Source organism: Lactococcus sp., from assembly GCF_036648155.1.
GTDB lineage: Bacteria > Bacillota > Bacilli > Lactobacillales > Streptococcaceae > Lactococcus > Lactococcus cremoris.
Genome location: NZ_JAVXIY010000011.1, coordinates 1 through 57,671, shown reverse-complemented (window position 1 = coordinate 57,671; position 57,671 = coordinate 1). Strand labels below are relative to the sequence as shown.

General features: G+C 36.7%; 60 protein-coding genes, 1 tRNA gene and 1 riboswitch (1 of these 62 running past the window's edge). Of the genes, 44 read left to right on the top strand and 17 right to left on the bottom strand.

The genetic code is table 11. From position 1 onward, the window contains the following. A protein-coding gene (gene mnmE / locus RSC39_RS10900) for a tRNA uridine-5-carboxymethylaminomethyl(34) synthesis GTPase MnmE (protein WP_332537147.1) crosses the window boundary here: on the bottom strand, positions 1-549 show its beginning. Its footprint begins 819 nt before the window's first position; 549 of the gene's 1,368 nt are visible here — the first part of the coding sequence; the start codon lies at positions 547-549; the stop codon falls past the left edge of the window. A 299-nt stretch (positions 550-848) separates the two neighbouring features. On the opposite strand from mnmE, the gene RSC39_RS10895 reads away from it, so the two are divergent. Continuing rightward, entirely contained in the window at positions 849-1,484 is a 636-nt protein-coding gene (locus RSC39_RS10895; RefSeq protein ID WP_014573435.1) for a hypothetical protein, read from the top strand. 285 nt (positions 1,485-1,769) lie between these two features. On the opposite strand, the gene RSC39_RS10890 is transcribed toward RSC39_RS10895, so the two are convergent. The 4 genes from RSC39_RS10890 to RSC39_RS10875 all read right to left on the bottom strand — a co-directional run bounded on the left by RSC39_RS10890 (position 1,770) and on the right by RSC39_RS10875 (position 3,563). Further along, positions 1,770-2,012, bottom strand: coding sequence for a bacteriocin immunity protein (locus RSC39_RS10890; protein ID WP_332537145.1), 243 nt, complete (start codon positions 2,010-2,012; stop codon positions 1,770-1,772). Positions 2,013-2,079: 67 nt separating this feature from the next. Continuing rightward, the gene (locus RSC39_RS10885) at positions 2,080-2,676 is read right to left on the bottom strand and encodes a hypothetical protein (protein ID WP_332537143.1); all 597 of its coding nucleotides are present in this window, start codon (positions 2,674-2,676) and stop codon (positions 2,080-2,082) included. A gap of 13 nt (positions 2,677-2,689) precedes the next feature. Beyond that, positions 2,690-3,235 (bottom strand): hypothetical protein, encoded by a 546-nt coding sequence (locus RSC39_RS10880; protein WP_332537141.1) that lies wholly within the window; start codon positions 3,233-3,235, stop codon positions 2,690-2,692. Beyond that, entirely contained in the window at positions 3,228-3,563 is a 336-nt protein-coding gene (locus tag RSC39_RS10875) for a PadR family transcriptional regulator (RefSeq protein WP_332537139.1), read from the bottom strand. The genes RSC39_RS10880 and RSC39_RS10875 overlap by 8 nt, the downstream gene beginning before the upstream one ends. A 186-nt stretch (positions 3,564-3,749) precedes the next feature. On the opposite strand from RSC39_RS10875, the gene RSC39_RS10870 reads away from it, so the two are divergent. Beyond that, entirely contained in the window at positions 3,750-4,478 is a 729-nt protein-coding gene (locus RSC39_RS10870) for a pseudouridine synthase (RefSeq protein WP_014735186.1), read from the top strand. An 83-nt stretch (positions 4,479-4,561) separates the two neighbouring features. Here RSC39_RS10870 and RSC39_RS10865 read toward each other — a convergent pair whose 3' ends face one another. Continuing rightward, the gene (locus tag RSC39_RS10865) at positions 4,562-5,176 is read right to left on the bottom strand and encodes a TetR/AcrR family transcriptional regulator (protein WP_063281501.1); all 615 of its coding nucleotides are present in this window, start codon (positions 5,174-5,176) and stop codon (positions 4,562-4,564) included. Between the two features lie 419 nt (positions 5,177-5,595). Here RSC39_RS10865 and RSC39_RS10860 point away from each other — a divergent pair, with 419 nt between their 5' ends. From RSC39_RS10860 to rpiA, 6 genes are all read left to right on the top strand, one after another. Further along, complete coding sequence (locus tag RSC39_RS10860; protein WP_332537162.1) at positions 5,596-9,897, top strand: acyl-CoA dehydratase activase-related protein; 4,302 nt, start codon at positions 5,596-5,598, stop codon at positions 9,895-9,897. A gap of 229 nt (positions 9,898-10,126) precedes the next feature. After that, positions 10,127-10,330, top strand: coding sequence for a hypothetical protein (locus RSC39_RS10855; RefSeq protein ID WP_063281502.1), 204 nt, complete (start codon positions 10,127-10,129; stop codon positions 10,328-10,330). A 19-nt stretch (positions 10,331-10,349) separates the two neighbouring features. Beyond that, entirely contained in the window at positions 10,350-10,787 is a 438-nt protein-coding gene (locus RSC39_RS10850) for a universal stress protein (RefSeq protein ID WP_063281503.1), read from the top strand. A gap of 59 nt (positions 10,788-10,846) precedes the next feature. Next, positions 10,847-12,067 (top strand): MFS transporter, encoded by a 1,221-nt coding sequence (locus tag RSC39_RS10845; protein ID WP_332537135.1) that lies wholly within the window; start codon positions 10,847-10,849, stop codon positions 12,065-12,067. Positions 12,068-12,149: 82 nt separating this feature from the next. Beyond that, the gene (locus tag RSC39_RS10840) at positions 12,150-12,836 is read left to right on the top strand and encodes a Crp/Fnr family transcriptional regulator (protein WP_063281505.1); all 687 of its coding nucleotides are present in this window, start codon (positions 12,150-12,152) and stop codon (positions 12,834-12,836) included. A 79-nt stretch (positions 12,837-12,915) separates the two neighbouring features. Further along, positions 12,916-13,590, top strand: a complete 675-nt coding sequence (gene rpiA / locus RSC39_RS10835; RefSeq protein ID WP_332537131.1) for a ribose-5-phosphate isomerase RpiA — start codon at positions 12,916-12,918, stop codon at positions 13,588-13,590. Between the two features lie 24 nt (positions 13,591-13,614). Here rpiA and RSC39_RS10830 read toward each other — a convergent pair whose 3' ends face one another. Further along, on the bottom strand, positions 13,615-14,055 hold the full coding sequence (locus tag RSC39_RS10830; RefSeq protein ID WP_332537128.1) for an NUDIX hydrolase: 441 nt from the start codon (positions 14,053-14,055) through the stop codon (positions 13,615-13,617). A gap of 653 nt (positions 14,056-14,708) precedes the next feature. Here RSC39_RS10830 and mreC point away from each other — a divergent pair. From mreC to RSC39_RS10785, 9 genes are all read left to right on the top strand, one after another. Continuing rightward, positions 14,709-15,584, top strand: coding sequence for a rod shape-determining protein MreC (mreC, locus tag RSC39_RS10825; protein ID WP_063281534.1), 876 nt, complete (start codon positions 14,709-14,711; stop codon positions 15,582-15,584). Positions 15,585-15,667: 83 nt separating this feature from the next. Continuing rightward, a complete protein-coding gene (gene mreD, locus RSC39_RS10820; RefSeq protein ID WP_063281507.1) occupies positions 15,668-16,195 on the top strand; it encodes a rod shape-determining protein MreD in 528 nt (175 codons plus the stop codon). Positions 16,196-16,328: 133 nt separating this feature from the next. Further along, on the top strand, positions 16,329-17,612 hold the full coding sequence (locus RSC39_RS10815; RefSeq protein WP_332537124.1) for a CHAP domain-containing protein: 1,284 nt from the start codon (positions 16,329-16,331) through the stop codon (positions 17,610-17,612). Positions 17,613-17,728: 116 nt separating this feature from the next. Continuing rightward, positions 17,729-19,606, top strand: a complete 1,878-nt coding sequence (asnB, locus tag RSC39_RS10810; RefSeq protein ID WP_332537122.1) for an asparagine synthase (glutamine-hydrolyzing) — start codon at positions 17,729-17,731, stop codon at positions 19,604-19,606. An 11-nt stretch (positions 19,607-19,617) separates the two neighbouring features. Further along, positions 19,618-20,844 (top strand): hypothetical protein, encoded by a 1,227-nt coding sequence (locus RSC39_RS10805; RefSeq protein WP_063281510.1) that lies wholly within the window; start codon positions 19,618-19,620, stop codon positions 20,842-20,844. A gap of 31 nt (positions 20,845-20,875) precedes the next feature. Further along, positions 20,876-21,598, top strand: a complete 723-nt coding sequence (locus RSC39_RS10800) for an amino acid racemase (protein ID WP_063281511.1) — start codon at positions 20,876-20,878, stop codon at positions 21,596-21,598. Further along, the gene (locus RSC39_RS10795) at positions 21,588-22,334 is read left to right on the top strand and encodes a C39 family peptidase (protein ID WP_063281512.1); all 747 of its coding nucleotides are present in this window, start codon (positions 21,588-21,590) and stop codon (positions 22,332-22,334) included. Before RSC39_RS10800 ends, RSC39_RS10795 begins: the two co-directional genes overlap by 11 nt. Positions 22,335-22,444: 110 nt before the next feature. Then, positions 22,445-23,584, top strand: coding sequence for a molecular chaperone DnaJ (gene dnaJ / locus RSC39_RS10790; protein WP_332537119.1), 1,140 nt, complete (start codon positions 22,445-22,447; stop codon positions 23,582-23,584). Positions 23,585-23,713: 129 nt separating this feature from the next. After that, the gene (locus RSC39_RS10785) at positions 23,714-24,241 is read left to right on the top strand and encodes a YqeG family HAD IIIA-type phosphatase (RefSeq protein ID WP_011677264.1); all 528 of its coding nucleotides are present in this window, start codon (positions 23,714-23,716) and stop codon (positions 24,239-24,241) included. A 194-nt stretch (positions 24,242-24,435) separates the two neighbouring features. Here the strand turns inward: RSC39_RS10785 and zwf are convergent, their stop codons facing one another. Beyond that, on the bottom strand, positions 24,436-25,947 hold the full coding sequence (zwf, locus tag RSC39_RS10780) for a glucose-6-phosphate dehydrogenase (RefSeq protein WP_021038004.1): 1,512 nt from the start codon (positions 25,945-25,947) through the stop codon (positions 24,436-24,438). A 120-nt stretch (positions 25,948-26,067) separates the two neighbouring features. Next, positions 26,068-26,247 (bottom strand): hypothetical protein, encoded by a 180-nt coding sequence (locus tag RSC39_RS10775; RefSeq protein ID WP_011677262.1) that lies wholly within the window; start codon positions 26,245-26,247, stop codon positions 26,068-26,070. A 185-nt stretch (positions 26,248-26,432) separates the two neighbouring features. Here RSC39_RS10775 and RSC39_RS10770 point away from each other — a divergent pair, with 185 nt between their 5' ends. The 5 genes from RSC39_RS10770 (at position 26,433) to RSC39_RS10750 (ending at position 29,090) form a co-directional block, all read left to right on the top strand. Continuing rightward, positions 26,433-27,284 carry a sulfite exporter TauE/SafE family protein gene (locus RSC39_RS10770; protein WP_011836125.1) on the top strand — a complete coding sequence of 284 codons (852 nt, stop codon included), beginning with the start codon at positions 26,433-26,435 and terminating at the stop codon, positions 27,282-27,284. Beyond that, positions 27,284-27,661, top strand: coding sequence for a DUF1634 domain-containing protein (locus RSC39_RS10765; RefSeq protein ID WP_011836124.1), 378 nt, complete (start codon positions 27,284-27,286; stop codon positions 27,659-27,661). Before RSC39_RS10770 ends, RSC39_RS10765 begins: the two co-directional genes overlap by 1 nt. A gap of 144 nt (positions 27,662-27,805) precedes the next feature. Then, positions 27,806-27,888: transfer RNA gene (locus tag RSC39_RS10760), tRNA-Leu, on the top strand. Between the two features lie 71 nt (positions 27,889-27,959). Beyond that, entirely contained in the window at positions 27,960-28,166 is a 207-nt protein-coding gene (locus tag RSC39_RS10755) for a hypothetical protein (RefSeq protein ID WP_063281514.1), read from the top strand. Positions 28,167-28,208: 42 nt separating this feature from the next. Then, the gene (locus RSC39_RS10750) at positions 28,209-29,090 is read left to right on the top strand and encodes an NAD(P)-dependent oxidoreductase (protein WP_063281515.1); all 882 of its coding nucleotides are present in this window, start codon (positions 28,209-28,211) and stop codon (positions 29,088-29,090) included. Between the two features lie 171 nt (positions 29,091-29,261). Here RSC39_RS10750 and RSC39_RS10745 read toward each other — a convergent pair whose 3' ends face one another. Further along, positions 29,262-30,215, bottom strand: coding sequence for a hypothetical protein (locus tag RSC39_RS10745; protein WP_332537113.1), 954 nt, complete (start codon positions 30,213-30,215; stop codon positions 29,262-29,264). Positions 30,216-30,349: 134 nt separating this feature from the next. Here RSC39_RS10745 and RSC39_RS10740 point away from each other — a divergent pair, with 134 nt between their 5' ends. From RSC39_RS10740 to glnA, 10 genes are all read left to right on the top strand, one after another. After that, positions 30,350-30,658 (top strand): helix-turn-helix transcriptional regulator, encoded by a 309-nt coding sequence (locus RSC39_RS10740; protein ID WP_231105815.1) that lies wholly within the window; start codon positions 30,350-30,352, stop codon positions 30,656-30,658. 380 nt (positions 30,659-31,038) lie between these two features. Next, positions 31,039-31,386, top strand: a complete 348-nt coding sequence (locus tag RSC39_RS10735) for a RicAFT regulatory complex protein RicA family protein (protein ID WP_332537109.1) — start codon at positions 31,039-31,041, stop codon at positions 31,384-31,386. A 115-nt stretch (positions 31,387-31,501) separates the two neighbouring features. Continuing rightward, on the top strand, positions 31,502-34,024 hold the full coding sequence (mutS, locus tag RSC39_RS10730; RefSeq protein ID WP_332537107.1) for a DNA mismatch repair protein MutS: 2,523 nt from the start codon (positions 31,502-31,504) through the stop codon (positions 34,022-34,024). Positions 34,025-34,133: 109 nt separating this feature from the next. Further along, the gene (locus RSC39_RS10725) at positions 34,134-34,829 is read left to right on the top strand and encodes a hypothetical protein (RefSeq protein ID WP_332537105.1); all 696 of its coding nucleotides are present in this window, start codon (positions 34,134-34,136) and stop codon (positions 34,827-34,829) included. Positions 34,830-34,960: 131 nt separating this feature from the next. After that, positions 34,961-36,931, top strand: a complete 1,971-nt coding sequence (mutL, locus tag RSC39_RS10720; protein WP_332537103.1) for a DNA mismatch repair endonuclease MutL — start codon at positions 34,961-34,963, stop codon at positions 36,929-36,931. Between the two features lie 51 nt (positions 36,932-36,982). Continuing rightward, positions 36,983-37,576 carry a Holliday junction branch migration protein RuvA gene (ruvA, locus tag RSC39_RS10715; protein WP_021037998.1) on the top strand — a complete coding sequence of 198 codons (594 nt, stop codon included), beginning with the start codon at positions 36,983-36,985 and terminating at the stop codon, positions 37,574-37,576. Between the two features lie 126 nt (positions 37,577-37,702). Continuing rightward, positions 37,703-38,704 (top strand): Holliday junction branch migration DNA helicase RuvB, encoded by a 1,002-nt coding sequence (ruvB, locus tag RSC39_RS10710; RefSeq protein WP_332537099.1) that lies wholly within the window; start codon positions 37,703-37,705, stop codon positions 38,702-38,704. 143 nt (positions 38,705-38,847) lie between these two features. After that, the gene (locus RSC39_RS10705) at positions 38,848-39,285 is read left to right on the top strand and encodes a low molecular weight protein-tyrosine-phosphatase (protein WP_063281522.1); all 438 of its coding nucleotides are present in this window, start codon (positions 38,848-38,850) and stop codon (positions 39,283-39,285) included. Between the two features lie 100 nt (positions 39,286-39,385). After that, entirely contained in the window at positions 39,386-39,751 is a 366-nt protein-coding gene (locus RSC39_RS10700) for a MerR family transcriptional regulator (protein WP_011836114.1), read from the top strand. A gap of 61 nt (positions 39,752-39,812) precedes the next feature. Then, a complete protein-coding gene (gene glnA, locus RSC39_RS10695) occupies positions 39,813-41,153 on the top strand; it encodes a type I glutamate--ammonia ligase (RefSeq protein ID WP_332537096.1) in 1,341 nt (446 codons plus the stop codon). 59 nt (positions 41,154-41,212) lie between these two features. On the opposite strand, the gene RSC39_RS10690 is transcribed toward glnA, so the two are convergent. Next, positions 41,213-41,413 carry a hypothetical protein gene (locus RSC39_RS10690; RefSeq protein ID WP_011836112.1) on the bottom strand — a complete coding sequence of 67 codons (201 nt, stop codon included), beginning with the start codon at positions 41,411-41,413 and terminating at the stop codon, positions 41,213-41,215. 217 nt (positions 41,414-41,630) lie between these two features. Here RSC39_RS10690 and RSC39_RS10685 point away from each other — a divergent pair, with 217 nt between their 5' ends. Next, positions 41,631-42,080, top strand: a complete 450-nt coding sequence (locus tag RSC39_RS10685) for a hypothetical protein (RefSeq protein ID WP_332537094.1) — start codon at positions 41,631-41,633, stop codon at positions 42,078-42,080. 34 nt (positions 42,081-42,114) lie between these two features. Here RSC39_RS10685 and RSC39_RS10680 read toward each other — a convergent pair whose 3' ends face one another. Continuing rightward, positions 42,115-42,387 (bottom strand): chorismate mutase, encoded by a 273-nt coding sequence (locus RSC39_RS10680; protein ID WP_011677248.1) that lies wholly within the window; start codon positions 42,385-42,387, stop codon positions 42,115-42,117. Positions 42,388-42,470: 83 nt separating this feature from the next. On the opposite strand from RSC39_RS10680, the gene RSC39_RS10675 reads away from it, so the two are divergent. From RSC39_RS10675 to dnaX, 3 genes are read left to right on the top strand one after another with little or no spacing between them, the layout of a single operon-like run. After that, the gene (locus tag RSC39_RS10675; protein ID WP_011677247.1) at positions 42,471-42,959 is read left to right on the top strand and encodes a GAF domain-containing protein; all 489 of its coding nucleotides are present in this window, start codon (positions 42,471-42,473) and stop codon (positions 42,957-42,959) included. Between the two features lie 31 nt (positions 42,960-42,990). Further along, on the top strand, positions 42,991-43,632 hold the full coding sequence (locus RSC39_RS10670; protein WP_063281526.1) for a phosphotransferase: 642 nt from the start codon (positions 42,991-42,993) through the stop codon (positions 43,630-43,632). Between the two features lie 45 nt (positions 43,633-43,677). Next, positions 43,678-45,339: a DNA polymerase III subunit gamma/tau gene (dnaX, locus tag RSC39_RS10665; protein ID WP_332537090.1), complete on the top strand. Its 1,662-nt coding sequence runs from the start codon at positions 43,678-43,680 to the stop codon at positions 45,337-45,339. A gap of 33 nt (positions 45,340-45,372) precedes the next feature. Here dnaX and RSC39_RS10660 read toward each other — a convergent pair whose 3' ends face one another. The 3 genes from RSC39_RS10660 to RSC39_RS10650 all read right to left on the bottom strand — a co-directional run bounded on the left by RSC39_RS10660 (position 45,373) and on the right by RSC39_RS10650 (position 47,949). Then, positions 45,373-46,839, bottom strand: a complete 1,467-nt coding sequence (locus tag RSC39_RS10660; protein WP_011677244.1) for an amino acid permease — start codon at positions 46,837-46,839, stop codon at positions 45,373-45,375. Between the two features lie 157 nt (positions 46,840-46,996). Beyond that, a riboswitch (Lysine riboswitch) is annotated at positions 46,997-47,178 on the bottom strand. A gap of 265 nt (positions 47,179-47,443) precedes the next feature. Continuing rightward, positions 47,444-47,725, bottom strand: a complete 282-nt coding sequence (locus RSC39_RS10655) for a hypothetical protein (RefSeq protein ID WP_332537088.1) — start codon at positions 47,723-47,725, stop codon at positions 47,444-47,446. Between the two features lie 8 nt (positions 47,726-47,733). Beyond that, on the bottom strand, positions 47,734-47,949 hold the full coding sequence (locus tag RSC39_RS10650) for a lactococcin family bacteriocin (protein ID WP_332537086.1): 216 nt from the start codon (positions 47,947-47,949) through the stop codon (positions 47,734-47,736). A 404-nt stretch (positions 47,950-48,353) separates the two neighbouring features. Between RSC39_RS10650 and RSC39_RS10645 the strand changes: the two genes are divergently transcribed. The 5 genes from RSC39_RS10645 (at position 48,354) to RSC39_RS10625 (ending at position 51,558) form a co-directional block, all read left to right on the top strand. Then, positions 48,354-49,208: an undecaprenyl-diphosphate phosphatase gene (locus RSC39_RS10645; RefSeq protein ID WP_042748545.1), complete on the top strand. Its 855-nt coding sequence runs from the start codon at positions 48,354-48,356 to the stop codon at positions 49,206-49,208. 193 nt (positions 49,209-49,401) lie between these two features. After that, the gene (gene rpsF, locus RSC39_RS10640; RefSeq protein WP_011677242.1) at positions 49,402-49,695 is read left to right on the top strand and encodes a 30S ribosomal protein S6; all 294 of its coding nucleotides are present in this window, start codon (positions 49,402-49,404) and stop codon (positions 49,693-49,695) included. 29 nt (positions 49,696-49,724) lie between these two features. Then, the gene (locus RSC39_RS10635; RefSeq protein WP_011677241.1) at positions 49,725-50,225 is read left to right on the top strand and encodes a single-stranded DNA-binding protein; all 501 of its coding nucleotides are present in this window, start codon (positions 49,725-49,727) and stop codon (positions 50,223-50,225) included. Positions 50,226-50,396: 171 nt separating this feature from the next. Then, positions 50,397-50,642, top strand: coding sequence for a 30S ribosomal protein S18 (gene rpsR / locus RSC39_RS10630; RefSeq protein ID WP_003131952.1), 246 nt, complete (start codon positions 50,397-50,399; stop codon positions 50,640-50,642). A gap of 130 nt (positions 50,643-50,772) precedes the next feature. Beyond that, positions 50,773-51,558 carry a metallophosphoesterase gene (locus tag RSC39_RS10625; RefSeq protein ID WP_332537083.1) on the top strand — a complete coding sequence of 262 codons (786 nt, stop codon included), beginning with the start codon at positions 50,773-50,775 and terminating at the stop codon, positions 51,556-51,558. 71 nt (positions 51,559-51,629) lie between these two features. Here RSC39_RS10625 and RSC39_RS10620 read toward each other — a convergent pair whose 3' ends face one another. Together RSC39_RS10620 and RSC39_RS10615 are read right to left on the bottom strand one after the other, a co-directional pair. Next, positions 51,630-51,938 carry a DUF960 domain-containing protein gene (locus RSC39_RS10620; RefSeq protein ID WP_011836103.1) on the bottom strand — a complete coding sequence of 103 codons (309 nt, stop codon included), beginning with the start codon at positions 51,936-51,938 and terminating at the stop codon, positions 51,630-51,632. Between the two features lie 38 nt (positions 51,939-51,976). Next, on the bottom strand, positions 51,977-52,825 hold the full coding sequence (locus RSC39_RS10615) for a MurR/RpiR family transcriptional regulator (protein WP_011677238.1): 849 nt from the start codon (positions 52,823-52,825) through the stop codon (positions 51,977-51,979). A gap of 422 nt (positions 52,826-53,247) precedes the next feature. On the opposite strand from RSC39_RS10615, the gene gnd reads away from it, so the two are divergent. The 3 genes from gnd to RSC39_RS10600 all read left to right on the top strand — a co-directional run bounded on the left by gnd (position 53,248) and on the right by RSC39_RS10600 (position 57,481). Continuing rightward, positions 53,248-54,153, top strand: coding sequence for a phosphogluconate dehydrogenase (NAD(+)-dependent, decarboxylating) (gnd, locus tag RSC39_RS10610; protein ID WP_332537080.1), 906 nt, complete (start codon positions 53,248-53,250; stop codon positions 54,151-54,153). Positions 54,154-54,420: 267 nt separating this feature from the next. Beyond that, complete coding sequence (gntK, locus tag RSC39_RS10605) at positions 54,421-55,929, top strand: gluconokinase (RefSeq protein WP_332537078.1); 1,509 nt, start codon at positions 54,421-54,423, stop codon at positions 55,927-55,929. Between the two features lie 136 nt (positions 55,930-56,065). Continuing rightward, positions 56,066-57,481, top strand: a complete 1,416-nt coding sequence (locus RSC39_RS10600; RefSeq protein ID WP_015082957.1) for a gluconate:H+ symporter — start codon at positions 56,066-56,068, stop codon at positions 57,479-57,481. Positions 57,482-57,671 lie beyond the last annotated feature (190 nt).

Here is a 57,671-nt window from a genome sequence, read left to right as displayed (position 1 = left end):
CTCTGGATAATCAATATTGACCTCGACTTGTGCCAAACTTTCGAGAATCTCTTGACGAATATTATTAATCATTTTTGAGAGACTTCCGTCAAGTTGTTTTACGGCAATATTCGCTGCTTTATCGGTTTTTGCGCGGATTAAATCCATGACAGACTCAGCTTGTGCCAAGTCAATCCGTCCATTTAAGAAAGCACGCTTGGTAAATTCACCAGGTTCAGCAAGTCTTGCACCATTACGTAAAAGTAATTGCAAGATTTCTTGTGTGACTGCAATCCCACCGTGTGTGTTGATTTCAACAATATCCTCACGTGTGAAAGTTTTAGGCGCACGCATGACTGAAACCATCACTTCGTCAACCAGACGTTCTTCTTCAAAGATGTGGCCATAATTAATCGTATGGCTAGCAACTTGAGCTAAATTTTTTCCTTTATAGACAGATTGAGCAATTTTCAGGGCATCTGTTCCTGATAAACGAACAATGGCAATTGCTCCTTCACCAAGCGGTGTCGAAATCGCCGCAATCGTATCAAATTCTTGTGTTAATGTCATAAAGACTATTTTAACGCAAAAAGCTTGAATTTCCTAGCCTATTAAATTTATTTTTTTATAAAAAATAAAATTCTATTAAGATTGAGTTTCCACACATAAAAAATGCTGAAAAAGAGATTTCTGCGTTTAGGTTAAGCTGTCCAATTGTGATAGGGTGCTAAAGCGCCTAGTTGACTTACAAAATAATAGTATAGTGAAACTACAATTCGAGGCAAAATGACTTGCTGAACCAAAAAAATTTACTATTTTTCTTCACCTTTTTTCCCATTTGTGCACACAATCTTGATATAATAGTAGACATGACTTATCAAGTAAAAATTATCTATCCAAAAGAAGAAGCCGCTGAAAACAACAAACTGACTGAACGGACTTTTAATGAGTTTATTGATGGACTCGAATTAGAAGAAGTCATCACGCAATATGAACAATTACTGACCAAGGGCTACTCAATCTCGGTCAATTTTGCTCCCCCTCAACTTGATGATAAAGGAACTGAACCAGATCCTTTTATGATTGCGGGTCGCTTAGAGCTCGCGGGAATTCCTTATAAAGCCACTTTGAAATTAAAAGCAAGTGGTGATTATGAATCAATGGTAAAAATTGCTAAAATGATTGAACAGCAAGATTATGATTATGATATCTCAGCTAAATTGCAAATTCGCGAGAATTCATCGGTTGATTTTGAAAAAGAAGGTTCTTGGTTTGATAAAGATTATACCAAATATACCATTTTGCCCAAAGCAAGTAGTCAAGATATTGCTGACTTAAAGACACTCTATGACGCACTTGTTGAAGAGCATCAAAAGGTGACAATCAATATTAAAGCAAAAGTCAAAAAAGATGATGATGACAGTTTTGCAAATCAATTGGCAGCTTATCCACCTGAAACAATGGTTATTTTTAAACTGACAGATGCTGATATTTATGGAGAATAAAAATGAGAAAAATTACTGACAGAAATTCCGTCAGTAATTTTTTTCAATCTGCAACTTCAATGCTCGCTTTGCCATAGGGTCGGTCGCTTTAGCACCTTACAGCGAATTCGAGCGCAGTGAAGATCAGTGCTTACGAATATGCTAGAAGGTTCATCAGTAATTTTTTTGTTTTTCAGGCAATCTGTCAGTAAATTTTCCATTTATCCAAAGAGAGAAAATAAAATCGCAGAACCAGAAACACCTTTTTCTATCGCTTTGAGTGCAGAGCGGTTATTGTAGAGCTTGCTATAAAAAAATTTTCATCTGAGGGGACATTTTTAGCCCAACAGCAACTGGCACAAGTTTGTTCAATAAATCATTGACTACTTTTGATACATCTGTTTTTTGTTCCAGATCATTTTTGGCAGCAATCAAAATCAGGCGCTCGTCCTCGGTTGTTTCAGGATTTATAATTAAGTTGATGAGCTGCTCTAGCAGTGCCTTTTCGCCAACGTTGAAATTAGCAGTAGTTGAGCCAAAAATTCCCATTGAAAATACCCTTTTCTTTCTTTTGATGCTGAAATCATTGTATCAAAATTTTTTGCAAGAGACTGCTTTAAAAATGAACGGTCCAGACCCAAATATTTTGTGTCAGATATAAAATCAAGACATAAATGCCAATCACTAATACTGACGGAATCAGGCATTTCAGCCAAACGATGAAAAATTTTTGATTAAAGAAGTTCAAAGCTTGACGGCTAGTCGAAATATATTTTAGCAAGCCCCAGATGGCAAGTGATGTGAAAACGGTGTTTGATAAGAAACCAGCAAGTGAAATTTTTGCCGTATGATCAGGCGAGAAAATCAACGATATGATGGTGGGTATAACGACTGAGAAGAGCAGATATGGACCAATCCAGTAGAGCGTAAAGTAAGCCATTCGTTTGATATTTTCACGTGGGGTAGCTGCAACAATCTCGTCTGCCAACTGATAAATATCACACCCCAGATAGGCTTCAGCATTTTTTCCTTGGGCTTGGGCTTCGAGCAAATCCTGAACAATCGCAAGTAGAGTTTCTTCGTAAACTTCTTCCTCACGAAAAAACGATTTGGTTCTTACGACGACAAGTAGCCTTTCATAAAACTTTTTGTTTTCTGAGGATAGCTGGTCACGCAAGCTGTTATTTTCTTTGATGAGTTCTTTGGTTTCCATAAGTTTCTCCTATTTATTTTTTTATCAAGAAATAAAATCCGCCAATAAGGAAAAGCGCAACTAGAATCTGAATTATGAAAGCAGAGATTCTTCGCACTATTTGAGATTTTTCAATCAATAATCTTCCAATCCAAAGGCGGAGCAAGGAATTTATCAAAGTGCCTAGTGCGATAAATCCGATATAAAGCCAATAATTGCTTTGAGCAAGATTATTTCTGAAAAACAGTAAAGCAATCACGTAAAAACAAATAAAACTAAAAATTCCCGATAAAATCGCTGGTTTATAGATATTTTTGTTGGGTAATTCTTTGACCATTTGCTCTGCCAAGTCTTTTGCACTCATTCCAAAGAAATTTTCAGCGGTTAAACCGTCTTTTTGAACATCAATAACATCTGGATAAATAGTAAGCTCACGAGTATCTTTTGATAATTCCTCTGCTTTTTGCAATGAAAATTTGATAAAATCAGTCAAATACTTCTGATTTTCTTTGCTGAGTTGATTGAAAATTTGCTTGTTTTCATAGTGTTCATGACTGTTTCTTTTGATTTTATTAAACATTGTCCTTGTCCTTTATGAGATTTTGCATTGCATAAGTTAAGAGCTTCCAATCGCTCAAAAAATCTGTAAGTCGTGCTTGTCCTAGCTCTGTGATTGTGAAATATTTTCTTTTAGGACCTTCTGATGACTTTCTCATTTCGCCTTTGATGAACTTTTCTCTTTCCAGTTTTTGTAAAATTGGATAAATTGTACCCGCAGCAATGGCAAGAAAACCCATTGTTTTAAGATTTTCAGTGATTTCATAACCATAAGTTTCATGACGAGCAATGACTAATAAGAGCGCACCATCTAAAGTTCCTTTGAGTAGTTGGGGATTAATTTCGGTCAATTTGCCACTTCCTCGCTATTCTATAATGTAAACTAGCTACTGGATAAATTTTATCACGGCTATTATATAATGTCAACTACTGAAATGAAAAAATTACTGACAAATATCCTAGAAGTTTCATCAGTAACTTTTTATCCCATTATTTTACTGACAGACCTGTCAGCAAAATCTGCTATAATAAAAGACATGAGACTAGATAAATTTTTAGCAGAAAGTGGCCTCGGAAGCCGGAGTGAAGTCAAAGTTTTATTGAAAAAAGGGCGCGTGACCGTTGCTGGTGAAATTCAGCGAGATGGCAGATTTCAAGTGGATAAGAATTCCAGACAGGTGGCTTTTGACGGTCAAATTTTAGATTACCAAGAATATTATTACTACCTATTGAATAAACCGCAAGGAGTCGTATCCGCTACGAAAGATAATGTTTTTAAAACAGTTGTTCAACTTTTATCAGAAAAAGATTTTCGTAAGGATATTTTCCCAGTCGGACGTTTAGATAAAAATACCGAAGGACTTTTGATTTTAACCAATGATGGGGCTCTTGGCCATGATTTAACTCAACCCAAAAAACACGTTGAAAAAGAATATTTTGCACGAATTGATGGAAAAGTTACTGACGAGATTATCAATAAATTTGCTGAAGGTTTGACTTTGAAAAATGGTGAAAAAGCAAGACCAGGAGAATTATTTGTTGAGAAAACTTACAAAGGCGATAGCCAATCCGGCTGGGTCAGTGAAATTCGAGTTATTATTCATGAAGGAAAATTCCACCAAGTTAAACGGATGTTTGAGGCAGTTGAGATGTATGTCCTTTATCTCAAACGAATTCGGATGGGCAATTTAGCTTTGGATTCAGATTTAGCTCTGGGAGCTTATCGTCCTTTAACAATCGAAGAGATTGAAAACTTAAAAAAATAAAAGTTACTGATGAAAATTCGAAGGTATCCGTAAGCTAAAGTGCAACGGCTATCTTCTGACAGAATTTTTCGTCAGTAACTTTTTTAATTTTCACGATTAATATTAACTCCAAGCACAGTCAGATGACCATTAGAAATTAATTTGATGATGAGATGAGCAAAATCCCGAGCGGACATTTGTGTCGAAGAAGAGACCCACCAATCTAATGTTCCGACCAAAATTGAACTAATATAAGAAATCACGAAGTCATTAGGAACTACAACATCTTTTTCTCTAACTTCCAATTTCTCAAATAACTCAGTATAACGCTCAGATAAAATTTCTAGAAATCTATTTTTCAAACGTTGATCGTGTGCTCTGTCAGTAATCATTTGAGCAATTTCAGGATTATCGCGAACAAATTCGTAAAAGCGACTCAGGACAGTTTCAATTTCCTTGACGTGAACATTATTTCCATCGACCAAATTTTGTTCATCCAAAATACCAGTAAAACTAGCCAAAAATTGGTCAATCAAACTATCATATAAATCCTGTTTGTCAGCATAATGAGCATAAAAAGTTGCTCGATTAATCATGGCTGAATCGGCAATTTCTTGAATTGAAATTTTTTCAAATTTTTTCTTGCGCAATAAAGTAAAAAAAGCCTGACTTATCAATTTTCTTGTTCGTTTCACGCGCAAATCATCTGATTTAACCATAAGAACCATCTTTCCATTATCTAGTGGGCAAAGAAATTATGTAATCTGCTTTGTCTAATTTTTCACATCATGCGATTATCTCCATTATAATCAAAAAAAAGCTTAAAGTCATTTAAGTATTTAGTCAAAACATTTTGTCATTCGATGTCAAAGTCTTTTAACATAATCAACAGCTTGTTTTAAATTGTCGTTTATGTGACAACCACGCCCTTTTTGCTGGTTGATTTTCTTATGACAAATGATAAAATGAACATATAATAAGATAAGCAACAGACCGTTTAAATTACTTTTTATCAAAATTCTGCGCCTAAAAGATAAATTAGATAAAAAATCTAATTTGCCGAAAAATGAATATTAAGGATTTAGAGGACTTGTTCAAGTGATATTTCTCACATAACTAGGAGACCATCTTGACACAAATTTATAAAACAGGGATTGACGTTGGTTCAACCACAGTAAAACTCGTCGTTTTTGACGAAAATTATAAACTCATTTTTTCACGTTACGAGCGCCACTTTTCTGACGTCAAAGCAGCAACCATTAAAGTATTCAATGATTTTATTGCTGAACACGGAGATTTAAATTTAGAATTAGCCATTACCGGTTCAGGAGGAATGGGACTTGCAGAAGTCATTGATGTTCCTTTTGTCCAAGAAGTGATTGCCTCATCTATCACCATCGAAAAATTTATTCCACAAACAGATGTCATGATTGAGCTTGGCGGCGAAGATGCCAAGATGACTTTTTTTGACAATGGCACTCAAGAATTACGGATGAACGGAACTTGTGCCGGTGGGACAGGTGCTTTCATTGACCAAATGGCTGCCCTTTTGAAAGTTGATGCCAATGGTGTCAATGAATTAGCTAAAAACTATGAAAAACTCTATCCGATTGCTTCACGTTGTGGCGTTTTTGCCAAAACTGACGTTCAACCCCTTTTGAACGAAGGAGTGCGTCGTGAAGATATAGCAGCCAGTATTTTCCAAGCTGTTGTCAATCAAACCATTGCCGGATTAGCCAGTGGTCGAAAAATCAAAGGTAATGTTGCCTTTCTTGGCGGACCTCTTTTCTTCATGAGTGAACTGCGCAAACGTTTCATTGAAACGTTGGATTTAAAAGAAGAAAATATTATCTTCCCAGAAAATCCACAACTTTTTGTGGCAATGGGAGCAGCGCTTTATGAAGAAACAAGCCAAAAAACAGCAACCGAACTCATTCATAGTTTGGAAAATGATGATTCTGATAGTTTGATTCCCCAAGATACTATGGATAAGCTCTTTGAAAATCAAGCTGAACTTGATGATTTTCGTGCGCGCCATGCCAAAGCAACAGCTAACTATAAGAACTTGTCTGAACATCATGGAGCTGCCTTCTTAGGAATTGATGCCGGCTCAACCACAACAAAAGTCGTTCTTATTGATGATGAAGGAAATATTCTTTATGACCACTATGGTTCTAATAACGGTGAACCACTTGAATCAGTTATTAATATTTTAAAAGATGTTTATGCTAAACTTCCAGCAGATGTTTACATTGCCAAGTCAACCGTAACCGGTTATGGCGAACACTTGATTAAAGCTGGTCTTCACGTGGATTACGGCGAAGTCGAAACCATGGCTCACTACAAAGCAGCTGATTATTTCAATCCAGGAGTGGATTTCATTCTCGATATCGGTGGACAAGACATGAAAGCCATGCGAATCCGTGATGGTGCTTTATCTAGTATTCAGCTCAATGAAGCTTGTTCATCAGGTTGTGGCTCATTTATTGAAACTTTCGCCCATTCGCTCAAACATGACGTTCGTGAATTTTCACAAAAAGCGCTTTTAGCCGAACATCCAGTAAATCTTGGATCACGCTGTACCGTCTTTATGAACTCAAAAGTTAAACAAGTTCAAAAAGAAGGAGCAACAGTTGGTGATATTTCTGCTGGTCTTTCATACAGTGTCATAAAAAATGCCCTCTATAAAGTTATCAAGGTAAAACGTCCCGAAGAACTTGGTAAGAAAATCGTTGTTCAAGGCGGAACTTTTTACAATGAAGCCGTATTGCGTGCCTTTGAAAAAATTTCTGAACGTGAAGTTGTCCGTCCAAGTATTGCCGGATTGATGGGAGCTTATGGTTGTGCTTTGATTTCTTTAGACAATGAAGAAACACACAAAGAATCAGAGCTTTTAAAACTTGATGAACTAGAAAAATTTACCACTCATAAAGAATTTATGGTCTGTGGACTTTGCGAAAACAACTGTAAAATGACACTGACGGTCTTCAATGATGGCAATAAGTTTGTAACCGGGAACCGTTGCGAACGTGGAGCTGAAAAAGCAACAAAAGTTAAAGTCGCTAAAAAAGACAAAAAAGTTAATTTAGTTGATTATAAATACAAAAAACTTTTCCGTTACCATAGTTTAAGTAAGAAAAAACAAACTCGTGGAGAGATTGGGATTCCGCGCGTGCTTAACATGTACGAAAACTATCCGCTTTGGCACACGATGTTAACAGACCTTGGCTTCCGTGTTGTTTTGAGCCCACGCTCAGACAAAGAACTCTTTGAAGAGGGAATTGAAACTATTCCGTCTGATACTGTTTGTTACCCAGCAAAAATGAGTCACGGACATATCATGGCTTTGATTAAACAAGGTGTGCCAACTATCTTTTATCCTTCAGTCCTTTTTGAACAAGAAGAACAAAAAAACGCTCAAAATCATTTCAACTGTCCAATTGTCCAATCTTATCCAGAAGTTCTTAAAAATAATATTGACGAAATTCGTGAAGGACAAGTCAATTATCTTCATCCATTTATTAATTTGGCAAATCCTGACGGTGTGTCAGTCAATATCCATAAGTCTTTGACGGCTCAAGGATTTACTGTCAGTCTTGAAGAAGTAAAAGCTGCTGTTCAACATGGTTTTGAAGAAATGGATAAATTCAAAGAAGACTTACGTCTTAAAGCCGAAGATTTACTGATGCAAATCAATTTGAACAATGAAAAAGCCATTGTCCTTGCAGGACGTCCTTATCATTTGGACCCAGAAATCAATCACGGAATTGCTGACATCATTACTCAAGAAGGATTCCATGTGCTGACAGAAGACTCTATCAGTCATTTGGCCGAAGTTTCTGGTCTGCGCGTGGTCAATCAATGGGTTTACCACAGTCGTCTTTATGCAGCCGCAAATGTTGTTTGCAAAAATAAAAACCTAGAACTTGTGCAACTTAATTCCTTTGGTTGTGGTCTTGATGCAGTGACGACTGACCAAGTTGAAGAAATCATGCGTGGACACAACAAGCTTTATACCGTTCTAAAAATTGATGAAGGTTCAAATATGGGAGCCGTTCGGATTCGCTTGCGTAGCCTTAAGGCAGCAGTTTCAGAGCGGACACGTCACAACATTGAAGCGACAACCGAAGTTCATGAGTTGGTCCCAGAAACACCAGCATTCACAAAAGAAATGGCTAAAAAACATACCCTTCTTTTACCAATGTTGTCACCAATTCACCAAGAAGGACTATTGGATACAGCTTTTGCTGCTGCAGGTTATAATGTCGTTTCTCTGCCAGAAACAAATACTTCTGTAAATAACGGCTTGAAATTTGTTAATAACGATTCTTGTTATCCAGCCATTATCACTATCGGTCAACTTATCGAAGCTCTCCAGTCAGGAGAATATGACCTTGATAATACCTCCGTCATGATGACCCAAACCGGTGGTGGTTGTCGTGCAACTAACTATATTCCTTTGTTGCGTAAAGCTCTGATTGATGCCGGCTTCCCGCAAGTTCCAGTAGTTTCTCTCTCAATGGGAAATCAAGGGACAGAAAAAGGCTTTAAATTCACGGTTCCATTACTGACACGCTTTATGATTGCTGTGCTTTACGGCGATTTGTTTGAACGAGTTGTCTATCGGACACGCCCCTACGAAGCAGTAGAAGGTTCGGTCAATGATCTACATGCAAAATGGCTAGAAAAAGCTCGAAAAAATGTAGAATCAGGGTCAATCTTTGAATTTAACCGCAATATGAAAAAAATTGTTGCAGAATTTGACCAAATTGAACTTTTTGATATTCAAAAGCCACGAGTGGGTGTCGTCGGAGAAATCTTAGTCAAATATAGCAAAACTGCTAATAATGATATTGTTTCCATTATTGAAGAAGAAGGTGGCGAAGCTGTTGTCCTTGATTTAATTGGTTTTATGAATTACAGTTTATACAATCAAATCTGGAAAGCAGATGAGATTGCCTTTAGTAAGAAAAATAAACTCATGGCTAAAACTTTCATTGGTATCATTAATATGCTAGAAAAACCAATGAATAAAGCTTTGAAGGCATCAAATCGTTTTGATTCAATAGAGTCAATTTATGACGTTGCATCCTCTACTGAAGAAGTGATTTCAATAGGAAATCACACTGGTGAGGGCTGGTTCCTTACTGGTGAAATGATTGAACTTTTGCAAAAAGGAGTGAATAATATTATTTGTCTTCAACCTTTTGGTTGTCTCCCAAATCACATTGTTGGTAAAGGAATGATGAAAGAACTTCGCCGTCAGTATCCAGGGGCCAATCTTGCGCCGATTGATTATGACCCAGGAGTTTCTGCTGTCAATCAGTTGAATCGTATTCGTTTAATGATGACCACTGCTAAAAAAAGAATGAACAAAGTTTCTGGTTCAGTTGAAAAATCAGAAACAGAGTCCAAATTGGAAACTGCTCAAGCATATTAAAAAGAAAATATAAAAGATACTGACAGCTTTGTCAGTATTTTTCTTTTTTTAAATAGTAACAAATGTTATCAATGCTCGTTATCAATTCTTGGTATCAAAGATTGATATCAAAAATTGTTGTCGCGCTTCGTACAACTTTTGTTTAAAATGATTGAGTAACTTAAAAACATTGAGAACAACAGTACATTGTTTTTCAAAAATATTTGTTATTTAAGAAGGAGATTTCAAAATGAAATTTGAATTTAAAGGACTTTCTTCATACGAAGAAAACTCAACACCAAACTATGTGGGTGATACCAAAGTACGTAGTGTCATTCAAGAATTTGTGAACATGGACGAAGCAATCGAATTTGTTTCAAATCATCACGGCTTTGTAAAAACTGAAGATGGCAAATTTGCTTTTGAAGTAAGAAACATTTCTGCCATCGGTTAATTAGATAAGGATAGCTAGTATGGAACAAAAATATTCAAGAATTTTAGTTGGTATGGATGGTTCAGCAGAATCACTTAAAGCTTTCGATGAAGCAGTTAGGATAGCTAAACGTAATGACGCTGAACTTATTCTTGCTAATGTTATTGAAAAACGTTCATTTCTTGCCGTAAACACTTACGACACAATTGCCGAAGAACGGCACGAAAATGGAACAAAACGTTTATTACAACAGTTTGCTAAAGAAGCTCTTGATGAAGGGTTGACTAATGTTAGAACTCTGCTGGAATATGGCTCGCCTAAAGTGGCAATGGCAACAAAAATTCCGAAACAAGAAAACGTAGATTTGATTATTGTTGGCGCAACAGGGATTAGTTATATAGAACGTGTAGTTGTTGGGTCAGTTGCATCATATATTGTTAATCATGCCAAATGCAACACACTCATTGTTAGAAAATAACAGTTCTACCTAATTCACTTAAAAAGAGCAGAGGCTCTTACTTAGAAATGGAAAAAATCATGGAAAAAGAAAGTATTTTTACACCTACTTTCGTAATTAACACGCTAATTAGTTTTTTATTTTATATTGTTTTTTATGTCTTAACTTCTTCAATAGGAACTTATGCACTTCAACAACTGCATCAATCAACAGTTGTAAGTCTTTCCTTGTCAAGTGTTTTTGTTATCGGGGCCCTTATTGGTCGGGTCTGGACAGGGATTAATATCACGCGTATCGGAATGAAACGTTTGCTTTATATTGGTGGACTTATTTTTCTTGTTTTAACCTTTGGCTATTATTTGACAACCAATATTCCCTTACTCTTTTTGATTCGAGTGATTCAAGGAGCTGGTTTTGGGATTGGGGCAACGGCGTCAGGAACAATTGCTGGACACGTTGTGCCAGCTTCACGTCGTGGTGAAGGGATTGGTTATTATGCCTTATCCGTTACGCTTGCAGCCGCCGTTGGTCCAGCATTATCAATCATGATTTATTCCTCACTTGGCTTTGGCTCTTTACTTGGAATTGCTCTTGGTTTGCTAGTTGTTACATTCATCTTGATTTTCTTTGTTCGTGTCAAAGAATTTTCGGCTGAAGAACGTGCCTATGCTTTAGAACATGAGCCCAAAGGGATTGAGCGTTACATTGAAAAATCTGCCCTTCCTATCTCAATTATTGCTTTCTTAGCTGGATTTATTGACTCAGCTATCTTAACGGGAATGGGTTCGTTTTCTACAGACCTCAAGATTCCACTTGCAGGTTCATTATTCTTCACCATGTATGCAATTTTAATTTTTGTATCACGTCCATTCACTGGTCGTCTATTCGATACTAAAGGTGATAACTGGATCTTTAATCCAACCTTTATTTTCTTTGCTGTTGCCATGCTTCTTGTTGGACTTGCCGGATTCTTTAGCCCAGCCATTGGATTCGTTGTCTTGTTGATTGCTGGGGGAGCTTTCGGGCTTGGGTACGGCGGTGTCGCACCATTTGGTCAAGCAATTGCAATTCGGGATTCAAGTAAGGACCGTATCGGTGTCGCGACTTCTACCTTCTTTGGCTTTTTAGACTTAGGTGTTGGTGGAGGACCAATCGTTCTTGGAGCGGTTATTCCGATGTTGGGAAATGGAATGCTAGGTTTCCGAAACTTATACCTTTATAGTGCGCCAGCAGTTATAATTGTTTGGATAATATACTATCTTATTCATGGTAAACATCAAAAATCAAGCACTAAAGTTTGATTTTAATGATTTACATAAAAAATGATATAATGAAATGGCTACAGCCTTATATAGGCGAATAAATGAACAAATTAGCGAGTAGATGAGTTTTAATAAGATGGAAGAAATGGCAAACGTAAACATTGAATATCTAATCAATACACTAGAACAAAAAAAAGTGAGTGTTGTAACACGCAAAAAACATAGTTATATTATGTATCAAGGAATTGAATCAGAATATATCTATGTACTCAAAGATGGTGTAGCGAAGATTAGCAATATTTTAAGAGATGGTCGTGAATTTAATATTGCGTATGTTGCGCAGCCAGATTTTGTTTCTTTATTGGAAGAGAAACAAAACGATGGAATTTCAGCGTTATTTAATGTACGAATTGAGTCTCCAACAGCCAGTTTTTATAAAATTTCACGCAGTGATTTTTGGAATTGGGTTCGTGAGGATTTGAATTTATTCAGAGTTGTTGATGACTTTTATAAACGAAGACTAGCACTTAATTTAGAAATTCTTCAAAAAATGACAATCAATGGTAAGAAGGGAGCGGTTTGCGCTTGTCTTCACAGTTTGATTGATGATTTCGGAATAAGAAAAAAAGATGGAATTCTGATTGATTTTACTGTCACTAATGAAGATATTGCAGGTTTTTGTGGTATTTCTACACGAAATAGTGTTAACCGTATTCTTCATGATTTAAAGGATGAAAAAGTAATTGGAGTGATTGATAATAAAATTATGATTTATAATCCTCAATACCTAGAAGAATATATTAGTTAATATAAATAAAAAAGCTACTTTAAGTAGCTTTTTTGCTATAATTAAGTCAGTGTGATATCGAAATATTCAAGGAGGTAAAATGGAAAATTTAAAAAAACAAGTTGGGATAAAAGCGGCTGAATTTGTTAAATCAGGAATGGTTGTTGGCTTAGGAACAGGGTCAACAGCAGCCTATTTTGTAGAAGAATTAGGGAGAAGAGTTGCTGAAGAACAATTAGAAATTACAGGCGTGACAACTTCTAGTGTGACAAGTGAACAAGCAAAAGCGCTGGGAATTCCTTTAGCTTCAATTGATGAAGTAGATTATGTTGACTTGACTGTTGATGGAGCGGACGAAATTGATTCTCACTTGAATGGTATTAAAGGAGGCGGAGCGGCACTTTTAATGGAAAAAATCGTTGCCACTTACTCAAAAGACTATATTTGGATTGTTGATGAGAGTAAATTATCAGAAAATCTTGGTTCTTTTAAAGTTCCGGTAGAAGTTATTCCTTATGGCTCAGAGCAATTATTTAAAGCTTTTGAAAGAGCTGCTTATGCTCCCACTTGGCGTTTAAATGATGAGGGGGAGAAATTAATAACAGATATGCAACACTTTATTATTGACCTTCATATTGCAAAAATTGAAAATCCCCAAAAACTTGCTGATGAACTTGATTTAATGGTCGGAGTTGTAGAACACGGTCTCTTTAATGATATGGTGAAAAAAGTGATTGTCGCCGGTTCTGGCGGAGTAAAAATAATAAGTCAATAAAAAAATCGTCTGACTGACGATTTTTTATTTTTTCAACCATTCTTGAACTCCCCATTTATGGGAGCCGCGTTTGAGTTTGCTGATAGCTGTTTCTGGGTCAAACCAACTAACGTGATTGAAATCTTCGAGTGGTTTAGAATCAAAGTGAACATTTTTAGTCTCAAAGATATAAGCAGGATTATGAAAATATTTATCTCGATGTGAACTATAAAAATACTCATCAGCCTGGCCTAGGAATTCTCCGATTTCAGCAGTAGCTCCCAATTCTTCCATAAGTTCACGGTGGAGCGCTTTTTCTTGATTTTCTCCAGCTTCAATTTCACCTCCGGGAAGAAAGTAAGCTCCGTTAGGGGCTTGAACAAGGCAAATTTCTTTGTTCTCTCTTGCTACAATTGAGTAGACGCCATATCTTGCTTGATAATCTTTTCCTTCATTTTTTTCACCAAAAACTGGAATATGACTCATAAAATTCTCCTCTAAATATTAGTTATTTCATTATATAAAAACCGCTTACAGAAATTATTATTATTTTATCAAAAAGTTAATAAAATAGCTAATAATCCTCTATACTAATAAAGTTAAAATGTTTGGAACTATCATATAGTCTCCTCTCATGGGAGATGTTAATAAGAGAGGGGCCTATAAAAACTTTGTACCGTAGATATTTTCAAAAAATTAGCGTCAACTTAAAAGCTCTTTTAAGAGAGATGAGCCATACATGATGCTTTGATAGGATCCTCTTGTAGGGAATGTTATATTAGTCCATCATTTAATAAATTGTTAAGCTGTTTTTTTACCATAATCTGGAGGACTTTTTTTATTAATAAAATTAAGGAGGGAAATCTTCCTAACTTTTTCAAGATTTTAGAAAGAAACAGATGTTTTAACTTTTATATGAGAATATTGTTAATGTCTATCAAAATTCTGCCAAATTTGATAAAATAAGGTACGAGTAGGAAGAACTTGTACGACTATCATATTGAAAGTATAAAGATAGCTCAAATAGATAAACGATATAAGAATTGCTTTTGCTTATAGCAAGAGGCTATGTGAAATCACAAAGCTTTCAAACTCAACTTATGGTGTTTGAAACATATTACCGAAGGGAACATAGAAGAGTGAAAAAAATTAACCTAAGTAAGCTTATTATTATTGCACTTATTATTATCATTGCAGCGATGTCAGCAATTTTTATCTCTGCCAAAAATTTTAAGTCCAACCGTAATCCATCAGCGATGACCCAGACAATTAATGATGGGACAAGTTTTGTTGACCGTGTTCTTGTTGCACCAATCCATTTTGTTCAAGACAAAGCAAATGAACTTTCCAACTTGATGAATACTTATCAGCAAAATCAAAGTTTAAAAACACAGTTGGTAAAATCAAAGAATGATGACAATAAATTGAGTGGGCTTGAGTCAGAAAACAAAGAGTTAAAGAAAGCTTTAAAACTTCAAGAAACACTCACTGACTATCAGCAAGTCGCTGCCAATGTGATTACTCGTGAGCCATCATCATGGAATGATACACTAGTCATTGATAGTGGGAGCAAAGATGGTTTGAAAAATGGTATGATCGTAATGGCAAATGGTGGTGTTGTCGGGCGCGTTACCCAAGTCAACAAAAGTAGCGCAAAAGTTGCTCTGTTAAGCTCATCTAAAGGAATTGCAAATAAAATTCCTGTCAGAATTGAAAGTGACGGCTCACCAATTTATGGTATTTTGAGTAGTTATGATTCTCAACAACAAGCCTATGTTATTAAGAATATAGATTCTCAAGGAAAATTCAAAAATGGTGATTCGGTATTTACCAGTGGTTTGGGTACTAACTCAGGTAGTGAGGGCGGAACACCAAGTGGACTTTTGATAGGGACTGTTATTGGTGAAAAACAAGATAGTGATGGTCTTGGTAAAATGGTGTATGTTAAACCAGAAACGAATCTTTATGATATTAGATTTGTCTTTGTTATTAAAAGCAAAATTGACGGTCAATAATTAAAGAGTTAAGAATGTTTATATTATTAAAATTTAAACATCAATTTGTTTAGAAAAATAACTAGAATACAAGGAATTAAGTAGTGAGTCGATTTACATTTCAATTTTTTAGTCCAATTATTCTTTTTTTACTAATAATTTTGGACGGTCAAATTACCCATCTTTTAACGGGATTGAGTAGTGGGACTTGGGTACCAGTGAGTCATCTATTTTTGATTTTTCTAATGTATAGTGTCACTCAGCACAGACCAAGCTATATCATTATCTTAGCGGCAATTTTGGGTGCAATTTATGATAGCTATTATTTAGGAATTTATGGAATTGCGACCTTATTGTTCCCACTTATTGCTCTTTTTGTATATAATATACAAATAACCATATTTACTAATCGTTGGACACGACTTTTTACAACAATTATTATTGTGACCGCTTTCGAAGTCTTTAGTGCAATCATTATGACGGTTTTTGGATTTGCACATCTTAACTTTATTAATTTTGTTGTATATCAGTTAGCTCCTACACTTTTACTTAATATTATCTTGGCTGCCGGGCTACAATTTCCTTTAGAAATTTTTTACAGATTAAAAAAAAGTCACGCAAGATACAATTAGAAAGTGTTTTGTAATCATAAAGAAATATTATGGTGGGGTAGGAATAGTATAATATGTTTATTCAACCGAACTTAATGGGAGGAAAAATTAAAAAATTACAGTTATGAAAAAAAAGATTATCTCAGCTATTTTAATGTCTACAGTAGTACTTTCTGCTGCAGCCCCGTTGTCAGGTGTTTACGCTGACACAAATTCAGATATTGCAAAGCAAGATGCCACAATTTCAAGTGCGCAAGATGCAAAAACTCAAGCTCAAGCTCAAGTTGATACAATTCAATCAAAAATTGATTCTATTCAATCAAAACAAGCCGACTTGAAGAATAAGATGGCAAAACTTGCAGCTGAGGGTAAAAAACTCAATGCACAAGTTACAACTTTACGTGAGAATATTAATGAACGTAATGCTTCTTTGCAAGCTCAAGCTCGTAGTGCCCAAGTTAATAATTCAACAACGAATTATTTAGATGCAGTTGTTAATTCAAAATCATTGACAGATGCAATTCAAAAGATTTCGGCTATGGCTACGGTAACTTCAGCTAACAAAAATATGATTGAACAGCAACAAAAAGATATGAAGGCTGTTCAAGATAAACAAGCTGAGAACCAAAAAAATGATGGAATCATGGCAGCGGCAGAAAATGATTTGGCTAATCAAGCCAAAGATCTTTCTGAGCAACAAGCTCAATTGAAAGTTGCTCAAATTAATTATCAATTGACGATTACAAATGCTCAAGATAAAAAATCAGAATTGCAAGCAGAAAAAGCGGCAGCAGAAAAGGCAGCGGCAGAACAAGCGGCTAAAACAAAAGCAGCTGCTGAAGCTGTAGAAAAAGCAAATGCGGCACCTATTGTACAAATTTCTCAAGCCCCTGCTAGCTCAAGTAGTTCAAAATCAAACAGTTCAAACAGTTCAAGCAGTTCAAACTCATCGAACTCTAATAATTCAAACTCTGGTTCAACGGGTGAAAGCTCAAGTACCCCAGACAATGGAGGTAACAGTGGTTCGAATTCCGGAAATAATTCTTCTGGTGGCAATAGTTCAGGTGGATATAACATTCCGTCAACGAATTATGGCTCAAACCCAGGGACTTACGTAGCGCCAACATGTACTTACTATGTGAAATCAGTATTTGGTAGCCGTGTAGGTGATTATTGGGGTAATGGAGCAGACTGGGCAGCTTCTGCAAGTGCAGCAGGATTCACAGTTGACAGTAATCCAGTAGCTGGTTCTTCAGTAGCAGTCTTTGGACCAAATGTTCGTGGTGGTAGTTATGGTCACGTCGCTGTTGTTCAAAGTGTAAATAAAGCAGCTGGGACTATGGTTATCGGAGAAGCCATTAACCAAGGTAGTGGTTACTTCAATACAACAAGTACAGTAAAAATTAGTGATGCTAACTATGGTTTCATTCACGTTTAAGTTTATAATTTAAGAAAAATAGTGATTTGATAGTGGGGAATTATTTTCCTTCTGTCAAATCATTTTTTATTATTGTGGTATAATAATAAGGAAAAATGATAAGGGGATAGATATAAATGTGTGGAATTGTCGGCTTTATTGACCGGATGAATCAAAATGATAAATCAAAAACTTTAGAAGAAATGATGAATACTATTGTTCACCGTGGTCCAAGTAGTTCAGGTGAATTTATTGATGAAGGTGCCGCAATTGGCTTTCGTCGTTTGAGTATTATTGACCTTGAAGGTGGAGACCAACCCATTTTCAATGAAGATAAAACTAAATTGATTACTTTTAATGGCGAAATTTATAATTTCCGTGAATTGCGTGAAGACCTTATCTCTAAAGGCCATGATTTTACTACTCACGCTGATACAGAAGTGCTTTTACACGGTTACGAAGAATACGGTGTAGAGCTTCTTCAAAAACTTCGTGGAATGTTTGCTTTCGTGATTTGGGATAGAGAAAAACAAGAATTGTTTGGCGCACGCGACCATTTCGGTATCAAGCCTCTTTACTATACTCAAATGAACGGAACTTTCATGTATGGTTCTGAAATTAAAAGCTTTTTGAAACATCCAAACTTCAAAAAAGAATTGAATAAAGAAGCTTTGAAACCTTATATGACTTTCCAATATTCTGCTCTTGATGAAACTTTCTTTAAAAATGTTTTTCGTATCAAAGAAGGACATTACTTTACATATAAAGATGGGGGTTTAGATATTAAACCTTATTGGGATATGAAAGTTGATGAAAAAGATATGAGCTTGGAAGAATCAATTGATTTGATTGACAAGACCGTTTTGGGTTCTGTTGATGCTCATAAGTTCGCTGATGTTGAAGTGGGTGCTTTTGTATCAAGTGGTGTGGATTCTAGTTATGTTGCTTCAACGCTTCGTCCTGAACACACTTATTCTATTGGTTTCGGTCAAGGGACTTTCAATGAATCTAAACAAGCCAAACAATTAACTGATATGATTGGTTTGAATAATACTTCTCGTGAAATTCATGGGGATGAAGCTTTCAAGTATTTCCCACAAATTCAATATTATTTAGATGAACCAGATTCAAATCCTTCTTGTGTGCCTCTCTTTTTCCTTGCTGAATTGGCAGCACGTGATGTACGTGTTGTGATGAGTGGTGAAGGGGCAGATGAGCTTTTTGCTGGTTATGAGTCTTATGGATTTAGTACCAATTCTCGTGCGGTTCGTGTTTTTGCAGAAGGTTTGAAGAAATTACCAAAATCTTTACGTTTCTCAATTGCTCGTGGAATTGAAAACAAACATTTCAAAGGACAAAAGCATCTATATGAATCACTTGCACCAGCTGAGGACTTCTTCATCGGGCAAGCAAAAGTATTTGATGAGTCTGAATCAGTTGAGCTTTTGAAAGAAGAATTCCAAGCGGCTCCAACAGTCAAAGAAATTGTTGGAAAAACTTATAAAAAAGCACCAGAAGGTTCTGAACTTCGTAAAATGCAATATCTTGATATGCACCAATGGATGCCAGGAGATATCTTGCTTAAAGCAGATAAAATGGCGATGGCACATTCACTTGAATTACGTGTCCCATTGTTAGACATTGAATTGATGCACACAGCTGAACAAATTCCTTCTAAATTCCTTTTGAATGAGCATAATACAAAATATGCTTTCCGTCAAGCTGCTCGTCGTCATTTGCCAGAAGAATGGTCAAATCGTAAAAAATTGGGATTCCCAGTGCCAATTAAAGACTGGTTAAGAGAAGAGAAGTATTATAAAGTTGTTCGTCAATTGTTTGAACAAGACTTTGTTGCAGAATTTTTCGACCAAGAAAAACTTTTGAAGATGTTGGATGATAACTTTGCAGATAAAAATGATGCTCGTCGTAAACTCTGGACAATTTATTCATTCTTGACTTGGTATGATGTTTACTTCATCAATAATGGTGAAAAACCTGCTGTAGTTAATTTTTAAGGGAGGTTTTTGTGTCACAAACAATTGAATTTCAACCTATTCTGTTAGGTTCTGATATCAACGTATATGGAATGGCTCGTTCATTTCATGAAGAATTTGGGATTACTTCCCTTGCTTTAAGTGCTTCTGGATTGGCACCCACAAAGTATTCGAAAATCGTTGAAGTGCAAACACATGAAAATTTTGACCATGAGGAAACTTTTATCCAAGTTCTTCGTGATTTCGCAAGTAAACATAAGGATGATCAAAAAAAATATCTTTTAGTGGCTTGTGGGGATGGCTATGCTTTACTTGCTTCGAAATATCGTGATGAACTTTCCGATTTTTTTGAAGTGCCTTATATTGATTACTCTCTTTATCAACAATTAGAAAATAAACCGGATTTTTACAATATCTGTGAGCAGTATGGCTTGCCATATCCTAAAACGGTATTGGTTAATCCTGAATCAGAAATAGATTCTTTAGTGGACAGTTTAAGTTTCCCTTACCCAATGATTTTAAAACCTGGGAATTCTATTTCTTACTTGGATGTTCATTTTGAAGGTCAAAAGAAGGCTTTCACGATTGAATCAAATGAAGAAATGAAGTTAATGCTTCATCGTTGTTATGAAGCCGGTTATCCTGATGAAATGATTATTCAGGACTTTATTCCTGGTGGCGATGAAAACATGCGTGTTTTGAATGCTTATGTAGATAAAAATCATAAGGTAAGAATGATGTGTTTAGGTCATCCTTTGCTTGAAGATCCAAGTCCAAAAGCAATTGGAAACTATGTCGCAATTTTGCCAGATTACAATGAACAAGTTTACCAACAAATTCAGGACTTTCTTGAGAAAATTGAGTACACAGGTTTTGCGAATTTCGATATGAAGTATGATCCACGTGATGGTTCTTATAAACTTTTTGAAATTAACTTACGTCAAGGGCGTAGTTCATTCTATGTTACCTTAAATGGCTATAATTTGACCCGTTATTTGGTGGCTGACCGTATTTACAACGAAGCTTTTACTGAAACGGTTTATGGTAAAGGGACTAAACTTTGGTTAGGAGTTCCTAAAAAAGTATTGCTTAAATATGTAAACCCTAGCTTTAAAGAAGAAATTCGTCGTTTTATTAATTCAGGAAACTATGGAACAACGTTATTTTACTCGAAAGATAATTCACCTAAACGTTATCTTTTAATGAAGTATGCCTTCCATCGCTATATTGGGACATTTAAAACGTATTTTCACAAATAAAAATTAAGAATAAGAAGGACAGGAGAATATAATGGAAAACTTCTTTACAATCTTGGGAGGAATGGGGACTCTTGCTACCGAAAGTTTTATTCATACGTTGAATGACCGAACAGAAGCTTATCGTGACCAAGATTATTTGAATTATATCGTAGTTAATCATGCAACAATTCCTGACCGAACAGATTATATCAAGAATCCTTCATTAGAAAATCCAGAAGAAAAATTGATTGATGATATCAAAATTCATAGTCAACTTTCACCAAAGTTTTTTGTTGTCCCTTGTAATACTGCTCATTATTATTTTGATGAGATGCAAAAAGCAACAGAAATTCCAATTTTACATATGCCACGTATCGCGGTTGATAGTATTGGTCGTCACTTTTCGGGCGCTAAGAGAGTCGCTGTTTTGGCAACAGAAGGAACGATTTTGACGGGAGTTTATCGCGAGGCCTTGGAAGAACAAGGTTATGAAGCGGTGGTTCCTGATGAAGAATTACAAGAAAAAGTTAATCGATTGATTTATCAAGAAGTCAAGGAAAATAGAAATCTCAACTTTGAACTTTATCATGAAATTTTATCTGATGTGGCTTCTAAAATGAACTGCGAAGTAACAATATTAGGTTGCACAGAACTGTCAGTGTTGTATGATGCTTACGATTTGACAAAAGAATATAGGATAATTGATGCACAAGCTGAAACGGTACACCAAACTTTAGCCATGATGGGGAAAAAAGACTTACTAGATGACTATTAAAAAGAAAAAACTTTTTAAAAAAAATATCGTAATTTTGTTAATCCTTGTCGCTTTCTTGGTTTTTGTGACATTTTTATTGAATCCTAAAAATCAAGAAGACAAACAATTAAGTCCTGCCTCAAAAACTTTTTATAAAACAAATAGTCAAGGAAAAGATGATTATGTATTAATGAAAACAGGAAATATCAATCAAATCACAATTGGTGCTTATCAAGGATGTGAGATTGTTTCTTTCTATAATGCTTTAGTCTATTTGGATAAAACGCAAGGAAAAACAGTTAATGACTGGATTGACGAGTTACCCTATGTTGGATGGGGAGGAGATCCAAACAGTGGCTATGCTGGGAATCCATGGACGGCTGACGATGAAATTCCCGACGGAGGATTCCCGACAATTTGGCCAGAGGCTCTGATAAGCTTTGCTCAAGATAATAATGTTCAGGTGTCTGATTTGTCTGGGCAAAGTATTGATGAAATTAAACGAGTTGTCTTATCAGAACATTTGGTTGAGATGTGGGTGACAATTGACTTTGATAGTCCGAATATTACTTATGATGATTATTATGGTTATATGGTTGTTGCGAACACTCATGCCGTAATATTGGATGGCTACAATGAGGATAAAAAAGAATTTCATGTGACTGACCCGATTAAAGGGAAATATTGGTTAGGTGAATCTACGATTGCCTCAGTTTACAATGAAACAAATCAATTTGCGATTGAATTTTTAAAATGATATTAGCACTCTGATAAAAAGAGTGCTAATTTTTTTGCCAAAAGTGAAAAAACGTGGTAAAATAGTGCTATTGAAAAATTGATTTAGTAAAGGAAGTGAGTAATTTAGAAATGAATAATACTGAATATTATGAACGACTGGGCGTTGATAAAAATGCCAGTCAAGATGAAATAAAAAAAGCTTATCGTAAAATGTCCAAAAAATATCACCCCGATTTAAATAAAGAAGAAGGGGCTGAGGATAAGTACAAAGAGGTTCAAGAAGCTTACGAAACGCTTTCTGATGAACAAAAACGAGCAGCCTATGACCAATATGGTGAAGCAGGAGCTAATGGTGGTTTTGGCGGTGGAGGCTTCGGTGGAGCTTCTGGATTCTCAGGCTTTGGCGGAGCTTCTGGCGGTTTCAGTGGTTTTGAGGATATCTTCTCAAGTTTCTTTGGTGGCGGTGGCGCGCAAGTTAATCCAAATGCACCACGTCAGGGTGATGATTTACAATATCGAATCAATTTAAAATTTGAAGAAGCTATTTTCGGTGTTGAAAAGCAAGTGAAGTATAATCGTGAAGAACTCTGTCACACTTGTGGTGGCTCAGGAGCGAAAGCTGGAACGCATCCGGAAACTTGTCATAAGTGTGGAGGCCGTGGACAAATTAATGTTGTTCGTGATACACCGCTTGGTCGGATGCAAACTCAAACAACTTGTGATGTCTGTCATGGAACAGGTAAGGAAATTAAAGAAAAATGTACAACTTGTCATGGTTCAGGTCATGAAAAAGTTGCACATACTGTTAAAGTGACTGTACCTGCTGGTGTTGAAACTGGTCAAAAAATGCGTTTACAAGGCCAAGGGGATGCAGGTGTAAATGGTGGTCCTTACGGTGATTTGTATGTTGTCTTCCAAGTAGAAGCTTCAGATAAATTTGAACGCGATGGCGCGGAAATCTACTATAAGATGCCAATGGACTTTGTTCAAGTGGCCTTAGGGGATGAAGTTGAAGTTCCAACTGTACATGGTAATGTGAAATTAAAAATTCCTGCGGGAACACAAACTGGTGCCAATTTCCGTCTAAAAGGAAAAGGAGCTCCAAAACTCCGTGGTTCTGGTAATGGTGATCAATATGTCATTATTAATATTGTCACTCCTAAGAACATGAATCAAGCTCAAAAAGAAGCTCTTCAAGCTTTTGCCAAGGCAAGTGGTATTGAAGTTTCTGGTTCTGGTAAAAAAGGATTCTTTGATAAGTTTAAATAAGAAAAAGTCGCTTGATGCGACTTTTTTCTTCTGTCAGTAATTTGATGATTCTGTTTACTGATGATAGAGCTGTCAGTAATTCTAGGGAGGAAAACAGGAATTTCTGTCAGTTTTTGATATAATAGGGGCATGAAAATTGATAATTATAAGCCTGATTATTTAGTGGAAGCTGTCTATCAACTGGATCCGAAACGTCTACAAGCACTAAATGTTCGTGCAGTAATGGTGGATTTGGACAATACTTTAATTGCCTGGGATAATCCTGACGGAACTCCAGAGCTTTTGGCTTGGCTTTCAGAAATGCGCGAGAATGGCTTGAAAGTTGTTGTTGTATCAAATAATAAACAAGCAAGAGTCGCTCGAGCTGTGGAAAAGTTTGGGGTTGATTATATCTGGCGAGCAATGAAGCCTTTTGCCTGGGGGATAAAAAAAGCTTTAAGATTACTTGATGAGCGTCCTGAAAATGTGATTATGGTTGGTGACCAATTAATGACAGATATCAGAGCTGCTCACAGAGCTGGCGTGAGAAGTATTTTGGTGAAACCTTTGGTCGAATCAGATGCTTGGAGTACTCAAGTTAATCGCTGGCGTGAACGACGAGTTTGGAGCAAATTGATAAAACGGGACGGTGAACCTGTGTGGAAAACAAGTCTATAAAAAAATTAAAAGGAATTTTACCTGTGGAAAAATAAATCCACAAGTAAAATCCTTTTTTTATCCTATTTTACTATTGAAAACATAAAGTTTTCCACAGAATTGTGAAGTCTTTCCACAAATATGTGGAAAACTGTGTAAAAGTTTGTGGAAAACGTAAAAAACCTATCTTGCTTACTGATAGGTTTTTATATTTATTATTTATCGTAGTAACCACGTTCTTGATACCAGACATCAGGTTGCCAAGCCCATTCATGTCCTTCTTTTTCGAGTAAATCAAAGGCAGCTTTAGGTCCCATAGTACGAGCGGCATAAGTTGGGAGTTCAGAGGTTTCTTTATCCCAAGCTTCGCGAATAACATCAATAAGTTCCCAGGCACGAGCGGCTTCTTCCCAGTGAGAGAAGTTCGTACCATCTCCATTAAGAACATCTAAAAAGAGTTTTTCATACGCTTCAGGAGAATTTCCAAGGAATTCACTGTCGTGACGGAAATTCAAGCGCAAAGGTTCTAAGTGGAAACCTTGACCGGCTGCTTTTCCGTTAACAGAAAGTGAAAAACCTTCTGTTGGTTGAATATAAATAGTTAAAATATTTTGTACAGACTGGTCATCGCAATTGTCGGCAAAAAGATTATCAGGGTCTTTTTTGAATACAATATTAATGCGAGTTCCTTTTTCGGTCATTCGTTTTCCTGAGCGAACATAGAAAGGAACACCTGACCAACGTTCGTTATCAATAACAAACTTCCCTGCGGCGAAAGTTTCAGTTCGGCTATCTGGAGCAACGGAATCTTCTTCACGATAGCCTGAGTAATCTTCGCCATCAAAGCGACCAGCTACATATTGACCACGTACAAAGTTATTTAAAGCTTCCTCGGGAGAATATTGACGCATGGCATTGAGTGCCTTAACTTTTTCTTTGACAATATGGGCTTCATCAAATTTTTGAGGTTTTTCCATCGCAATCAGACTGAGGACCTGTAAAACGTGATTTTGAATCATATCTTTCAAAGCACCAGAAGTTTCGTAATAACCTCCGCGGTCTTCAACGCCGATAAATTCAGCAAAAGTTATTTGGACATTGTCAATGTGCTGATTATTCCAAATAGACTCAAAAATAGGGTTGGCAAATCGTACAGCTGAAACAGCTTGAATCATTTCTTTACCGAGATAGTGGTCAATTCGGAAGATTTGTTCTTCAGTAAAAACTTTAGAGAGGCTGTCATTGAGTGATTTTGCAGTATTGTAACTTGTACCGAATGGTTTTTCAATAACGATTCGTTCAAAACCTTCACCTGTCAAAATATTTTCTGATTTGAGGTGTTCGGCAATAGTGCCAAAGAATTGGGGAGCCATGGCGAGAAAGAAAACTTGATTTCCAGCTGTTTTATATTGTTTACGTAGACTTTCGCCCAAGTCTTTCAAATTCACATAATGTGAACTATCACTAACGTCATGACTTTGATAGTAAAAATGGCTTGCGAAGTTTTCGGCTTCTGTTTTTGAATTCATCAAATCTTTGATTGATTCTAAAACAACTTCACGATAATAATCATTTGTCCAAGGACGACGGGCTGTTCCAATTACGGCAAAATTTTCAGCCAATTCGCCTTTTTTGAAAAGACGAAAGAGTGAAGGGTAGAGCTTTCTCTTAGCGAGGTCACCAGTTGCTCCAAAAATGGTGAAAAGTGCTTGTTTTTGTTCGGTCATATTTTTTCCTTTTTTAAAAAACAATAATTAATTTACTGACAGAAATAAAAAGTGAGAGATCATTAAAATTAGAAGTCCTAATTCACTGACAGACTTATTTAGAATTTCTGTCAGTAAAATTTAACCATTAGCATTACTTTCGTTGACATAGTCATGAGCATACTGTTCAATATCAGCTTTAAGTTCTGCTTTCATTTCTTGAAACTCAGCCTCACTATATTCACGTTCGGCTACTTTAGCATTATAAAAGGGAATGGCTAACTCCTGACGAAGTCGCGCTTCAAGTTCTTGTCTATTCATTTTAACCTCCAATAAGTTGCCTCAAAAACTCTTGTGAAGCATTAATCTTATAAGAATTATATCATAAATTGGGGTTGTAAAAAATAGAATAGGATTTAAATGTTCTTGATAAAGTATCTTAATCAAAGGAACAAGCAGCTTTAAAAAGTTTTTGGTAGAATAGGGTTATTAGATTGGAGAAATACATGTCTTTATTAGTATTTACTCTGTTGATGTTACTTCTTGGTTTCGTCGCAGGGGTTTTTGGATCAATTTTGGGTCTTGGGGGTGGAATTATTATCACGCCTGTTATTACGACATTTTTTGGTGTGGATATAAAATACGCCATTGGTGCAAGTATTGTTGCCGTTATTGCAACAAGTTCTGGTGCGGCCATTTCTTATTTGAAAGATGATATGATTAATGTCCGTACGGCTATGTTTTTAGAAATATTTACCACAATTGGTGGTTTAGTTGGTGCAATCTTAGCGGGATTTTTTGATGCCACGATTTTGAATATCTTATTTGGTTGCCTTTTGATTTTCCAAGGCTACAATATGTGGCGAAAAATGCATAAAGGTGAAGAAGTTGTTCAAAATGTTGAGTCAGATAAAATAGCTGAAAAATTAAAATTAAACTCAAGCTATTATGATAAGCAACTTGGCAAAGAGATTCCTTACCAAGTAGAAAAAGTTCCTGGCGGTGCGGCTGTTATGCTTGGTGCTGGTGTGGCATCGGGACTTTTGGGGATTGGTTCAGGTGTCTTCAAGGTTATGGCGATGGATTCAATGATGAAAATGCCTTTAAAAGCGTCAACAGCGACTTCAAATTTGATGATTGGGGTGACGGCGGCGGCTTCTGCAACGGTTTATTTTTTCAATGGCTATGTTAATCCAAGTTTAGCAGGTCCGCTTGCTATTGGGATTGTTGCTGGTGCTGCTTTAGGTTCAAAAATTATGCCTAAATTGCCAGCGAAAACAATTCGATTGATTTTCATTCCAGTTATTTTAATTATGGCTTTGCAAATGTTGCTTAAAGGATTGGGGGTATCATTCTAATGGTAAGTAAAGAATTGACAAAAGAAGAATTACTCAAAATAGAGCGAAATATCGGGAAAATTCTTCGTGTTGGTGTATTCGTGAGTACTACAGTCATTATTATTGGAATTTTGATGTTTCTTTTAAGTGGTCATTCAGGCTACGCTGAAGGAGTTTGGCCAGATAAATTTAATGAAATTTTAAGTGGTTTAGTTGAATTTAAAGCATTGGCTTGGTTAATGACTGGTTTATTCCTCTTAATTTTGACTCCTGTTTTGCGAGTGGTTGCTTCAATTGTGGCTTTTGCTAAAGAAGGAGATAAACTCTATGTGGCAATTACAACTTTGGTTTTGATTATATTAATTGTTGCAATGTTTGTAGGGCATGGAGGTGCTTAGATAGGGCGTCATAGCGGATTTTCAACTTGCATTTTTTCTATGAAACTGATATTATAGAAAAGTGTTATGACCCGTAGGGGAAGTGCCTTTGAAGTGGGCGCTTTAGCGTCTTACGTAAAATGACGAGCTTATGAGAATTCGCAAGGGGAAGTGGTGGAATGGCAGACACGCATGCTTCAGGTGCATGTGCGAGAAATCGCGTGAGGGTTCAAATCCCTTCTTCCCCATGATTAAGTGGACGGTTGGCTGGAAGCTGGCCGTTTTTTGCTCTTTTGAGCTTTTTGAGAGATGGAGAAATATGACTAGATTAACAAGAGAAGAACTAGAGAAAATCATTGATGAAAATCCTTTACGCTCTTTATCAAGCATTGGCGAAGAAACAGGAAATTCACGAGTGGCTATTGATAAATGGTTGAAAACTTATCAGTTAGATGAATATCGTAATCGGAAAATCAAACGTTTGCGGGGTGATAAAGCCCGTAAACGTCGTGATTACCAAAACTAAATTAAACAGATTTTAGAAGTCTGATAAATAAAAGGAGAGCTTATGTCAAAAATTGCATTTATTGGTACAGGCGTGATGGGAGCTGCTATGGCAGGTCATCTGATGGACGCTGGTCATGATTTAATTGTCTATAATCGTACAAAATCAAAAACGGACGGTCTTGTGGCACGTGGTGCAACTTATGCTGAAAATCCACAAAAGGCTGCGGCTCAAGCTGAGTTTGTGATTACAATTGTTGGTTATCCTAAGGATGTCCGCGAAGTTTATTTTGGTACAGAAGGAATTTTTAAAAATGATTGTTCAGGAAAAATTCTTATTGATATGACGACGACTGAGCCAACTTTAGCACAAGAAATTTATCAAGAAGCTAAAAAAGTTGGAGCTTTTGCACTTGATGCCCCTGTTTCTGGAGGAGATTTGGGGGCCAAAAAAGCGACACTGACCATTATGGTTGGTGGTGATTTGGCAACTTATGAAAAAGCTTTGCCTTTATTTGAAAAAATGGGAAAAACTATTACTCATCAAGGGGCAGCTGGAAGTGGACAACACACCAAAATGGCTAACCAAATTTGTATTGCGGGTACAATGACTGGAATGACAGAACTTCTAGCTTATGCCCAAAAAGCTGGTTTGGATTTGGATAAAGTTTTAAATACTGTTGGAGGAGGTTCAGGTGCCACTTGGTCTTTAGCTAATTATGGTCCTCGTATTCTCCGTGAAGATTATAGTGCTGGATTTTTTGTTAAGCATTTCATCAAGGACTTAGGGATTGCACTTGCTGAGGCCGATAAAATGAATCTTGAACTTCCGGCAACTAAAGGGGCAAAGGAACTTTATGGGCAATTAGCTGATAAAGGTTTTGAAAATGATGGAACACAAGCTTTGATTAAACTTTGGTGGCCCGATGGACATCGCCCAGAATAATAATTATGAAAATAAATCCAATAGTCTAGTAGGCTACTGGATTTTATATTTGGGTTTATTTCTTACCTTTTTAGGATTGGAAGTTGAATGCCTAAGTGTTTTAACAGTGGCCCCGCTATTTTTGGTGTAGGAATGAACGTAAACGAATTTTTCTCCGGTTTTTGTATTCCTTTATTTCACTGCATTAAAGATTAGTTTTGCACTATCATCAGAAATTTTAGTTTCGTAGTAATTAGAATTCATAAATGAAGTAGTGATAATTTCTCCCTCTTTTAGAGAGACAACAACATCAGGGTTTCCGGGATTATAGTCTTGACTTCTTTCATTTCCCTTTTCGTCATTGTAGATTGAGAGTGTCCACCCTAAATTTTCGAATTGGGGATCCATGGTCATGTTGGTGCTTAATTTGTAATTTCCTGCTGGAATATCACGGCCAACAATGAAATTTCCGGTTCCGAGTTGATTGGATGAAGTAGTTTTTTCTGGGATAGCCGTAAATTTTATTTTAGAGATATTGCTAAAGTTGAGCTTATCCCCATCGAGAAGGACAATCCGAATGTGTGAGGCATAACCACCATCATTTCCAAGCGCTCCACCAGTCCAGTTTAGGAACATGCCATTGACAGTTTTTCTGCTACCTGTGATATTGCCACTTCCTCCTGTAATGTTAAGGTCATAAATCCCCGGACTAACCGTTTGTCCATCGCCAACGGTAATCTCTCCAGTAACATATATTTCGTCAGTGGATTTTGAAACAGAAGCCAATTGGTTCATGAGCTCAAGAGGAGTTTGTTTCTTATTAGTTGAAGAATGATTGGGTACTTTGACAGTTTTACTGTTGGAAGATTTTTTGATGTTGTTTTTTCCAATGTCATCGATTGCTTTACCATAAATGGATTGGGTGACTAAAACAATGATGAGAGTGAGTCCAGAGATAATCAGTCCAATGAGCGAGAGAAGTTTTTTATTTTTTCTATTGCTAATTAATGCGATAATGGCAAGAATTAAAGCGAGTACTCCAAAAATAAAAGCGATGTTGTTGACAATTGGAATCCAAGAAAGAATCAGTCCCAATCCTCCAAGTGCTATTGCGACAATAGCAATAACTTTATGTTCTGTTTTCATAAATTCTCCTAATTTTATGTTTATTGTTCTTTTATTATACCTAAAGTTAGAACTTAAATCAATTTTAATACGATAAATAAAATTAAAATTGATTTTTCTTTGTTAAAATCCAAAAAAGAGGTAAATAAATGGGGATGGAATACTTTGGAGATAAACTTCGTGCTTTGCGCATGGAAAAAAATCTCACACAAAATGATTTGGCGGCTCGCTTAGGAATTGTTGGGGCCTCAGTATCATCTTATGAGAAAAGCAAGCAATACCCCTCTGTTGAGGTATTGATTCAGCTGTGTCAAATTTTTGATGTATCAGCGGATTATCTACTTGGCTTGTCAGACGATAAAAACTTTAATACTTCAACCTTGACAGATGAACAATTACAGATTGTTTTGAGATTAATCAATGAATTTGAGCAATTTAATGTGCTTAAAGAAAATAAATCATGATCTTTTTATTAGTTATTTAGATAAGAGGTTGGGAATAATAAAAATTACTGACGGATTTGTCAGTAATTTTTTTGCCTGAAAAACGCAAGTTTTACAAGTCCTATGGTGAAAGGAGAACTCATCATGGATAATAAAATGATTGATATCACAGATTTAACGAAGTCACAAAGAGAATTAATTCAAGAAATGATTGCGGAATTTAAACGAATGAATCAAAATTAAGAATTAGGAAAGCCTGAACTATTCAGGCTTTTTTTACAGATATCAAAAAAACAGACGATGGATTGATTGAAAAAATGTTATAATTATCTTATAAAGTCTAAGAGTTTTAATGAAAGAAATAATTAGTAATTAATGAAAATTTAAGGAGGGGCTTGAGAATGCACTATGATGAGCTAGTGGACTTGCTTGTTAAGAAAATTAAAAATCTCGATTATGTTAAAGAATTTCAACAAGCAGAAGAAGCATTGATGGCAAATCAAGAACTTTTTAAATCACAAGATGAAATGAAAGCTTTACAAAAAGAAGCTGTTTTATATCAAAAAATTGGCAAAATACAGGCCTACAAAAAAACATCACAAGCTGCCCAAATGATTGAAAAACGAATCAAACATCACCCCTTAGTTGAGGATTATGCCACAAAATTAGAAGATGTGAATGATTTGGTGCAGTATATCACCGGTGAATTGGAAGAAAAAGTAAATCTTTTTCTAGGAACTGGTGAATAAAAAATGCTGAAGAAAATCTGTCAGTAGAAATGTAATGAAAAAATACTGACAGACTTGCTGACAGATAGGTTAGTATCTTTTGTCAGTATAATTTAGATGGGATAGGAAGAAAAAAATGGCTGAAAAAATTTCACCAGGAATGCAACAATATTTAGACATCAAACAGGATTATCCCGATGCTTTTTTGCTCTTTCGGATGGGTGATTTTTATGAACTTTTCTATGAGGATGCGGTAAATGCCGCTCAAATATTAGAGTTGACCCTGACTTCAAGAAACAAGAATTCCGAAAATCCAATTCCGATGGCTGGCGTGCCCCACCATGCGGCAACTGAATATATTGATAAATTGGTTGACTTAGGCTATAAAGTGGCAGTTGCTGAGCAAATGGAAGACCCGAAAAAAGCGGTAGGAATTGTCAAACGTGCCGTGACACAAGTTATTACACCAGGAACGACAATTGATACTGCAAATTCAGTTGATAATAATTTCTTAGTAGCGATTGATTTTAAAGCTAAACGTTATGCCCTCTCTTATATGGACTTATCAACTGGGGAATTCAAGGTAACGGAACTCAGTGAATTTTCAGCAGTCGTCGGGGAAATTGCCTCGCTCAAAGCGCGTGAAATTGTTGTTGGTTTTCCTTTAGATGAGGCTCAAGTAAAAGTTTTTGAAAGACAAATGAATCTTTTGATTTCAGAACAATTTGAGATTCCTGAAAATTTACTGATAGAATTATCAGGACTGACCACCTTAGAAAATCAAGCCGCTTCAAAATTATTGGCTTATGTTAAAGAAACGCAAATGCGTGACTTGAGTCACTTACAAGAAGTTGAGCACTATGAAATTAAAGATTTTTTGCAAATGGACTTTGCGACGAAATCTTCTTTAGAGCTGACAGCAAATAAAACAGAAAACAAAAAACATGGGACCCTTTACTGGTTGCTTGATGAAACAAAAACAGCGATGGGGACGCGCATGTTACGTTCGTGGATTGACCGTCCTTTAGTTTCAAATTCAGCTATTCAAAAAAGAATGGAAATTGTCCAAGTTTTCTTAGACCATTTCTTTGAACGTTCTGATTTGATAGAGGCTCTTAAAGGAGTTTACGATTTAGAACGTTTAGCTTCTCGGGTTTCTTTTGGTAAGGCTGTTCCTGTTGACTTTTTGCAGCTGGCTAATTCCTTATCAAATGTGCCTGCCATCAAAAATATTTTGGAAGGTCTTGATGAAACGCCCTTAAATGAGTTAAGAAGCCAATTAGATGAAATTCCGGAATTGTCTGGCTTGATTAATTCTGCCATTAGTGAAAATGCCTCAAGAACGATTACCGAAGGGGGCATTATTAAAAAAGGATACAATGTTCAATTAGATAAATATCGTGAGGCCCTTGAAAATGGAACTTCGTGGATTGCAAAATTGGAAGCAGATGAAAAAGCAAAAACAGGGATTTCTACACTGCGAATTGATTATAATCGCAAGGATGGTTATTATTTCCATATCACCCAAAGTCAGTTGAATAGTGTACCTGAACATTTTTATCGTAAGGCAACGCTGAAAAATTCTGAGCGTTTTGGTTCTCAGGAATTGACTGAAATTGAAGAAATTATGTTGGAAGCGCGTGAAAAATCCTCTTCTCTGGAATATGATTTATTCATGGGACTTCGGGCTGAAACAGAACAGTATATCTCAAGACTTCAAGCTCTAGCCAAAACTATTGCTGAAATTGACTGTCTGCAAAGTCTTTCTGTGGTTGCAGAAAAACAAGGATATATCCGTCCGACGCTTACAGAAGGCTCAAGAATTGTTGAAATCAAAGGGGGACGTCATGCCGTAGTTGAAGCGGTCATGGGAGCTCAAGAATACGTCCCAAATGATATTGAACTGCCCGAACAAACTGATATTCAGCTCATCACAGGTCCGAATATGTCTGGGAAATCGACTTATATGCGTCAGTTTGCGCTGACAGTGATTATGGCTCAGATTGGATCTTTTGTCCCAGCCGAAACAGCTAATTTACCAATTTTTGATGCCATCTTTACACGGATTGGTGCCAGTGATAACTTGATTTCAGGGGAATCAACCTTTATGGTTGAGATGTCTGAGGCCAATCATGCCATTCAAAAGGCGACAAGTCGCTCTTTGATTATCTTTGATGAGCTGGGGAGAGGAACGGCAACTTATGACGGGATGGCTCTCGCTCAAGCGATTATTGAATATGTTCACGAACATATTGGAGCAAAAACACTTTTTGCTACTCATTATCATGAATTGACTGATTTAGACAAAGAACTTGATCATTTAGCTAATGTTCATGTTGCAACTTTGGAGCAAAATGGAAATGTAACCTTTTTGCATAAGATTACAGATGGACCAGCCGATAAATCCTATGGGATTCATGTGGCAAAAATTGCAGGTTTACCACAGACTTTATTAGAGCGAGCAGATTTGATTTTGCAGGAGTTAGAAAATAAACCTTTGCCAGCTAAAAAAGTTGCTGACGAACAAGAACAACTCAGTTTATTTGATTTTGCTGAAAATTCGTCTGAAATTATTGAAAAAATAAAAGGACAGAATGTTGATAATATGACTGCAAGAGAAGCCTTGAATTTCTTGTGGGAACTTAAAGATTCACTTTGATTAGGTAACAAGCTTATTTTACAAATAAGTTAAGAAAAAACGTTATAATTGTTTAAAAGAAATTCATTTAAAAATGAATTGAGCGGAGCTAACGAAAAAAGGAGCTAACATGGAAAATGAAAAAGAGATTCAAGGACAAGAAATCAATGAGAGTCCTGAAACACAAGAAGAGACAGTAGTAGAGGCGAAAACTGAAAATCAGACTTTTCAAGAAGAGCCTTCTAAAGCTGAAATTGGAGAAGAAATAATCTCAGAACCAGTGATTGCAGAAGGAGAAGTTTCTGAGCCGGTGATTGAAGATGCTGTCATTTCAAAACCTCTTCAAGCAGAAAGTGAAACTTCTGATTCTAGTTCAATTGTAAGTCCGGATTTATCTAAACAATCTGCCTACGCTGATATTCCCGTTCAGACTTTATCTGAAGAGGGGGATGAAATTAAGACCAAATGGAACTGGGGAGCTTTCGCTTTAACCATGTGGTTTGGGATTGCCAATCGCGCTTATTTGGGACTTTTGATTCTACTTACTTTGGTACCATGGGTAGGTTGGATTTTTGGGATTGTATGGATGATTGTTTTTGGTTTTCATGGCGAAAAATGGGCACTTGAAAATAGAGATAATCATTTCCGTGATGAAGAAGAATTCCGGAAAGTCATGGATGGTTGGAACCGAGCAGGATTTATTGCCTTTATCATTGAAATCGTGGTTGTTGCAATCGTGATTTTGGTATCTATCTTCTTGTTGGTTGCGGTCTTTAATGGTTATAATAACTTTGATAATGGCTATTATGACTTTGGAAATTACTAATTGATATAAAAATGATAGCTGGTTTTTAACTGGTCTATCATTTTTTTTGTCAGTAAAAAATGAAAAGCGAGCCCTTGCTTTTTGTGTTATAATTAGAATTAATTTTATAAAAACAAGAGAGCGAGATTATTGTGGGAAAAATTATTGAACTAAATGAAGCGCTCGCCAATCAAATTGCTGCTGGAGAGGTGGTTGAGCGGCCTGCTAGTGTTGTCAAAGAATTAGTCGAAAACTCGATAGATGCTGGTAGTAGCAAAATTACCATTAGTGTTGAAGAAGCTGGCTTGCGATTAATTGAAGTCATTGATAATGGTTTGGGCTTAGAAAAAGAAGATGTGGCTTTGGCTTTGCGTCGTCATGCGACAAGTAAAATCAAAGATTCAGCTGATTTATTTCGAATTAGAACGCTCGGTTTTCGGGGTGAGGCTCTGCCGTCAATCGCTTCTGTCAGTCAGATGACGATTGAAACAAGTAATGCTCAGGAAGAAGCTGGGACAAAACTGATTGCTAAAGGTGGGACGATTGAAACTTTAGAACCTCTTGCAAAGCGGTTAGGGACAAAAATTTCTGTTGCGAATCTTTTTTATAATACACCAGCAAGGCTCAAGTATATCAAGTCTTTACAGGCTGAACTTTCTCATATTACAGATATTATCAATCGTTTGAGCCTCGCTCATCCAGAGATTTCTTTTACTTTAGTTAATGAGGGTAAAGAATTTTTGAAAACGGCGGGAAATGGAGACTTGCGCCAAGTGATTGCTGCAATTTATGGCATTGGAACGGCGAAAAAAATGCGTGAGATTAATGGCTCGGACTTAGATTTTGAACTGACAGGTTATGTCAGTTTACCCGAGCTGACAAGAGCGAATCGCAACTATATCACGATTTTGATTAATGGTCGATTTATCAAGAATTTTTTGTTGAATCGAGCAATTTTAGAAGGTTACGGGAACCGATTGATGGTTGGACGTTTTCCTTTTGCTGTTTTATCAATTAAAATTGACCCTAAATTAGCAGATGTCAATGTTCATCCGACAAAACAAGAAGTACGTTTGTCTAAGGAACGTGAATTGATGACTTTAATTTCTAAAGCGATTGATGAGGCCTTATCAGAAGGGGTTTTGATTCCAGAAGCTTTGGAAAATTTGCAAGGTAGATCCAAGGAAAAGGGGACTGTTTCTGTTCAAACGGAACTTCCTTTACAGAATAATCCTTTATACTATGACAATGTTCGTCAAGATTTTTTTGTCAGAGAAGAAGCGACTTTTGAAATCAATAAAAACGATAATTCAGATTCTCTGACTGAACAAAATTCTACTGATTATACAGTTAATCAGCCAGAAACTGGTTCTGTCAGTGAAAAAATTACTGACAGAACTGTCGAAAGTTCAAATGAATTTACTGACAGAACCCCAAAAAATTCTGTCAGTAACTTTGGAGTTGATTTTGATAATATTGAGAAGCTGAGTCAGCAATCAACTTTTCCCCAACTAGAATACTTGGCACAATTGCATGCGACTTATTTACTTTGTCAGTCAAAAGAGGGTCTTTATTTGGTTGACCAACATGCGGCTCAGGAGCGAATCAAGTATGAATATTGGAAAGATAAAATCGGCGAAGTGAGCATGGAGCAACAAATTTTACTTACGCCATATTTATTTACTTTACCCAAAAATGATTTTATTGTTTTAGCTGAGAAAAAGGATTTGTTACATGAAGCAGGGGTTTTCTTGGAAGAATACGGAGAAAATCAATTCATATTAAGAGAACATCCGATTTGGTTAAAAGAAACTGAGATAGAGAAATCAATTAATGAAATGATTGATATTATTCTCTCATCAAAAGAATTTTCACTCAAAAAATATCGGCATGATTTAGCCGCAATGGTTGCTTGTAAAAGTTCAATCAAAGCCAACCATCCCCTTGATGCCGAGTCTGCTAGAGCTTTAATCGCAGAATTAGCCACTTGTAAAAATCCTTATAGTTGTGCGCATGGACGGCCAACGATTGTTCATTTTTCAGGAGATGACATTCAAAAAATGTTCCGCAGAATCCAAGAAACGCATCGTTCAAAAGCGGCCTCTTGGAAAGATTTTGAGTAAAAGAAAAGAACTGACAGTGGTCAGTTAATCAAAAAATTAGAAAAGTAAAAAATGTTTGAATATCTAAATGGGAAATTAGTTAAAATTTCCCCAACAAATATCGTGATTGACCTATCTGGAATAGGTTATCTTATCAGCGTAGCCAATCCTTATGCTTGGTCTGCTTTAATGAATACAGAAGTAAAGATTTATGTTCATCAAGTTATTCGGGAAGATGCACATAGCTTATATGGTTTTGTTAATGAGGCTGAAAAAGCTTTGTTCTTGCGCCTGATTAGTGTTTCAGGAATCGGGCCAAAGTCAGCTCTAGCTATTATTGCGGCAGCTGACAATGAAGGTTTAATCAATGCTATCGATAATAGCGATATTAAGTATTTGACGAAATTTCCAGGAGTTGGTAAAAAAACGGCCATGCAAATGGTACTTGATTTAGCTGGGAAATTTGATGCGACAGGAGCTGTTGGGATTTCCCTTCTTGATGCTGCGCCTGCTGGTAATCTGGCTTTAGAAGAAGCCATTGAAGCTTTGCAAGCTTTGGGCTATAAGGCGACAGAACTCAAGAAAATTGAGAAAAAATTGGCGCAAGAAGCCGGATTAACCAGTGAAGAATATATCAAATCAGCCTTAAAACTTATGATGAAATAAAAAAGTTTGAAGAAAGAGCTGACAGACATCAAAAACAGTCATACAAGCCTTTCTGTCAGTAAAATTTACTGACAGATTCTCATAAGTCATCAAAAATCATCTCTAAAAGGAGAATTACAAGATAAGATGAACGATATATTAAACAAAGAACCAATGGAAGAAGATTACGGCATTGAAAAATCTCTTCGCCCGCAATTTTTCAATCAATACATTGGTCAAGACAAAGTCAAAGAACAGTTAGAAATCTTTATTAAAGCGGCAAAAATGCGGGAAGAAGTTTTGGACCATGTTTTACTCTTTGGTCCTCCCGGGCTTGGTAAAACAACCATGGCTTTTGTGATTGCCAATGAACTTGGGGTTAATATTAAACAAACCGCTGGTCCTGCTATTGAGAAACCAGGTGATTTAGTCGCAATTTTGAATGAATTAGAACCTGGGGATGTCCTATTTATTGATGAAATTCATCGGATGCCCATGCAGGTTGAAGAAGTGCTTTATAGCGCCATGGAAGACTTCTACATCGATATCATGCTTGGCTCTGGTGACGGCTCACGTTCGGTTCATTTAGACTTACCACCTTTTACTTTGGTTGGCGCAACAACGAGAGCTGGGATGCTTTCTAATCCATTGCGGGCCCGCTTTGGGATTTCTAGTCACATGGAATATTATCAAGAGCGTGATTTAGAGGAAATTGTTAAAAGAACAGCTGATATTTTTGAGGTTGAAGTCATTGATAATGCTGCTATGGAAATTGCTTTACGCAGTCGTGGGACTCCACGGATTGCCAATCGTTTACTTAAACGAGTGCGTGATTTTGCCCAAATCATGGGGGATGGACGAGTGGATAAAGCGATTACCGATAAAGCCTTGACAATTCTTGATGTTGATGCTGCTGGTTTGGATTATATTGACCAAAAAATATTGCGCACAATGATTGAAATGTATCATGGTGGACCTGTTGGAATTGGGACTTTGGCAGTAAATATTGCTGAAGATCGCGAAACTGTCGAAGACATGTATGAGCCCTATTTGATTCAAAAAGGATTTTTGATGAGAACTAAACAGGGACGTAAGGTGACCAAAAGAGCTTATGAGCATTTGGGTTACGTTTATAATGAAGAGGATTGATAGAAATTCTAAAAGGAAAGTTTGTCAGATTTTGGCAAGCTTTTTCCTTTTAGAACTCTGTCAGTAATATCTGATGAAATAAGGTATAATAGAATAAATGCCCAAAATTAGTTAATCTATAAATTATATAAAGTAAGGAACTCATGGAAAAAATCGTTTTTGTCTGTTTAGGAAATATTTGTCGTAGTCCAATGGCAGAATTTGTCATGAAAAATTTAGTGCTGAAATCAGAACACGAGTCCGAATTTATCATTGAAAGTCGTGCAACATCTTCTTGGGAGCACGGTAATCCAATTCACAGTGGTACTCAAGAAAAGCTGAGAGAACAAGGGATTGACTTTGATATTCATAAAAGCAGCCAAAAAATTACTAGCACTGATTTCTATGCGTTTGATAAAATTATCGCAATGGATGAATCTAACTTAAAAAATCTAAGAGAGATGGCGCCCGATGGAACAGCTCATAAAATTGAAATGCTTTTAGATAATGACGTTCCAGACCCTTGGTTTACGGGAGATTTTCAAGAGACTTATCAACTAGTTAATGCAGGTTGTCAAAAATTATTAGATAAAATTGTCTAATAAATTTCAAATAAAAAGAACTGATGTGAGAAAATCTCACATCGAAGCTTGACTTTGCGAAAGACAAGGTCTATAATGATACGTATGGAGGCGAGATTTGGTGAAAGAACGTGAATTAAGACGCTCTATGGCGGTACTTCCAATAGGAACTGTCATGAAACTCACTGACTTAAGCGCAAGGCAGATTCGTTACTACGAAGAGCAAGAGCTTATTTTCCCAGAGCGAAGTGACGGTAATCGTCGCATGTATTCGCTCAATGACATAGATGCCCTTTTTGATATTGCTGATTTACTGCAAGAAGGCAATAATATTGCGGATATCAAGGAAATTTATGCCAAAAGGGATGCTAAAAAAGCTCAAACTTTATCTATCGGAGAAGTCCACCATGCACTTGAACGCGAATTTGCCCAACAAGGGAGATTCGGGACTCCTAATCCCACTCATTTTACCCAACCGCGGATGTAAATTTGGTTGACATAATTTGTCAAGCAAGTTTACAGCGAAAATTTAACTAGGAGAGTAAAGCATGACAATCACAGCAGCAGACATTCGTCGCGACGTCAAAGAAAAGGATATCAAATTCTTGCGTTTGATGTTTACAGACATTCTTGGAACACTTAAAAACGTTGAAGTTCCAGCAACAGATGAACAATTGGACAAATTATTTGAAAACAAAATGATGTTTGATGGTTCGTCAATTGAAGGATTCGTTCGTATCAATGAATCAGACATGTATCTTTATCCAGACCTTGACACTTGGATTGTTTTTCCTTGGGGTGACGAGTATGGTAAAGTCGCAGGTGTAATTTGTGATGTTTACACTCCGGAAGGTGAACCTTTCGCTGGTGACCCACGTGGTGTCTTGAAACGTAACCTCAAATCAATGGAAAAATTAGGTTTTAAGAACTTTAACCTTGGGCCTGAGCCTGAGTTCTTCCTTTTCAAACTTAATGAAAATGACGAACCAACGCTTGAAGTAAATGACAAAGGTGGATATTTTGACCTTGCCCCAACAGACCTTGCAGGAAATACAAGACGTGAAATCGTTAATGTATTAACAGATCTTGGATTTGAAGTGGAAGCTTCTCACCATGAGGTAGCTATCGGTCAACATGAAATTGACTTTAAATACACTAATGCTTTAAAAGCGTGTGATAATATTCAAATCTTTAAACTTGTTGTTAAAACAATTGCGCGTAAACATGGTTTACATGCAACGTTCATGGCAAAACCAGTTCATGGAATAAATGGTTCTGGAATGCACTGTAACATGTCTTTATTTACTGAAGATGGTGCCAATGCTTTTGCTGATCCAGCTGAAGATATGGGACTTTCAGATGTTGCTCATAGCTTTATCGCCGGACTTTTGAAACATGCTTATAACTTTACAGCCATCACAAACCCAACAGTTAACTCATACAAACGTTTGGTTCCTGGCTATGAAGCCCCAGTTTATGTTGCTTGGGCTGGACGTAACAGATCACCGTTGATTCGCGTTCCTGCTTCACGTGGCTTGTCAACCCGTGTAGAACTTCGTGCCGTTGACCCAACAGCAAATCCATATCTTGCTTTGGCTGTTCTTTTGGCAGCAGGTCTTGACGGTGTTGAAAATAAATTGGAAGCACCAGAAGCAATTGAATCAAACATCTATGTGATGACTGAAGAAGAACGCAAAGCACATGGAATTACAGATTTGCCTTCTACTTTACACAATGCGGTTAAGGCTTTGCGTGAAGACGCAATCGTAACAGAAGCACTTGGCGAACACGTTTTGGTTAACTTTGTTGAGGCGAAGCGTATCGAATGGGCAAGCTATGCACAATTTGTATCGCAATGGGAAATTGATAATTACTTAGAACTTTACTAATATATAAATATATAAAAACACTGACAATGTCTGTCAGTGTTTTTATTTCATTCAATTTTTTAATCAATTTCAGTAATTGTCAAGACGTTGAAAGCAGTTTTTCCGTCTTCAGCAATTAAAAATCCTTTGTGGTCTGCAACGTAATCAATTGCTGCTTGAAAATCAGCGAATTCTTTAACGATTGAGCAAGTGTTTACTGCGCCGACATAATTGTTTTCAGAGTCCTCGTAGTAATTGATTCCTTTAAATTTAAATTTCATAATAAAAAGTCCTTTCTTTGTTATAGTTTTATTATAGCAAATGGCCCTTATTTTTTATTGATAAAACTTTACATCAGGTTTGAAGTTACAAAAAGAGCCAGATTTTTTGAAAATTTCACAAAGTCAGTGTAAACTTGAGATAGGTTTTATGAATTTAAAAGGAGAAAGGAAGCGAATCCTAATACTTTTGATAAAAAGTAGGTTTGCATAGGAAAATATGGAACTTAATAATTTGAAAGATTCACTGACTACTTTGAAATATGGTGAAATTGCGACAGTTGCAATGATTGACCGAGGGGCATATGCGGAAATTGAGGAGTCGATTGAAGCAGAAACTAAAGATGATTCAAAGGTCGATTCAGGAGTTTTTAAAGAATTGGCTGCAATAGTTAAGGATAAAGATGAAGATTTAGTGATAGTTGGGCGCTCAGATATTGACCGTGCTTTAACAGCAGAAGACTTTGCTCACTTTATTGGTCAAATGACTAAGGAAAAACACATTGTTTTGGTTGAGTGTCTTTATTTAGGAACGACTGAAATCAAGGGATTTTTAAATGCTTTGAAAGAACAGGTCCTTTTAGAAAATAGTAAATTGATATTACTTGATTTACCACAGTTAGAATATATGATGTTGCGAGACAGTTTAGCTGGACAATTTAAATTATAAAAAAATTACTGACGAATTTTTGTCAGTAACTTTTTTATTTTTCTCGTTTTTCTTTTTGATAGAGACGAGAATTTTTCATGATATCTTTATATGTATTAATAATTGTTTCTTGATAAGCAGGATTTTCAGTATTTTTCCGCGCTAAATCCAAAACGGCTTGTTCGCGTGAAGCATCTAAAATAGTAATTTCTTGCTTTTGTTTTTCTTGGCTAATTTCTTGAACAATTGTCATACGTTTTTCAAGAAGTCGAACGATTTCTTGGTCCACTTGATCAATATTGTTTCGAAGTTCTTCTAGTTTATTCATGGTTTTTATTATATCAAAACTAATCTAAAATTTGCCTTTAAAAAATGATATAATGAGTTATATTATTTTTGAGGAGCAACAAGATGAATAAACAAGAAAAAATCGAAGGTTATGAGTTGCTTAATTTGCAACTAAAAGCACTGTTAAGTGAACAAAATTATACGCTCTCGAATTTAGCAAATGCAAGTAGTTTGCTTTGGAGCTTCTTGCCTGAGCAAGTCTACACTGGTTTTTATCTATATAATGGGGATAAACTAATTTTAGGACCCTTTCAAGGTTCAGTTTCTTGCGTTGAAATTGTGATGGGTAAAGGAGTTTGTGGAGAAGCAGCTCAAACTCGTCAAACAATGATTGTTGAAGATGTAAAAAAACACAAAAATTATATTTCCTGTGACGGACGTGCGATGTCTGAAATTGTGGTACCAATGGTTAAAGATGGCAACTTGGTGGGAGTTCTTGATTTAGACAGCTCTGAGGTTGGTTTTTATGATGAAATTGACCAAAAATACCTTGAAGAATTTGCTAGTATTTTATGTGACATGACCGATTTTAAATTTTTCGAAGTAGGTTAAGTCAAAAATTTGAAGAATATCGGAGAGAAAAATGAGTGAAATAGTTAAAAAGTTTATTGCTGACCGCTTTGATGGAAAAGAAGGGTTTTCTGTAAATCCAGATAACATTGGTGATTCCCGTGAATTTGCACAAGAATTAGGAAATTTTTTGTATCAATTGCATCATCTACCAACAAAAGAGGCGGGAGCACCTAATTTTGGAAATGCTTTTGCTGGTTCTGACTTGATTTTCTTTGAAGCAGAAATGATAGAGCTTTTGAAACTTTATCAAAAAGTAGTCCCTGCCGATTTATTGCAAGAAAAGTTCGATTTTGCTGCAAAAACAAAATGGACAAAAGCGCCCGTCTGGGTTTTAGGCGAATTGATTCCGCAAAATTTAATTGTTTCTGACGGAAAATTAGTTAATGTAAAAATTACTGACAAAGCTGTCAGTGGTGATCCAGCATATGATTTGGCGATTGCCTGGACAATTTTTGACGAAAAAAGTCGCAAAATATTTTTTGCATCTGCTGAAGCAGATCAAGCAACGATTGACAGAGCGAGAATGTTTGCACTCAGACAGGCATTAAGAAACTATCAGTCACAAGATATTGATGAGTTGATTCAATCTCGAGATGCCTCGACAGAAATTTTGAAAGATTTAAATTATAGCCTCGGACAAGATTTGTACTAAATGGCAATTTAAAAAGAATAGTAAGTAAAAAATTGGAAGAGAAAAATGGCATATCAAGCATTATATAGAAAATATCGAAGTCAGAGATTTGATGAAATGGTGGGACAAGAAGTTGTAGCGACGACGCTTAAAAATGCGATTGTCAATCATCAAATTTCACATGCTTATCTTTTTTCTGGTCCAAGAGGAACAGGGAAAACCTCTGCAGCTAAAATTTTTGCCAAGGCAATTAACTGCCCTAATCAAGTGGATGGAGAACCTTGTAATAATTGTTTTATTTGTGATTCAATCACAAAAGGAAGCTTAGATGATGTTATTGAACTTGATGCTGCTTCAAATAATGGGGTGGATGAGATTCGTGAAATCCGCGACAAGTCAACTTATGCGGCAAGTCAAGCAACTTATAAAGTTTATATCATTGATGAAGTGCATATGCTTTCGACAGGCGCCTTTAATGCACTTTTGAAAACCCTTGAAGAACCTACAGAAAATGTGGTTTTCGTTTTAGCTACGACTGAATTGCAAAAAATTCCAGCAACCATCATCTCAAGAGTTCAACGCTTTGCCTTTAAATCAATCACGACGGCCGATATTCGGACTTATTTAGGAAAAATTCTTGGGGACGAAGGGGTTGAATTTGAAGATAAAGCCCTTGATGTGATTGCTAAAGCAGCTGAGGGCGGGATGCGAGATGCTTTGTCCTTACTAGACCAAGCCTTATCTTTTTCAGCAGGAAAATTGGAAGAAGAAGACGCCTTGCTTGTCACAGGCTCAATTGCGGCGGACGCTTTAGTGAGTTATGTCTCGGCACTTTTTGAAAATGACGAATCAAAAGCGCTGACAGAACTGGATAAGATTTTTGCTGAGGGTAAAAATATGCTTCGTTTTACAGAAGACTTACTTGCCTATCTTCGCGATTTGCTTTTGGACAAGAACGCTCAATACGAACGCAATCAAATTTTTTCTTGGATAGATATTGCGATTGAGAGCTTGAAAACGATAAAGGAAACAACACAAACGAAGATTGCGGCAGATGTCATGACTATGCGTTTGGCCGAAGTGGGTCAAACACATTTGCTGACAGCTTCGCAAGCAGAAGTTCCTAACGAAATAGGTGCTGAAATTGCTGCCCTAAAAGCAGAAATCAATCAGTTGAAATCTCAGATTTCAACAGGTCAAGTTCAAGGAAGTTCAGATTCGCAAAATAATCCTTCAACACGAGAAGTTAGAGAACGTCCAAAAGCGGTAGCGCCTAAAAAACGACAGATTAATAAAGATTTAATTTATAAAGCTCTGGCTGAAGCAACAAATGAGGCTAGAAAGGCTGCATTAAGCGCTTGGCCTGAACTTGTTGCCTCGGTGACTAAACCGGCAGACCGAGCTTTACTTAATAATACCTCTCCAGTCGCTGCCTCAGAGAACTTTGTTGTTGTGACCTTTCCTCATGAAAATCTTGCAAAAAGAGTCAGTGAAAACGAAGAGCTGCAAAACTTTTGTGGGAATCTCTTAAGTTCGATTATTGGTTTTGCTCCAGAAATAATTTCGCTTGCTGAACAAGATTGGCAAGAAGTTCGAACAGAATATGTGTCTAATCTAAAATCAGAGAGTCCCCAAGAAGATGAAGAGCAAGAAGACGAAAAAATAGATGAAACAGTTACATTAGCTAAAGAGCTTTTTGGTGAGAAAGTTGTTGAAATTAATGATTAATAAATAAAAAAGCCGCTCATTGAGCGACTTTTTTTAATCTTTATGACGACTTAAATCTACATCTTTTAGCGGAATAAGTTTTGTCTTGTTTTTAAATTTATAACCTAAGTAAAGAATAAAGAAGAGTGGAATTGCGGCATACATGACCACCCCTTGCACCCAAGTTTTTCCAAACAATAACATTGGGTCTTGACCTAACGTTACTAAAACGGTCATAATGAGAGCTAAAATCGGACCAAATGGGAAGAGTTTAGCATGATAAGGAAGTTTTTTCACGTCTTTTCCTTGAGCGACATAAGCCCGACGGAAGCGGAAATGGCTAATTGCAATTCCAATCCAAGCAATGAAACCAGTTAAACCAGAAGCAGAGACTAGGAAAGTAAAGAAGCTGACCCCATAAATTGAAGTTAAGAATGTGAGCAATGCAACAGCGGTTGTTGCCAACAAGGCGATGAAAGGAATCCCGTTTTTAGAAGTTTTTGAGAAGATTTTTGGTGCACCACCATCTTTAGCCAAAGAATAAAGCATTCGAGTAGAGGCGTACATTCCAGAATTGGCCGCAGAAACAACAGATGTTAAAACAACGGCATTCATGATAGAGGCTGCGATAGAAAATCCAACACGTTCAAATACAATTGTGAACGGACTTTGAGCTGCCGAATTACCACCAACCAAATGTGGGTCTGTGAATGGAATGATTGCTGCCATTACAAAGATCGATAAAATATAAAAGACAAGGATACGCCAGAAAATAGAGTTCATGGCTTTGGGAATTGATTTTTCAGGATTTTCGGCTTCACCAGCAGTAATTCCGAGTAGCTCTGTTCCCTGGAAAGAGAATCCAGCAACTAAGAGAACACCAAGAATTCCTCCACCAGTCGTGAAGCTACCAAGTCCCCCGACAAATCCATGATTACCAACTGAAAGATTTTTAGCGACATCAATATGTCCGCCCATAATTCCAAAAATAGATAAGAAGCCAATAATCAAGAATAAAACAACGACGGTAATTTTAATGGCTGACAACCAATACTCTGTTTCACCAAAAGTTTTTACTGACAAGGCATTGATTGAAAAGACGATAATCAAAGCAATCAGTGAAAAGATCCAACTTGGAACATCAGGTAACCAGAATTTGATACAAAGAGCAACGGCGGTTAAATCAACTGCTACTGTAATTGCCCAGTTTAACCAATAATTCCACCCTAGAGCAAAACCAAAAGCTGGGTCAACATAACGTGTTCCGTAGTCTGAAAAAGAACCAGAAGTGGGTAAATAAGTGGCCATTTCGCCGAGTGAAGTCATGAGGAAGTAAACCATTGCTCCGATAAGAACATAGGCAGTCAGTGCCCCAAAAGGTCCTGCCGTGTGAATGACATCCCCTGAAGTCAGAAATAAACCAGTTCCGATTGTCCCACCAAGGGCAATCATGGATACATGACGTGATTTTAAGCCGCGTTTTACTTGCGTCTCAGTAGTTGAGTTTGAAGAATTTTCCAAAATTCTCTCCCTAATAAAATTTATTCTACACCGACTTGTTAGACTCAGACTTACCCTCACTCCTGTTTAGTTTAGAAAAGTCTGAGAAAAACAAAAAAAGCAATCCTACTAGATAGAATAGATTGCTAAAGGTCCGACAAAATTTTAAAAATTTTCTTGAACGAATAGCCCTCCGCATGGTTCTTAACCATTTGCGACAGTCTAGTGAGTTTTCCTCACTAGCCCAAGAACTTTGCTGAGCGTCAAAATTCTTTCGGCAACTTCTCCCCCTCTAATACGCGTCTTCGTTGTGCTCCAACTCGGCGTAGATTCATATCAGTTGCGACCTCTATCGATGTGTTAGTTGTAATTCTAGCGCAATTTTGGAATGATGTCAAGGATGAGAATGTAAAATTAGTTACAAGTAATCAGTTTTGGTAAGTAATGGTCACTTGTTTAAATCAAGGTGTACAAGCGGAGCAGCAAGAGTAAATAAGGACATAAATATTAGGTGACAAAAAACTCCTTTGTTTTGTAAAGGAGTTTTTTGTCAAGATGTCGTGTAAAGAAAGTCATAAAGATTTTGTAGCTTAGGGAGATTGATGCTTTTGTTTTTGTACTCCCTTCATTGATAAACCCATATATTTGCGTTTGGAAAGTCAGACTTTACCATATCTAAAATTATACTAACTGGTTTTGATAATATAATATCATTGCCTGAACCATCATTGCGTTTTAGTTTTTGGTAAAGTTCACTTTGTGTGACCCATTTTATCTCTTTTGACAATTCTAATTTTGCGTTTTCCCAGTATGACTCGTCAACACGATTCTTATCCAATATCATCGTCTGCCAATTTAATGTCCCCATATTTTTTGAAGCAGACAGAGACGTTACAAAATATTTCAATATTCTCCTTATCTTCCTGGTTTCATTCCAGGACCACCAACCCATGAACCGCCACCGGGTATATAGGGAACATATCCGCTTGGTGTTACCTTTTTTTGTACCCAACTAGGAGTGCTTTGAAAAGAACTGAGTACTCCGTCAATACCTTGCCACCAAGTCATTCCGCCAGTTACCTCTGACAATTCTTCGTCAGAAATAATTTCAAAATTGTTTGGATTTTTCATTTGTAATCCTCCTTTTTCTATTATTTCCTTTCAGTATAAGCGCTTACATTGGTTTTGTCAAGGCTTTTTTTAAATTAAATAAATTTTCTATAATTGATTCTTTTCTATTTTTACTCATTGTGGTCGGATGAAGCGGAAATAATAAATTTTCGCTTGGGATAGTCGTTGTCAGGTGACTTATGAATGTGCTAGTTGTTTCATCAGAAAGACTAGGTATTTATCTTCGCCTTTGATTAGACAGTCCATTGGTTCTAGCCAGCACAGTTAAAAGATAAAGTGTGCTATTGCGACTTCCGTCTTGACCTGTTACAAGCGGTGATGTTTATGATATACTTATGAGGATAGGACTGCTTTGTCAGTCGATAAAAATCAGTCTTTTTACTGAAATTTTCTAGGAGCAAAATATGGATTTTATTCGTGCCATTATTTTAGGTATTATTGAAGGGATCACTGAGTGGTTACCTATTTCTTCAACGGGGCATTTGATTATCGCTGATGAGTTCATTCGGCTTAATCAATCAGCTGCTTTTAAAGAAATGTTTGATGTTGTGATTCAATTGGGAGCGATTTTGTCGGTCGTTGTTTTATATTTTCATAAGTTGAATCCATTTAATAAGTTAAATCCCGCTGACAAACAAAAGACACCACGTGAAATTCAATTAACTTGGCGTTTGTGGTTGAAAGTTTTGATTGCCGCTTTACCGGCAGCAATTATTGGATTGCCACTTAATGATTGGTTAGATAAGCATTTTTATCACTTTGTTCCGGTTGCCTTTATGTTAATTATCTATGGGGTAGCCTTCATTGTTATTGAACGACGTTGGGTACCGAATCATGAATTTTCCGTGATGGATATTGACCGCTTGCCATATCGTGCGGCCCTTTATATTGGTTTATTCCAAGTGCTGTCTTTGCTTCCTGGGACATCGCGTTCTGGCGCGACTATTGTGGGTGCCTTGTTAATTGGAGTAAGTCGTGAAGTTGCTGCAGAATTTACCTTTTTCCTAGGAATTCCAGTCATGTTTGGAGCAAGTTTTATCAAAATTCTTCATTTCTTTAAAAATGGAAACTCTTTAAATTTTGAACAATTTGGCGTCTTACTGGTTGCCTGTCTGGTTGCCTTTGGGGTATCAATGGTTGCTATTAAATTCTTGACGGATTACGTGAAGAAACATGATTTTACTTTCTTTGGGAAATATCGTATTGTCCTAGGGATTGTTCTCCTTATTTATGCAGCCTTTAAAGCCTTTTTAGGATAAAAGTTAAAAAGATAACAGTAACCATTTTCTGGAGGCTGTTTTTCTTTTTAAATAGATAATAGTTACTGCCCAATAGTTTTAAATCTATTCTTGCGAAAAACAAAAAAAAGTGATAGAATATAACTCTGTGGGAAAAACTCACAACTTGCGCAGGACTCAACCTGCGTCATTAGTCCAAAAGGAGGAAAAATCAATGACTAAATACGAAATTCTTTATATTATTCGCCCAAACATTGATGAAGAAGCAAAAACTGCCCTCGTTGAACGTTTCGATGCTATCTTGACTGAAAACGGAGCTGCAAATCTTGAGTCTAAAGACTGGGAAAAACGCAAACTTGCTTACGAAATCAATGATTTCCGCGAAGGTATCTACCACATCGCAACTTTTGAAGCTGAAACAACTTCAGAAGCTTTGAGCGAATTTGACCGTCTTGCTAAGATCAACCTTGACATTCTTCGTCATATGATCGTTAAAGTTGAAGCTTAAGAGCTTTTATTTCTAAGGAGAAGTTCATTATGATTAACAATGTTGTATTAGTGGGACGCATTACTCGCGATCCTGAACTTCGTTACACCCCTCAAAATCAAGCTGTTGCAACTTTTTCATTGGCTGTAAATCGTCAATTTAAAAATGCTAACGGTGAACGTGAGGCTGATTTCATTAACTGCGTTATTTGGCGCCAACAAGCTGAAAATTTGGCAAATTGGGCTAAAAAAGGAGCTTTGATCGGTGTAACTGGTCGAATTCAAACACGTAATTATGAAAATCAACAAGGTCAACGCGTTTATGTGACTGAGGTTGTGGCTGATAGTTTCCAAATGTTGGAAAGTAGATCTGCTCGCGATGGTATGGGAGGCGGAGCTTCTGCCGGTTCATATTCTGCACCAAGCCAATCTACAAATAATACTCCACGTCCACAAACGAATAATAATAGTGCAACACCGAATTTCGGTCGTGATGCTGACCCATTTGGTAGCTCACCTATGGAAATCTCGGATGATGACCTTCCATTCTAATAGGGCGAAATAGTTGACGCTAAAGCGCCTAATTATTTCACGGAAACCGCTATGGCGGATTTCCTAGTCCTCTTACTAGTTATTATGAAAAGCAGAATCGGCTTTTCATAATAACGTCGTACCTAGAAAACTTTAAACAGACATCTAAAAAATAATATAAGGAGAAATAAAATGGCACAACAACGTCGTGGCGGCTTCAAACGCCGTAAAAAAGTTGACTTCATCGCTGCAAACAAAATCGAAGTCGTTGACTACAAAGACACTGAACTTTTGAAACGTTTCATCTCAGAACGTGGTAAAATCTTGCCACGTCGCGTAACTGGTACATCTGCTAAAAACCAACGTAAAGTGGTTAATGCAATCAAACGCGCGCGCGTAATGGCTTTGCTTCCATTCGTAGCTGAAGACCAAAACTAATAAATGAAAAGACTACTTTGGTAGTCTTTTTTTATACAAAATTTACTGACAGCTTTACTCAAATGATTTTGTCAGCGTTTTTTTAATTAATGCTATGTTTTTGTCAGTAAATTTATGATAGAATAGACAAATGATTGGATTGATAATAGGAGCATTGCTCTTGATTTTGTTAATTTATGGTGTTTTTATAGAACCACATGTTATGAAAGTAAGACATGTAAAAATCGCTCAAAAACAAAATATAAAAATTGCTCATTTTACCGATACGCATTTTGCTTGGCATACAAGTAGTCGACGATTTATAAAATTTGCTCGAAATATTGCTGACGAAAAACCAGACTTAATTATTTTTTCTGGTGATTTGTTTGATAAGGTTGCTTGGGCAAAAGATAAGAATTGGAGTGAGTTACTGGTGATATTGTCAGGGCTTAACGCTCCTTTAGGAAAATTTGCGATACTTGGTAATCATGATTTTGATGATGAAAAATCTTCTGGCTTTGTTGAAGAGTTTTTAGAAAAAGCTGGATTTACTCTTTTAAAAAATAGATCAGTATTAGTGGATAATGATCAAAGGACATTATCTGTTTCCGGTGTTGATGACTGGCGTGAGGGGCAACCTGACTTGGAGCTTTATCCGCTTGAGGCGTCTTTTTCGCTTTTAGCGCTTCATGAACCTGATACTGTTTTAGATATGGAAACAATCAAGCAATTTGATTTGATTTTATCTGGGCATAGCCATGGTGGACAAATTCGGATTGGAAATTGGCGACTACATAACAAGGGTTCAAGTAGTGCTGATGGTGGATTGTATCAACTGAATGAACGGACAAAATTATATGTGAACCGTGGGATTGGTTTGACTTTCTTACCCATTCGTTTTGGGGTGCCACCAGAAATTGTCTATTATGAAATTTAAAAAAACTGTCAGTAATTTTGACAGTTTTTTTATTTTTGAAATTACTGACAGATGGATTGACTTTTCTGTCATTACATTTCTCGTGCAGTCATGATTGTTTCACGTCCCATATTGTCTACTGCTCGATAATGAAGTGGCCAATCAGGATTAAATGGATAGCCAAAATCAACTAGAACAGTGGTTGGGCTATTATCTTGAGAGAAACGAATCGAAAGTAAATTATCAGAGTTGACTAAGTCAAAATTAATAATGGTTTCCATCGGAAAAACGCCTTTTAAGTGATGGTCAATAATGAACCAAAAAGCATCGATGACTTCTCCAGGAATAGACGCGACGGTATCAAAACTTGCGTAGCGTCGTCTAGTGTTAGAAAATGCCATAAAATCACATCCTTTCTCTAAAATGAAATGGATAAATTCTAAGAAATACGTGAATCGCTAATTACTTTTCGGATTTCAGATAAAGTTCCCTCGGAAACATCTTTCATTTTCATTCCATACATCATGAAAAGAGCATCGAGTAAACTAATTTGAGAAACGGTCGAAGCTACTGCCTCGGGTCGAAAAGAAATTTCTTCAGAAATAGAAATGAGCGCCACATCAGCAGCCTTTGCTAAAGGAGAGCTGGCAAAGGAGGTTAGTGCAATAATTGGCACACCCCGACTTTTCAAAATCTCGACCAAATGCATCGTATCTTTGTTTTTTCCTGTATGTGAAATCACAAAAGCACAATCTTCGCTTGTCAATTTTGCGGCTTGCATTTGTTGAAAATGGAAATCCTGATGATAGACACAGTGTAGAGGCATTCTCAAAAATTTATGAAAAGCAATCAAAGCGACAGCGTTTGAACCACCTAAACCAAAAAAACCACAAGTATTAGCTTTGAGTAATATTTCCATTGTTTGGTCAAGTTGTCTGTTGCTAATAAGATTTAAAGTTGAATTTAGTGATGAAATATTGCCGTTGAAGTTTTTTGTCAGTATTTCTTTATAATCATCAGTAGGTGAAAGTTCGCTAAAAAATTCATCATCTCGCGTTGAATCAGTGGCGTGAATGGCCAGTTTCAATTCTTGGAAAGAATTAAAGCCGATTTTTTTGGAAAATCTGGAAATTGTAGCGGTTGAGACTTGGGTTTTCTGAGCAAATTCTTGAATTGACAGCATCGCAGCGCTATCAATATTTGCAATTAAATAGTCAGAAATTGCCTGGTCTGATTTACTGAGGTTATCATAATAACTTCGGATTCGGCTGATTAAAGTACGCGACATATCAAGCCTCCTTCTAATTGACTACATTATACCATAGCCAGTAACACGAAACAATATTTCGTGTACTGGCTATCATCTTATTATGACCGAACGATGCGTAGGATAGCTGTTGTCAGTTTACTGACTTACAGATATGCTAGTTGTTTCATCTAGAAACGATAATTTTCCGCTGAGTGAGTAATAAGGTATCTAGGAAGTTCGCTATAGCGACTTCCGTCTGCGCGTTCACGCTTTAGCGTGTTATAAGCAGTGATACTTATACCATAAATACGATTCCCCGATTTATAAGAAATTCCGAATTAGTCACTTGAAATTGTTTTGACAAATCAGAAAATATTTTACAAAAAATATTGTTGACAAATGAAAAAAATTACTTATACTAAAGTTAGCAAAAAGAAAGCGATACCACGGAGGAAAAAGTGATGAAATTTGGTATGATTGGTTTAGGGAAAATGGGAATGAATCTTGTGAAAAATGCAGTTGATCACGAGATAGAAGTTGTAGCCTACGATGTTAATGCTGAGGCTGTGGAAGAGGCTGGGAATTATTCAGAAAAAATTACAGCAGTTAAAAGCATTGACGAATTACTGACAGAATTGTCAGAGCCAAAAATTATTTGGTTGATGCTTCCAGCTGGGAAAGCAACAAATTCAACAATTGAATTATTATCAGAGAAGCTGTCAGCAGCTGATATCCTTATTGATGGTGGAAATTCTAATTACAAAGACAACTTAGAACAAAATAAATTACTGACAGAAAAAGGAATCAAATTTTTTGATGTTGGAACCTCTGGTGGAATGGCTGGGGCTCGTCAAGGTGGCAACTTTATGATAGGTGGCGACGATAAAAACTCTTGGTCAGTGATTGAACCTATCTTCAAAGCAATTTCAACAGAAAATGGTTATCTTTATACAGGAAAACTTGGAAGTGGTCATTACTTAAAGATGATTCACAATGGAATCGAGTATGGCATGATGCAAGCCATTGCTGAGGGTTTTGAAATTTTAGAACAATCACCATTTGATTATGATTATGAAGCCGTGGCAAAATTATGGAACCACGGGTCAGTCATCCGAAGCTGGTTGATGGAGCTTGCACAAGATCAATTTTCAAAAGACCCTAAACTTGACCAAATTATTGGCCGTGTACAATCCTCAGGAGAAGGAAAGTGGACCATTGAAGAAAGTTTAGATTTAGGCGTTCCGGCTCCGGTTATCGCCTTATCCCTGATGATGCGCCAACGCTCATTACAAGAAGACACAATGACTGGTAAAGTCGTTGCTGCTTTACGTAATGGTTTTGGTGGACATGAAGTAGAACAAAAATAAGTTACTGACGAAAAGTTGAGTAGGTCCATAAAAGCTTTGTGTATGGTTATCCTCTGACGGCTTGTTCATTGCACTAGGTTTCTTAAAATCTACCGAAATGAAGCAGGCGATAAGGCTCTTATCGACGTCAGTAACAAAATAATCAACTGACAGAAATTTCATAGAAGATAGGCGTTTAAGTGCTTAAGCTTCTTGGGTGGTACGTTCCAGTTTATAATTTGAACTTGTAACCTGTCAGCAAATATATATAGAAGAAAAGGAGCGCCAATGCAATATTTAATAGGCGTAGATTTAGGGACAACGGCGACCAAGGCAGTGCTTTTTGAAAAAGATGGTAAGATTATTGCAAGTAGTAGTCAAGCCTACCCTCTTCATCGTGATGCCAGTGGAATGGCAGAAGAATCACTTGAAGAAATTTTTGAAGCAGTCTTAGTAACCATCCGAGAAGTTTCAATCAATTTAGAAGACGAAGACGAACTCTTGGCAGTTTCCTTTAGTACACAAATGCACTCACTGATTGCTTTTGATGAAAATTGGCAACCACTTACAAGACTAATTACTTGGGCAGACACGAGAGCTGTGAAATACACAGAACAAATCAAAGCTTCTAAAAAAGGATTCGATATTTATCGGAGAACAGGAACCCCTCTTCATCCGATGGCTCCTTTATCTAAATTTATGTGGTTACAAGCGGAATACCCAAGTATCTATCAAAAAGCAGCTCATTACTTGGAGTTGAAAGGTTACATTTTTCAGCGACTTTTTGGAACTAATAAAATTGACTTATCAACGGCAACAGGAACTGGTGTTTTCAATATTTTTGAACTTCAGTGGGATAAAGAAGCATTGGAAATGACTGGGATTAAGGAAAGTCAGATGCCAAACGTGGTTGAGCCTTATGAAATTGAAGAAAATCTTCCGCACGAATATGCAAAAAAAATGGGGATTCAAAGTAGCACCAAATTTATTTGGGGAGCAGCTGACGGGCCTTTATCAAACTTAGGAGTCAATGCCATCAAACCGGGCGTTGCAGCCATAACTATTGGAACATCTGGGGCCATTCGAGTGGTGACCGACAGACCAAAAACAGATGAAAAAGGACGTACTTTTACATATGCTTTAGATAGAGAGCATTGGGTAGTGGGGGGACCAGTTAATTCTGGCGGTGATGTTTTCCGATGGGCTCGTGACCAGATTTTTGATGGAAAAATCACTTTTGATGAAGTCACTGAGCTTGCAGCAAACATTTCAGCAGGAGCTGACGGTCTGCTTTTCCATCCTTACCTTGGTGGGGAACGGGCACCGATTTGGGATGCTAATGCCAGAGGTTCATTTTTTGGCTTGAATTATGGTCATAACCGAAGTCACATGGCGCGTAGCGTTCTTGAAGGAGTTATTTTTAATATTTATATGGTTGCTCTTAGTCTTGTTGAAGTAGTGGGTGACCTCAACATGATTCAAGCAACAGGAGGATTTACAAGTTCTGAATTATGGACACAAATTCTTGCAGACATCTTTGAACAACCGATTAATGTTCCTGAAAGTCGAGAAGCAGGTTGTTTAGCAGCAGTTATTATGGCTGAGAAAGCATTAGGACTCATTGACGATATTAGTGAAATCGAAAAGATGGTAGGGACTAACCAAACTTACCAACCCAATCCAGAAAATTTCAGTATTTATCGAGAAATAAGTCCAATCTTTATCCGACTTTCTCGCTCATTTTTAGCAGAATATGAAAATATCGCGAATTTTCAAAGAAAATTTGAAAAAGACTAAATTTAGATTCTAAAAAACTCAATACCTACTATACTTAAGATAAAGCAAGTATTGAGTTAAATTTTAAATGCAAATTGTAAGCGCAAGCAACTGATTTTTACACAATGTCTTCAAGATTTTTGAAAGGAAAAAACAAATGATTGATTTACTTGTACTTTTAATTGGAGTGTTAATTCTTCTTTTGATGATTATCAAATTTAAGATTAACACCTTTGTATCACTAATTGTTGTAGCAGTTCTAGTTGGGTTGGGTCTTGGGATGCCCCTAGGACAAATTCCTGTTTCCATCCAAAACGGAATAGGAGGATCACTAGGAGAATTAGCAATCGTCTTTGGTTTTGGTGCGATGCTTGGGCGTTTAATTGCCGACGCTGGCGGTGCCTACCGAATTTCCAAAACTCTCATTAATAGTTTTGGCAAAAAGAGAATTCAATGGGCCATCATGGTTGCCAGTTTTATCATTGGGATTGCTCTCTTCTTTGAAGTAGGTATGGTTCTGTTGATTCCGATTGTCTTTGCCGTTGCCTTGGAAGCCAGTGTACCTTTGATTTATCTTGGGATTCCGATGGCTGCAGGGCTTTCTGTTACGCATGGCTTCTTGCCACCGCATCCAGCACCTATTGCTATTGCTGGTGTACTTGGAGCAAATCCAGGGACAGTTCTACTTTACGGGATAATCGCGGCGATTCCTACAGTTATTATTGCCGGTCCAGTTTTCACAAAAATTGCTAGAAAATGGGTACCAGAAGCTTTTGTTGTAAAAAATAAACTTTCTGCTTTTGGTGAAATAAAAGAGTGGAAACTTGAAGAAACACCAGGTTTTGGAATTTCTATCTTGACAGCTCTTATGCCAGTAATTTTAATGGCAATCAGCACCGTTTATTCCATTGCGACTAATGATGGGAAACCCTTTGCCGCAGTAACGACAAGTGCGATGAAAGCTGGTAAAGTAGTTACGACGACGACTTATCCTTCAAGTATTGTTGAAAATGTGATGATGTTCATCGGAAATCCAGTGTCAGCAATGATTATTTCTCTGCTCTTTGCCTTAGTTACTATGGGTTGGATGCGCCGTAAGAAAAATTCTGAAATTGCTTCTTCAATTGCGGATTCAGTTAAATCAATTGCCATGCTTTTATTAGTCATTGGTGGAGGAGCAGCGCTCAAACAAATTCTTATTGATGGTGGAATCTCAGTTCAAATCGCTAATATGTTTAAAGATTCACCCCTTTCTCCTTTATTGCTTGCTTGGATTATCACAGTTATCTTAAGGGTTGCATTGGGCTCAGCGACAGTGGCTGCCCTAACAGCAGCAGGTCTAGTTCAACCAATGCTTGCTACAGCGTCTCCAAATACAGCAGCTTTGATGGTTTTGGCAATAGGTGCCGGTTCAATTGCAGCTTCACATGTTAATGATGCTGGATTCTGGATGTTTAAAGAGTATTTTGATTTAGATGTGAAACAAACCTTAAAAACATGGACAGTCTTAGAAACAATTATCGCAGTAGTAGGTTTAGGAATGGTAATGTTGATGAGTATTTGGATTCACTGATAAAAAAAATAAGTCATTTTTTGACTTGTTTTTTTATTTTCTCTAAGTCAGTGGTAGCACGCGATAAAACGCTATCAAAGTTCGTTAAAAACGAACAAAAGGTAAAGAAATCCTAAAAAGTGACAGTTAATTCTTGACAGGGAGAGATAGGTTTGATAGAATATAATAGTTGTCGCGAGAGACGAGCGTC

Bases quoted from the DNA above. Each gene is read 5' to 3' on its own strand.
- RSC39_RS10795 (WP_063281512.1), top strand. From the start codon at position 21,588: ATGACTATTAAAAAGAAAAAACTTTTTAAAAAAAATATCGTAATTTTG.
- RSC39_RS10620 (WP_011836103.1), bottom strand. From the start codon at position 51,938: ATGGCATTTTCTAACACTAGACGACGCTACGCAAGTTTTGATACCGTC.
- RSC39_RS10740 (WP_231105815.1), top strand. From the start codon at position 30,350: ATGGAATACTTTGGAGATAAACTTCGTGCTTTGCGCATGGAAAAAAAT.
- RSC39_RS10850 (WP_063281503.1), top strand. From the start codon at position 10,350: ATGGAACAAAAATATTCAAGAATTTTAGTTGGTATGGATGGTTCAGCA.
- ruvA (WP_021037998.1), top strand. From the start codon at position 36,983: ATGTTTGAATATCTAAATGGGAAATTAGTTAAAATTTCCCCAACAAAT.
- RSC39_RS10800 (WP_063281511.1), top strand. From the start codon at position 20,876: ATGGAAAACTTCTTTACAATCTTGGGAGGAATGGGGACTCTTGCTACC.
- RSC39_RS10855 (WP_063281502.1), top strand. From the start codon at position 10,127: ATGAAATTTGAATTTAAAGGACTTTCTTCATACGAAGAAAACTCAACA.
- RSC39_RS10830 (WP_332537128.1), bottom strand. From the start codon at position 14,055: ATGAGTCATATTCCAGTTTTTGGTGAAAAAAATGAAGGAAAAGATTAT.
- RSC39_RS10770 (WP_011836125.1), top strand. From the start codon at position 26,433: ATGTCTTTATTAGTATTTACTCTGTTGATGTTACTTCTTGGTTTCGTC.
- RSC39_RS10775 (WP_011677262.1), bottom strand. From the start codon at position 26,247: ATGAATAGACAAGAACTTGAAGCGCGACTTCGTCAGGAGTTAGCCATT.
- gnd (WP_332537080.1), top strand. From the start codon at position 53,248: ATGAAATTTGGTATGATTGGTTTAGGGAAAATGGGAATGAATCTTGTG.
- RSC39_RS10625 (WP_332537083.1), top strand. From the start codon at position 50,773: ATGATTGGATTGATAATAGGAGCATTGCTCTTGATTTTGTTAATTTAT.
- rpsF (WP_011677242.1), top strand. From the start codon at position 49,402: ATGACTAAATACGAAATTCTTTATATTATTCGCCCAAACATTGATGAA.
- rpsR (WP_003131952.1), top strand. From the start codon at position 50,397: ATGGCACAACAACGTCGTGGCGGCTTCAAACGCCGTAAAAAAGTTGAC.
- dnaX (WP_332537090.1), top strand. From the start codon at position 43,678: ATGGCATATCAAGCATTATATAGAAAATATCGAAGTCAGAGATTTGAT.
- RSC39_RS10675 (WP_011677247.1), top strand. From the start codon at position 42,471: ATGAATAAACAAGAAAAAATCGAAGGTTATGAGTTGCTTAATTTGCAA.
- RSC39_RS10885 (WP_332537143.1), bottom strand. From the start codon at position 2,676: ATGGAAACCAAAGAACTCATCAAAGAAAATAACAGCTTGCGTGACCAG.
- RSC39_RS10690 (WP_011836112.1), bottom strand. From the start codon at position 41,413: ATGAAATTTAAATTTAAAGGAATCAATTACTACGAGGACTCTGAAAAC.
- RSC39_RS10645 (WP_042748545.1), top strand. From the start codon at position 48,354: ATGGATTTTATTCGTGCCATTATTTTAGGTATTATTGAAGGGATCACT.
- asnB (WP_332537122.1), top strand. From the start codon at position 17,729: ATGTGTGGAATTGTCGGCTTTATTGACCGGATGAATCAAAATGATAAA.
- RSC39_RS10895 (WP_014573435.1), top strand. From the start codon at position 849: ATGACTTATCAAGTAAAAATTATCTATCCAAAAGAAGAAGCCGCTGAA.
- RSC39_RS10705 (WP_063281522.1), top strand. From the start codon at position 38,848: ATGGAAAAAATCGTTTTTGTCTGTTTAGGAAATATTTGTCGTAGTCCA.
- RSC39_RS10725 (WP_332537105.1), top strand. From the start codon at position 34,134: ATGGAAAATGAAAAAGAGATTCAAGGACAAGAAATCAATGAGAGTCCT.
- RSC39_RS10755 (WP_063281514.1), top strand. From the start codon at position 27,960: ATGACTAGATTAACAAGAGAAGAACTAGAGAAAATCATTGATGAAAAT.
- RSC39_RS10615 (WP_011677238.1), bottom strand. From the start codon at position 52,825: ATGTCGCGTACTTTAATCAGCCGAATCCGAAGTTATTATGATAACCTC.
- RSC39_RS10750 (WP_063281515.1), top strand. From the start codon at position 28,209: ATGTCAAAAATTGCATTTATTGGTACAGGCGTGATGGGAGCTGCTATG.
- RSC39_RS10745 (WP_332537113.1), bottom strand. From the start codon at position 30,215: ATGAAAACAGAACATAAAGTTATTGCTATTGTCGCAATAGCACTTGGA.
- RSC39_RS10650 (WP_332537086.1), bottom strand. From the start codon at position 47,949: ATGAAAAATCCAAACAATTTTGAAATTATTTCTGACGAAGAATTGTCA.
- RSC39_RS10685 (WP_332537094.1), top strand. From the start codon at position 41,631: ATGGAACTTAATAATTTGAAAGATTCACTGACTACTTTGAAATATGGT.
- RSC39_RS10865 (WP_063281501.1), bottom strand. From the start codon at position 5,176: ATGGTTAAATCAGATGATTTGCGCGTGAAACGAACAAGAAAATTGATA.
- RSC39_RS10785 (WP_011677264.1), top strand. From the start codon at position 23,714: ATGAAAATTGATAATTATAAGCCTGATTATTTAGTGGAAGCTGTCTAT.
- RSC39_RS10890 (WP_332537145.1), bottom strand. From the start codon at position 2,012: ATGGGAATTTTTGGCTCAACTACTGCTAATTTCAACGTTGGCGAAAAG.
- RSC39_RS10600 (WP_015082957.1), top strand. From the start codon at position 56,066: ATGATTGATTTACTTGTACTTTTAATTGGAGTGTTAATTCTTCTTTTG.
- RSC39_RS10680 (WP_011677248.1), bottom strand. From the start codon at position 42,387: ATGAATAAACTAGAAGAACTTCGAAACAATATTGATCAAGTGGACCAA.
- RSC39_RS10815 (WP_332537124.1), top strand. From the start codon at position 16,329: ATGTCTACAGTAGTACTTTCTGCTGCAGCCCCGTTGTCAGGTGTTTAC.
- zwf (WP_021038004.1), bottom strand. From the start codon at position 25,947: ATGACCGAACAAAAACAAGCACTTTTCACCATTTTTGGAGCAACTGGT.
- RSC39_RS10735 (WP_332537109.1), top strand. From the start codon at position 31,039: ATGCACTATGATGAGCTAGTGGACTTGCTTGTTAAGAAAATTAAAAAT.
- dnaJ (WP_332537119.1), top strand. From the start codon at position 22,445: ATGAATAATACTGAATATTATGAACGACTGGGCGTTGATAAAAATGCC.
- mutS (WP_332537107.1), top strand. From the start codon at position 31,502: ATGGCTGAAAAAATTTCACCAGGAATGCAACAATATTTAGACATCAAA.
- RSC39_RS10670 (WP_063281526.1), top strand. From the start codon at position 42,991: ATGAGTGAAATAGTTAAAAAGTTTATTGCTGACCGCTTTGATGGAAAA.
- gntK (WP_332537078.1), top strand. From the start codon at position 54,421: ATGCAATATTTAATAGGCGTAGATTTAGGGACAACGGCGACCAAGGCA.
- RSC39_RS10880 (WP_332537141.1), bottom strand. From the start codon at position 3,235: ATGTTTAATAAAATCAAAAGAAACAGTCATGAACACTATGAAAACAAG.
- RSC39_RS10845 (WP_332537135.1), top strand. From the start codon at position 10,847: ATGGAAAAAGAAAGTATTTTTACACCTACTTTCGTAATTAACACGCTA.
- RSC39_RS10840 (WP_063281505.1), top strand. From the start codon at position 12,150: ATGAGTTTTAATAAGATGGAAGAAATGGCAAACGTAAACATTGAATAT.
- ruvB (WP_332537099.1), top strand. From the start codon at position 37,703: ATGAACGATATATTAAACAAAGAACCAATGGAAGAAGATTACGGCATT.
- RSC39_RS10765 (WP_011836124.1), top strand. From the start codon at position 27,284: ATGGTAAGTAAAGAATTGACAAAAGAAGAATTACTCAAAATAGAGCGA.
- rpiA (WP_332537131.1), top strand. From the start codon at position 12,916: ATGGAAAATTTAAAAAAACAAGTTGGGATAAAAGCGGCTGAATTTGTT.
- RSC39_RS10870 (WP_014735186.1), top strand. From the start codon at position 3,750: ATGAGACTAGATAAATTTTTAGCAGAAAGTGGCCTCGGAAGCCGGAGT.
- RSC39_RS10635 (WP_011677241.1), top strand. From the start codon at position 49,725: ATGATTAACAATGTTGTATTAGTGGGACGCATTACTCGCGATCCTGAA.
- glnA (WP_332537096.1), top strand. From the start codon at position 39,813: ATGACAATCACAGCAGCAGACATTCGTCGCGACGTCAAAGAAAAGGAT.